The organism is Faecalimicrobium sp. JNUCC 81, from assembly GCF_053667625.1.
The window spans coordinates 1,556,366-1,614,036 of sequence record NZ_CM132203.1 but is presented as its reverse complement, the minus strand read 5'-3'; the positions used below and the strand labels follow the sequence as shown (position 1 = coordinate 1,614,036).

Annotated in this window: 58 protein-coding genes, 2 tRNA genes and 1 pseudogene (2 of these 61 running past the window's edge); 9 read left to right on the top strand and 52 right to left on the bottom strand. The window is 26.2% G+C overall.

What is annotated here, in order from left to right; translation table 11 throughout:
• The 6 genes from JNUCC81_RS08010 to JNUCC81_RS07985 all read right to left on the bottom strand — a co-directional run.
• Nucleotides 1–472 carry the 5' portion of a ligand-binding sensor domain-containing protein gene (locus tag JNUCC81_RS08010; RefSeq protein WP_454096105.1) on the bottom strand. It extends 2,774 nt beyond the left edge of the window, so the window shows 472 of its 3,246 coding nt (coding positions 1–472); the start codon lies at nucleotides 470–472; its stop codon lies beyond the left edge, outside the window.
• A 126-nt stretch (nucleotides 473–598) separates the two neighbouring features.
• Complete coding sequence (locus tag JNUCC81_RS08005; RefSeq protein ID WP_454096104.1) at nucleotides 599–1,228, bottom strand: hypothetical protein; 630 nt, start codon at nucleotides 1,226–1,228, stop codon at nucleotides 599–601.
• Between the two features lie 158 nt (nucleotides 1,229–1,386).
• The gene (locus JNUCC81_RS08000) at nucleotides 1,387–2,331 is read right to left on the bottom strand and encodes a protein kinase domain-containing protein (RefSeq protein ID WP_454096103.1); all 945 of its coding nucleotides are present in this window, start codon (nucleotides 2,329–2,331) and stop codon (nucleotides 1,387–1,389) included.
• 465 nt (nucleotides 2,332–2,796) lie between these two features.
• Nucleotides 2,797–4,122 carry a VanW family protein gene (locus tag JNUCC81_RS07995; protein ID WP_454096102.1) on the bottom strand — a complete coding sequence of 442 codons (1,326 nt, stop codon included), beginning with the start codon at nucleotides 4,120–4,122 and terminating at the stop codon, nucleotides 2,797–2,799.
• A 97-nt stretch (nucleotides 4,123–4,219) separates the two neighbouring features.
• The gene (locus tag JNUCC81_RS07990; protein ID WP_454096101.1) at nucleotides 4,220–4,849 is read right to left on the bottom strand and encodes an endonuclease/exonuclease/phosphatase family protein; all 630 of its coding nucleotides are present in this window, start codon (nucleotides 4,847–4,849) and stop codon (nucleotides 4,220–4,222) included.
• Nucleotides 4,850–5,020: 171 nt separating this feature from the next.
• On the bottom strand, nucleotides 5,021–5,182 hold the full coding sequence (locus JNUCC81_RS07985) for a hypothetical protein (protein ID WP_454096100.1): 162 nt from the start codon (nucleotides 5,180–5,182) through the stop codon (nucleotides 5,021–5,023).
• A gap of 408 nt (nucleotides 5,183–5,590) precedes the next feature.
• On the opposite strand from JNUCC81_RS07985, the gene JNUCC81_RS07980 reads away from it, so the two are divergent.
• Nucleotides 5,591–5,971, top strand: coding sequence for a hypothetical protein (locus JNUCC81_RS07980; protein WP_208332840.1), 381 nt, complete (start codon nucleotides 5,591–5,593; stop codon nucleotides 5,969–5,971).
• A gap of 91 nt (nucleotides 5,972–6,062) precedes the next feature.
• Here JNUCC81_RS07980 and JNUCC81_RS07975 read toward each other — a convergent pair whose 3' ends face one another.
• The 6 genes from JNUCC81_RS07975 to JNUCC81_RS07950 form a co-directional block, all read right to left on the bottom strand.
• On the bottom strand, nucleotides 6,063–6,269 hold the full coding sequence (locus JNUCC81_RS07975) for a hypothetical protein (protein ID WP_042273536.1): 207 nt from the start codon (nucleotides 6,267–6,269) through the stop codon (nucleotides 6,063–6,065).
• Nucleotides 6,270–6,474: 205 nt separating this feature from the next.
• Nucleotides 6,475–6,792, bottom strand: a complete 318-nt coding sequence (gene trxA, locus JNUCC81_RS07970) for a thioredoxin (protein WP_454096099.1) — start codon at nucleotides 6,790–6,792, stop codon at nucleotides 6,475–6,477.
• Nucleotides 6,793–6,892: 100 nt separating this feature from the next.
• The gene (locus JNUCC81_RS07965) at nucleotides 6,893–7,372 is read right to left on the bottom strand and encodes an LURP-one-related/scramblase family protein (protein WP_454096098.1); all 480 of its coding nucleotides are present in this window, start codon (nucleotides 7,370–7,372) and stop codon (nucleotides 6,893–6,895) included.
• A 198-nt stretch (nucleotides 7,373–7,570) separates the two neighbouring features.
• Entirely contained in the window at nucleotides 7,571–8,488 is a 918-nt protein-coding gene (locus JNUCC81_RS07960; protein ID WP_454096097.1) for a PfkB family carbohydrate kinase, read from the bottom strand.
• Nucleotides 8,489–8,600: 112 nt separating this feature from the next.
• Nucleotides 8,601–8,676: transfer RNA gene (locus tag JNUCC81_RS07955), tRNA-Phe, on the bottom strand.
• A gap of 3 nt (nucleotides 8,677–8,679) precedes the next feature.
• Nucleotides 8,680–8,768, bottom strand: a tRNA-Ser gene (locus JNUCC81_RS07950).
• A 238-nt stretch (nucleotides 8,769–9,006) separates the two neighbouring features.
• Between JNUCC81_RS07950 and JNUCC81_RS07945 the strand changes: the two genes are divergently transcribed.
• Complete coding sequence (locus JNUCC81_RS07945) at nucleotides 9,007–9,873, top strand: hypothetical protein (protein ID WP_454096096.1); 867 nt, start codon at nucleotides 9,007–9,009, stop codon at nucleotides 9,871–9,873.
• A gap of 47 nt (nucleotides 9,874–9,920) precedes the next feature.
• Here JNUCC81_RS07945 and JNUCC81_RS07940 read toward each other — a convergent pair whose 3' ends face one another.
• From JNUCC81_RS07940 to JNUCC81_RS07875, 14 genes are all read right to left on the bottom strand, one after another.
• Nucleotides 9,921–11,141 (bottom strand): hypothetical protein, encoded by a 1,221-nt coding sequence (locus JNUCC81_RS07940; protein WP_454096095.1) that lies wholly within the window; start codon nucleotides 11,139–11,141, stop codon nucleotides 9,921–9,923.
• A gap of 14 nt (nucleotides 11,142–11,155) precedes the next feature.
• Nucleotides 11,156–11,980 (bottom strand): hypothetical protein, encoded by an 825-nt coding sequence (locus tag JNUCC81_RS07935; protein ID WP_454096094.1) that lies wholly within the window; start codon nucleotides 11,978–11,980, stop codon nucleotides 11,156–11,158.
• On the bottom strand, nucleotides 11,973–12,665 hold the full coding sequence (locus JNUCC81_RS07930; protein ID WP_454096093.1) for an ABC transporter ATP-binding protein: 693 nt from the start codon (nucleotides 12,663–12,665) through the stop codon (nucleotides 11,973–11,975). Before JNUCC81_RS07930 ends, JNUCC81_RS07935 begins: the two co-directional genes overlap by 8 nt.
• An 11-nt stretch (nucleotides 12,666–12,676) precedes the next feature.
• Complete coding sequence (locus JNUCC81_RS07925) at nucleotides 12,677–13,033, bottom strand: GntR family transcriptional regulator (protein WP_208334930.1); 357 nt, start codon at nucleotides 13,031–13,033, stop codon at nucleotides 12,677–12,679.
• Between the two features lie 163 nt (nucleotides 13,034–13,196).
• Nucleotides 13,197–15,083, bottom strand: coding sequence for a family 20 glycosylhydrolase (locus JNUCC81_RS07920; RefSeq protein WP_454096092.1), 1,887 nt, complete (start codon nucleotides 15,081–15,083; stop codon nucleotides 13,197–13,199).
• Between the two features lie 187 nt (nucleotides 15,084–15,270).
• Complete coding sequence (locus tag JNUCC81_RS07915; protein WP_454096091.1) at nucleotides 15,271–15,513, bottom strand: hypothetical protein; 243 nt, start codon at nucleotides 15,511–15,513, stop codon at nucleotides 15,271–15,273.
• A 46-nt stretch (nucleotides 15,514–15,559) separates the two neighbouring features.
• Nucleotides 15,560–16,165, bottom strand: a complete 606-nt coding sequence (locus JNUCC81_RS07910; RefSeq protein ID WP_454096090.1) for a hypothetical protein — start codon at nucleotides 16,163–16,165, stop codon at nucleotides 15,560–15,562.
• A gap of 199 nt (nucleotides 16,166–16,364) precedes the next feature.
• Nucleotides 16,365–16,892 (bottom strand): hypothetical protein, encoded by a 528-nt coding sequence (locus tag JNUCC81_RS07905; RefSeq protein WP_454096089.1) that lies wholly within the window; start codon nucleotides 16,890–16,892, stop codon nucleotides 16,365–16,367.
• Nucleotides 16,893–16,910: 18 nt separating this feature from the next.
• Nucleotides 16,911–17,765 carry a hypothetical protein gene (locus JNUCC81_RS07900; RefSeq protein WP_454096088.1) on the bottom strand — a complete coding sequence of 285 codons (855 nt, stop codon included), beginning with the start codon at nucleotides 17,763–17,765 and terminating at the stop codon, nucleotides 16,911–16,913.
• A gap of 264 nt (nucleotides 17,766–18,029) precedes the next feature.
• Nucleotides 18,030–19,229: a [FeFe] hydrogenase H-cluster maturation GTPase HydF gene (gene hydF / locus JNUCC81_RS07895; protein ID WP_454096087.1), complete on the bottom strand. Its 1,200-nt coding sequence runs from the start codon at nucleotides 19,227–19,229 to the stop codon at nucleotides 18,030–18,032.
• A gap of 12 nt (nucleotides 19,230–19,241) precedes the next feature.
• Entirely contained in the window at nucleotides 19,242–20,618 is a 1,377-nt protein-coding gene (gene hydG / locus JNUCC81_RS07890) for a [FeFe] hydrogenase H-cluster radical SAM maturase HydG (RefSeq protein WP_454096086.1), read from the bottom strand.
• Between the two features lie 43 nt (nucleotides 20,619–20,661).
• Nucleotides 20,662–21,720, bottom strand: coding sequence for a [FeFe] hydrogenase H-cluster radical SAM maturase HydE (hydE, locus tag JNUCC81_RS07885; RefSeq protein WP_454096085.1), 1,059 nt, complete (start codon nucleotides 21,718–21,720; stop codon nucleotides 20,662–20,664).
• A 222-nt stretch (nucleotides 21,721–21,942) separates the two neighbouring features.
• Nucleotides 21,943–22,758, bottom strand: a complete 816-nt coding sequence (locus tag JNUCC81_RS07880) for a hypothetical protein (RefSeq protein ID WP_454096084.1) — start codon at nucleotides 22,756–22,758, stop codon at nucleotides 21,943–21,945.
• Nucleotides 22,759–22,898: 140 nt separating this feature from the next.
• Entirely contained in the window at nucleotides 22,899–23,702 is an 804-nt protein-coding gene (locus JNUCC81_RS07875; RefSeq protein WP_454096083.1) for a hypothetical protein, read from the bottom strand.
• Nucleotides 23,703–24,085: 383 nt separating this feature from the next.
• Here JNUCC81_RS07875 and JNUCC81_RS07870 point away from each other — a divergent pair, with 383 nt between their 5' ends.
• Nucleotides 24,086–25,153, top strand: a complete 1,068-nt coding sequence (locus tag JNUCC81_RS07870; RefSeq protein WP_454096082.1) for a hypothetical protein — start codon at nucleotides 24,086–24,088, stop codon at nucleotides 25,151–25,153.
• A 67-nt stretch (nucleotides 25,154–25,220) separates the two neighbouring features.
• Here the strand turns inward: JNUCC81_RS07870 and JNUCC81_RS07865 are convergent, their stop codons facing one another.
• From JNUCC81_RS07865 to JNUCC81_RS07820, 10 genes are all read right to left on the bottom strand, one after another.
• Nucleotides 25,221–25,961 carry a class I SAM-dependent methyltransferase gene (locus tag JNUCC81_RS07865; RefSeq protein WP_454096081.1) on the bottom strand — a complete coding sequence of 247 codons (741 nt, stop codon included), beginning with the start codon at nucleotides 25,959–25,961 and terminating at the stop codon, nucleotides 25,221–25,223.
• A gap of 89 nt (nucleotides 25,962–26,050) precedes the next feature.
• Complete coding sequence (locus JNUCC81_RS07860; protein WP_454096080.1) at nucleotides 26,051–27,457, bottom strand: ATP-binding protein; 1,407 nt, start codon at nucleotides 27,455–27,457, stop codon at nucleotides 26,051–26,053.
• The gene (locus tag JNUCC81_RS07855) at nucleotides 27,439–28,125 is read right to left on the bottom strand and encodes a response regulator transcription factor (RefSeq protein WP_454096079.1); all 687 of its coding nucleotides are present in this window, start codon (nucleotides 28,123–28,125) and stop codon (nucleotides 27,439–27,441) included. Before JNUCC81_RS07855 ends, JNUCC81_RS07860 begins: the two co-directional genes overlap by 19 nt.
• A gap of 28 nt (nucleotides 28,126–28,153) precedes the next feature.
• Nucleotides 28,154–28,909 (bottom strand): ABC transporter ATP-binding protein, encoded by a 756-nt coding sequence (locus JNUCC81_RS07850; protein WP_454096078.1) that lies wholly within the window; start codon nucleotides 28,907–28,909, stop codon nucleotides 28,154–28,156.
• 11 nt (nucleotides 28,910–28,920) lie between these two features.
• The gene (locus JNUCC81_RS07845) at nucleotides 28,921–31,248 is read right to left on the bottom strand and encodes an ABC transporter permease (RefSeq protein ID WP_454096077.1); all 2,328 of its coding nucleotides are present in this window, start codon (nucleotides 31,246–31,248) and stop codon (nucleotides 28,921–28,923) included.
• 242 nt (nucleotides 31,249–31,490) lie between these two features.
• On the bottom strand, nucleotides 31,491–31,862 hold the full coding sequence (locus JNUCC81_RS07840; protein WP_454096076.1) for a hypothetical protein: 372 nt from the start codon (nucleotides 31,860–31,862) through the stop codon (nucleotides 31,491–31,493).
• Nucleotides 31,863–32,108: 246 nt separating this feature from the next.
• Complete coding sequence (locus JNUCC81_RS07835; RefSeq protein ID WP_454096075.1) at nucleotides 32,109–33,008, bottom strand: AraC family transcriptional regulator; 900 nt, start codon at nucleotides 33,006–33,008, stop codon at nucleotides 32,109–32,111.
• Between the two features lie 129 nt (nucleotides 33,009–33,137).
• The gene (locus JNUCC81_RS07830) at nucleotides 33,138–34,907 is read right to left on the bottom strand and encodes an oleate hydratase (protein WP_454096074.1); all 1,770 of its coding nucleotides are present in this window, start codon (nucleotides 34,905–34,907) and stop codon (nucleotides 33,138–33,140) included.
• A 207-nt stretch (nucleotides 34,908–35,114) separates the two neighbouring features.
• The gene (locus tag JNUCC81_RS07825; RefSeq protein ID WP_454096073.1) at nucleotides 35,115–35,675 is read right to left on the bottom strand and encodes a TetR-like C-terminal domain-containing protein; all 561 of its coding nucleotides are present in this window, start codon (nucleotides 35,673–35,675) and stop codon (nucleotides 35,115–35,117) included.
• A 397-nt stretch (nucleotides 35,676–36,072) separates the two neighbouring features.
• Nucleotides 36,073–36,384, bottom strand: coding sequence for a hypothetical protein (locus JNUCC81_RS07820; RefSeq protein WP_454096072.1), 312 nt, complete (start codon nucleotides 36,382–36,384; stop codon nucleotides 36,073–36,075).
• Nucleotides 36,385–36,664: 280 nt separating this feature from the next.
• On the opposite strand from JNUCC81_RS07820, the gene JNUCC81_RS07815 reads away from it, so the two are divergent.
• A complete protein-coding gene (locus JNUCC81_RS07815; RefSeq protein WP_454096071.1) occupies nucleotides 36,665–37,414 on the top strand; it encodes an acyl-[acyl-carrier-protein] thioesterase in 750 nt (249 codons plus the stop codon).
• 252 nt (nucleotides 37,415–37,666) lie between these two features.
• On the opposite strand, the gene JNUCC81_RS07810 is transcribed toward JNUCC81_RS07815, so the two are convergent.
• From JNUCC81_RS07810 to JNUCC81_RS07800, 3 genes are all read right to left on the bottom strand, one after another.
• Nucleotides 37,667–38,128 carry a DUF3189 family protein gene (locus tag JNUCC81_RS07810; protein ID WP_454096383.1) on the bottom strand — a complete coding sequence of 154 codons (462 nt, stop codon included), beginning with the start codon at nucleotides 38,126–38,128 and terminating at the stop codon, nucleotides 37,667–37,669.
• 125 nt (nucleotides 38,129–38,253) lie between these two features.
• Nucleotides 38,254–38,505 carry an RING finger protein gene (locus tag JNUCC81_RS07805; protein ID WP_208333871.1) on the bottom strand — a complete coding sequence of 84 codons (252 nt, stop codon included), beginning with the start codon at nucleotides 38,503–38,505 and terminating at the stop codon, nucleotides 38,254–38,256.
• Nucleotides 38,506–38,621: 116 nt separating this feature from the next.
• On the bottom strand, nucleotides 38,622–38,858 hold the full coding sequence (locus JNUCC81_RS07800; RefSeq protein ID WP_454096070.1) for a YgjV family protein: 237 nt from the start codon (nucleotides 38,856–38,858) through the stop codon (nucleotides 38,622–38,624).
• 295 nt (nucleotides 38,859–39,153) lie between these two features.
• Here JNUCC81_RS07800 and JNUCC81_RS07795 point away from each other — a divergent pair, with 295 nt between their 5' ends.
• Nucleotides 39,154–40,521: an MATE family efflux transporter gene (locus JNUCC81_RS07795; RefSeq protein WP_454096069.1), complete on the top strand. Its 1,368-nt coding sequence runs from the start codon at nucleotides 39,154–39,156 to the stop codon at nucleotides 40,519–40,521.
• 131 nt (nucleotides 40,522–40,652) lie between these two features.
• Here JNUCC81_RS07795 and JNUCC81_RS07790 read toward each other — a convergent pair whose 3' ends face one another.
• The 7 genes and pseudogenes from JNUCC81_RS07790 to JNUCC81_RS07760 all read right to left on the bottom strand — a co-directional run bounded on the left by JNUCC81_RS07790 (nucleotide 40,653) and on the right by JNUCC81_RS07760 (nucleotide 46,539).
• Nucleotides 40,653–40,985: a hypothetical protein gene (locus tag JNUCC81_RS07790; protein WP_454096068.1), complete on the bottom strand. Its 333-nt coding sequence runs from the start codon at nucleotides 40,983–40,985 to the stop codon at nucleotides 40,653–40,655.
• Between the two features lie 149 nt (nucleotides 40,986–41,134).
• Nucleotides 41,135–41,335, bottom strand: a complete 201-nt coding sequence (locus tag JNUCC81_RS07785) for a cold-shock protein (RefSeq protein WP_454096067.1) — start codon at nucleotides 41,333–41,335, stop codon at nucleotides 41,135–41,137.
• Between the two features lie 336 nt (nucleotides 41,336–41,671).
• Nucleotides 41,672–42,301, bottom strand: a complete 630-nt coding sequence (locus tag JNUCC81_RS07780; RefSeq protein ID WP_454096066.1) for a hypothetical protein — start codon at nucleotides 42,299–42,301, stop codon at nucleotides 41,672–41,674.
• A gap of 241 nt (nucleotides 42,302–42,542) precedes the next feature.
• Nucleotides 42,543–44,396 (bottom strand): molecular chaperone HtpG, encoded by a 1,854-nt coding sequence (gene htpG, locus JNUCC81_RS07775; protein WP_454096065.1) that lies wholly within the window; start codon nucleotides 44,394–44,396, stop codon nucleotides 42,543–42,545.
• A 188-nt stretch (nucleotides 44,397–44,584) separates the two neighbouring features.
• On the bottom strand, nucleotides 44,585–44,989 hold the full coding sequence (locus JNUCC81_RS07770; protein WP_454096064.1) for a hypothetical protein: 405 nt from the start codon (nucleotides 44,987–44,989) through the stop codon (nucleotides 44,585–44,587).
• A gap of 22 nt (nucleotides 44,990–45,011) precedes the next feature.
• Nucleotides 45,012–45,687, bottom strand: a pseudogene (locus tag JNUCC81_RS07765) (IS1595 family transposase); the annotation flags it as partial.
• Nucleotides 45,688–45,726: 39 nt separating this feature from the next.
• On the bottom strand, nucleotides 45,727–46,539 hold the full coding sequence (locus tag JNUCC81_RS07760; RefSeq protein WP_454096063.1) for a MerR family DNA-binding transcriptional regulator: 813 nt from the start codon (nucleotides 46,537–46,539) through the stop codon (nucleotides 45,727–45,729).
• Between the two features lie 94 nt (nucleotides 46,540–46,633).
• On the opposite strand from JNUCC81_RS07760, the gene JNUCC81_RS07755 reads away from it, so the two are divergent.
• Entirely contained in the window at nucleotides 46,634–47,263 is a 630-nt protein-coding gene (locus JNUCC81_RS07755) for a GNAT family N-acetyltransferase (protein WP_454096062.1), read from the top strand.
• Between the two features lie 59 nt (nucleotides 47,264–47,322).
• On the opposite strand, the gene JNUCC81_RS07750 is transcribed toward JNUCC81_RS07755, so the two are convergent.
• The 5 genes from JNUCC81_RS07750 to JNUCC81_RS07730 form a co-directional block, all read right to left on the bottom strand.
• Nucleotides 47,323–47,457 carry a hypothetical protein gene (locus JNUCC81_RS07750; RefSeq protein ID WP_454096061.1) on the bottom strand — a complete coding sequence of 45 codons (135 nt, stop codon included), beginning with the start codon at nucleotides 47,455–47,457 and terminating at the stop codon, nucleotides 47,323–47,325.
• 286 nt (nucleotides 47,458–47,743) lie between these two features.
• Nucleotides 47,744–48,676 carry a hypothetical protein gene (locus JNUCC81_RS07745; protein WP_454096060.1) on the bottom strand — a complete coding sequence of 311 codons (933 nt, stop codon included), beginning with the start codon at nucleotides 48,674–48,676 and terminating at the stop codon, nucleotides 47,744–47,746.
• 246 nt (nucleotides 48,677–48,922) lie between these two features.
• The gene (locus JNUCC81_RS07740) at nucleotides 48,923–49,894 is read right to left on the bottom strand and encodes an alpha/beta fold hydrolase (protein WP_454096059.1); all 972 of its coding nucleotides are present in this window, start codon (nucleotides 49,892–49,894) and stop codon (nucleotides 48,923–48,925) included.
• Nucleotides 49,895–50,218: 324 nt separating this feature from the next.
• Nucleotides 50,219–51,937, bottom strand: a complete 1,719-nt coding sequence (locus JNUCC81_RS07735; RefSeq protein WP_454096058.1) for an ABC transporter ATP-binding protein — start codon at nucleotides 51,935–51,937, stop codon at nucleotides 50,219–50,221.
• A 164-nt stretch (nucleotides 51,938–52,101) separates the two neighbouring features.
• The gene (locus JNUCC81_RS07730; RefSeq protein ID WP_454096057.1) at nucleotides 52,102–52,464 is read right to left on the bottom strand and encodes an HIT family protein; all 363 of its coding nucleotides are present in this window, start codon (nucleotides 52,462–52,464) and stop codon (nucleotides 52,102–52,104) included.
• Nucleotides 52,465–52,797: 333 nt separating this feature from the next.
• On the opposite strand from JNUCC81_RS07730, the gene dndC reads away from it, so the two are divergent.
• From dndC to JNUCC81_RS07715, 3 genes are read left to right on the top strand one after another with little or no spacing between them, the layout of a single operon-like run.
• Nucleotides 52,798–54,261, top strand: coding sequence for a DNA phosphorothioation system sulfurtransferase DndC (dndC, locus tag JNUCC81_RS07725; RefSeq protein WP_454096056.1), 1,464 nt, complete (start codon nucleotides 52,798–52,800; stop codon nucleotides 54,259–54,261).
• The gene (gene dndD, locus JNUCC81_RS07720; protein WP_454096055.1) at nucleotides 54,248–56,407 is read left to right on the top strand and encodes a DNA sulfur modification protein DndD; all 2,160 of its coding nucleotides are present in this window, start codon (nucleotides 54,248–54,250) and stop codon (nucleotides 56,405–56,407) included. The genes dndC and dndD overlap by 14 nt, the downstream gene beginning before the upstream one ends.
• Nucleotides 56,408–56,409: 2 nt before the next feature.
• Nucleotides 56,410–56,793, top strand: a complete 384-nt coding sequence (locus JNUCC81_RS07715; protein ID WP_454096054.1) for a DndE family protein — start codon at nucleotides 56,410–56,412, stop codon at nucleotides 56,791–56,793.
• A 57-nt stretch (nucleotides 56,794–56,850) separates the two neighbouring features.
• On the opposite strand, the gene JNUCC81_RS07710 is transcribed toward JNUCC81_RS07715, so the two are convergent.
• Nucleotides 56,851–57,671: the end of a DUF262 domain-containing protein gene (locus JNUCC81_RS07710; RefSeq protein ID WP_454096053.1), read on the bottom strand. The gene runs 1,330 nt beyond the window's last position; the window shows 821 of its 2,151 coding nt (coding positions 1,331–2,151); its start codon lies beyond the right edge, outside the window; the stop codon is at nucleotides 56,851–56,853.

Here is a 57,671-nt window from a genome sequence, read left to right as displayed (position 1 = left end):
TTGCTATTAATATATCCCCTTCTTTAGATACTAATATATCTTTTATCTGATTATTAGATATATTGCATCCATTTTTATTAGATAAATAATTTGTTATACTTTTACTTTTATCATTATTTATTTTATTTAACCCCTTAGTTGTAGCCACCCAAATATTACCATCTAAATCCTCTGCTATGTCTGTTACTTGATTTCCGCTAAGACTATTTTCTTCATCTTTCTTAGATTTATAAACTTCAAATTTATGACCATTGTACTTATTTAATCCATCACTTGTTCCAAGCCACATATACCCATTACTGTCTTGGAGTATAGATTTTATAGTAGTTTGAGATAATCCATCTCCTATTGTTATTCTTTTAAAATTTCTATTTTCTTCATTATTTATAGCTGATACATCTTCTACCCTTAGACCTATTAGCAATAATGAAAATAATATACTAGCAAGTATCCCCTTAGTTCCCCTATTCATTATTTCACCCTTTGCTTTATTTAATTCGTCTCTAAATTATACCATTTTTTACTATTTATTGTATACAAAATTGCATAAAGCAACATATAAAAAGGACTAATTTAGATCAAATTAGTCCTTTTATCTTTATTTATGATTTTCTATTATAGTTTTTGTAGTATCCACATCTTTAGCAACACATCTTTGGCTGTTTATTCTTTCTGATACTAACATTACGTTAACTATATCTTTTAATTCTTTTATTAAGCTATCTATATCCTTTTTATTAACTTCTTTACTCTCATCTTTATTATCTAATATAGTTTTTGTTGTATCTACATCTTTAGCAACACATCTTTGGCTATTTATTCTTTCTGATACTAATACTGTATTTATAATTCCTTTAGCTTCATCTGCTAGTTCTTTAATTTGTTCTGTAGTAAATTCTTCACTCTCATCCTTATTGTCTAATATAGTCTTTGTTGTGTCTACATCTTTTGCAACACATCTTTGACTGTTCACTCTTTCTGATACTAGTAATGTATTTGCTATTCCTTTTATTTCTTTTGTTAATGATTGTAATTCTTTTCCTATTGTATCTAAGTCATGTTGAGTGAATTCTTCACTTTCATCTTTATGATTTAGTATAGTCTTTGTTGTATCAATATCTTTTGCAACACATCTTTGGCTATTTATTCTTTCTGATACTAGCATTGTGTTTAATAGACCTAATAGTTCTTCTTTTAAACTAATTAGACCTTCTTTTAAGTTTTTCATATAGCTCACCTCGCTGATAATTTTAATCTTCTTTATTATATTTTTATAATTTGAAATATACAAGAACTTTTTTACAAAAATATTTTAACCTTAATTTAACTTTATATTAAAATACCCATATTTCATGGAAATATGAGTATTTTTCTTTATTAATAGTTTTATATAACACTAAGTATCATTACAGATACAAGAGCAACCATTGAAGCTGCTAATAATAATTTAGTACTTCTTCTCTTTTTATCTTTAGCATCAACTTCATTAAATTCTTCAATTTCTTGAATTTCTTCTTCTATATCTGCCTTTTCGTACATTATAGAACTTAAATCTATTATTATATCTTGAATATTATTGTATTTTTTATCTCTGCTTAAAAGTCTTTTTATAACATTTATAAGTTCATCGTTTCCATTTATCGCTTTTAATTCATTCCATGCGATACCTTTATCTATAAGTCTAAGCATTTCCTCATCATTATTAGCTTCTCCAAATGGTAATTTTTTAAATATAGATTCAAATAAAATAAGTCCCAAAGTAAAGTAATCACTTTCTTCATCTGTATAGTTGATACATAATTGATGAGGGCATAAATATTTAACTTCGTCACATACTCTTAAATTTACGCCATTATTAGCCTTAGTTGTTCCAAATCCAAATATTTTCACATTATACATTTCATCTACTATTATATTTCCTGGATTCAAATCTCCATGATATACACGGTTTGTATGAGTCACTTCTAATGCTTTTAGAATTTGTGTTGATATATTTATAATTGCTTCTAAATGTAGGTAGTTTCCAGATATTAAATCATCAAGACCAATTCCTTCGCTGTATTCACTAACTATATAATATAGTGTAGTTAATTCTGTGCAATGAATTCCAACATCTATTATTTTTAATATATAGGGTGAGTGTATTTGCTTAATCATTGTACTTTCATCTATTAAGTTTGACACAAAATCTTCATATATATTAGGATTATGTTCTATTACCTTTATAAGTACAGTTTTATTATCATAAGCATCTCTTGCTTTATAAATTTTGTTAAGGTCAATATCCCCTGCACAATTTATTATCTCATATCTATTGCCTATAAAATTCAACTTTTTCTCCCCCCTTTCCTATCCTTTTATAAGAATAATTATATCAATTCGTGTAATATTTTTCCATATATTGTAGTATTATATTTTTCTTAATTTAATAAAAAATTCACTTTGCTCATATCGCTCAAGTAATTCTCCCATACGTGGCTCAAACAACCGACAAACCAGGTCCGTTTCTTGAGAAACTGTGTTTACGAATAATTTTAATCTTAGTAGTTGGAAATTATATTTGTCCATAAACCAGATAATATAAAATTTCCTTATATGTAAAAAAACCGCACATATTTTATATGTACGGTTTTTGTTAGGATTACTTTAATTAGTATATGTTTTTAATAAACTTGAATTTATTATATCTCTTTTTTCTATATATTTAAATAGTAAATAATTGAATATATATTGATTTTATTCTAGCTCACAATTTTAGGTGATAATATTTAAAATCATTTTTATACAGTATTTTTATTATTTCTTAGGCTTTTTATATACACTCTTTGCTATATACTCAGTTTGTATCGTTTTACCACTTCCATCTTTATACACTCTGTATGTTTTAGCTGCATCTTTACCATTTTCTTTAAATGCATCTACTTTTATAGATATATTTTTTTTATCATTTACATTACCATAAATTTTAGACGTTACTGTTCCATTTCCTACACTAGTTTTTACATATACAGGATGCTTATATGGATTTTTAAATCTAAAATCTGTTCCTCCATCATTTACCATAGCATCTTGGCCTATCGGTGCATATGTTGATAATAGTGAATGATTTCTAACAGATGTTACATTAACTCCTGAGTATAATACTGCATTATATAAAGTTGTTGAAACTTGGCAAACCCCTCCACCAAGACCTTCTTGCAACTCTCCATTTACTATAACTGGTGCATCTTTGTATCCATTTGATCTAGTTCTCATTCCTGTCAGATTATTATATGAAAACTCTTCACCTGGCATTAGTAATACGTCACTACTTTTTCTAGCTGATACACTTATATTAGCAACTCTATTTGGACTACTTCCAAATTTAGTAGTGTATTGTCCTAGTAGTGCATTTACACTTTGAGCATCTTCAGTTGTAACGTGCGGCTTCTTAATATCAACTTTAAGTTCTATATCACCATGTTTCTTACTTTCAAGCATATTATAAATACTTTCTTTAGTTGATGCTATATCTAATTCTTTTCCTGTTTGAGATGAAGTCGTACTGATGCTTCCTCCATGAGATATGCTAACACTTGCATTTATCATATCTACATTTATTTTATCTGATATTTTCTTAATCCCTTGACTTAAAAGTGCTTCATCATAAGAAGGCTTTGTTTCTAAATTTTTCTTATTTTTCTTAAGATTAAAATATCTTTTTATATTTTCAAAATATGAGTCCGTTTTAGTATAATTGAAAGCTTCATCTACAGCTTTTTCTACACTATATTTTAAATTTATATCTTGTGCTGAAATTTCATATTTTTGTCCATTATGCACTAAATTTATACTTTTAGGAGCATTACTTGCATGGACACTTTCAATAGCTTTTTCTTTTGTCATGTCTGACACATCAACACCTTCTATTGAAATATTTTTAGCTATAGTATTACTGTATATATATGTTTGGTTGAAATGGTCTAACATAAACCCTAAAATAAAAACAGTCGCAGCAAGTGATATTATTAAATTTTTATGTTTCGACTTTTTATGTTTCTTTGACCTTTTTGATTTTTTAGGCTTTCTCATTTCATTACTAGCTTTTTTACTTACGTTTTTCTCAGTTTCTTTTTTGATCATTACCCCACCTCATTTTTAAGACTAAGTAGATTATATTTTAATATATTTTTTTAAACAAGATATTGATGTCATATGTAACCTTATTGTTACAATTTCCTTAAATTTTCCCTATAATTGGATAGTGGTCTGACAATTTTATCTTATCAACGACATAATCATCTATTAGAATTATTTTATCTATAAATATATAATCTATTCTTGCATCAGTTTTAAAAAAAGTACATATATCATACTTTCCTGTATATACTGCCATATCATTATAATTACTTAAGCTTATATTTTTTTCATTAAAATCACCACATATAATACTTTTACCCTCCACATTATACAAATAACTTAATATTTCATTTATTTGGGTTTGTCTTTCATATTTATCTAACCCTAAGTGAGTATTTATAATATTCATCTTTCCATACTCCGAAAATATGTTTGCATTCAAAAAACCTCTTTGTTCGTTTTTACTAGTTAGTATAGTATGTTCATTATTATATATTTCTTTATTTGAAAATATACATATACCATACATCACTCCAGGCTTAATTACGTTAGCAGCAAATACACCATCCATTTTTAGATCTGATTTTAATTTTGCAAATTGAGGGTAAAGTACTTCTTGTAGGCAAATAACATCTGCATCTAAATTTTTTAAATACTTAGAAATTTTCCCTAAAGTTATTTTATTATTTGCATCCATACCTTTATGAATATTATAGGATACAATCTTCATAATAATTTCCTCCTTTTATACTTTTATTATTTTTTTATTATCCTTGCATCAAAATTAAGATATTGCTATAGATGGCTATTTTACTATATAATACGAAAAAACCTAGCTTAGTATCGTATTTTACCCAAGCTAGGTTTTACTCAATCGTTTTATATTAAATTTATACATTTATTAATGTTTAATCTCCTTTTTCATTTTCGTAAATTTTCCTTGGCTACCAACAAATGCAAATCCCATTTTTATATATATTTCATTTAACTCCATTAAAGTGACTTCCCCATTTTTTAAATTTGCTAACGTTATATCTTGTATTTTTCTAGGTGTAATTATCATCAGTTCCCACTCCTTTTAAGTTAGTTATATTATATTATATTTTTATATTTTTAATTTATTCCACTTTTAATTAATTATTTTTATAAGATATTTTATAAATTATTTTTAATTTACATTTTCAAACAATCGTTCTTATAAGTTTATTATACACCAAACAATCGTTCGATTTCAATATAAAAAATATATTTCTTTTACATTTTTTTATTTTTTTCTACATAAAATTTATTTCCTAGTATTTAATATCAATATATATAAAAAAAGTACTAATTTTGTAATATTATAGATGATACCTTTTCTTGTATATTTTATTTATTAGTAGTACTATTATCTTAAAGAGGTATCTATTTAAATTTAAAATATCATTTTAAGCAAGATATACAATATATTATACAAGGTAGGGGGATACTGTTGAAAAGCAAAACTAATAATACTATTGAATTTAAACCAAAAGATAGTTCTGGATATGATTTTAATAAAAAACATCCACTTAATAATAAAAACTTAGGTGACTCTGCTAAGGTTATTCCTTATTCTAAAAGAAAGAAAAAAAATAAACTTAAGTCCTTAAAAATAAATAAACAAGTGGATAAATTCGAAAATTTACATCCTTTTTTTAAAAAATATAAACCTATTATAATATTATTTATTGTTATGCTATTTATTTCTTTTATATCTTTCATAAATAAAAAGGCTCTAAATAATAGCTACGGACATGATAACAAGTACTTTTTTTCAAATTTTGCAATTGGTGTAACTTCACTTGATTACCAACTTGCATATGAAACATAACTTATATACCGGTTATATAAAAATTAATAATTTAATAAAGGGTGCATGTACCATTAGTACATGCACCTTTTATTAATATATAAAGTTATAACTATTTTTTAATAGTATCTTTAACCACTTTACCTACAGCTTTACCAGTATTTAAAGTTTCTTTACCTACATTATATCCACCTTTTATAGCTTCTTTAGCAACAGATCCTACTCCATTTATTACTTCTTTTCCTATCTGTTCTACTGGATCTACAACCTTTTTAATTGTTTTTTCAACTTTTCCTTGTTCTCTAGGTGTTTGTGCCATCTATCACATCTCCAATATATAATAAAATTTATTACATAAATCTACCCTTTAATACATTTTATGCGCGTACATTTTATTTGTTACAATAATAGTTATATGTAAAATAATTATTAGTTAAATATGCTTTTAATTTTTGTGTTGAATTTATAACTTTGGCATAAAAATAAAAAACTAGAGGAAATTCCTCTAGTTTTTACTTTTATAATTATACGTATGCTTTTAATTTAGTTATTAAACTTTCTTTTGGCATAAATCCAACCATTGTTTCTACAGGTTCTCCACCTTTAAAAATTATTATTGTTGGAACTGTACTTACATTATATTTTCTTGCTATATCTAAGCTCTCGTCTATATCCACTTTACCAAAACCAATCTGAGCACCCATATCGCTTGCTACTTCTTCAAATACTGGAGCTAGCATTTTACATGGACCACACCAAGTAGCAAAAAAATCTACTACGTATACCCCGTCTCCACCTTCTACATTTGCTATAAATTCATTTGTACTTAATACATTTGCCATAACTATTCTCCTTTAATTATAAATTTATATACTATAGTTATTATTTACTTTTTTTATTATTTTACTTCTTATTTTGTGTATTATTTTATTTAAACTAAGTCTATTGATTATTTTTCCTCTTATCTTTTATATTGTCTATTATAACAACTAAACATAATATAAATGCTTCATCTTCAAAGTTTATGTTAACACTATAATTATCAGTAAAAGCAAAAAGTTCTTTGCTTGCTGTTGCTATAACTTTATTCCCTTGAAATATCTCATAATCTATTCCAAAAATATCCCCTTTTACAGTCAAATCTCCATACTTACTATTTATTTTTATATTATCTTTAAAAAAAGTTAGCTTTTGATCTACAGCTGCTACTACTTTATTATTTTCAAGAATCTCGTAATTACTCATAAATGTTAACAATTTTTCCTTTACGCTATAAATTATTGAACTATTTTTCATAATATCAAATTGTAGACCTATAGATAAAAACTTTTTATCTATAAAAAATGCATCTTCTTCATATTCATTCCTTATCCAAAAGTCTTCTTTAATTTTAAATAATTTAGATTTCATATAATATTTCATATTTTTCCCCTTAAAATTAATATTCTTTATTATTAATTTAATTCTATCATATCTATTTATAAATTTTAACTTTTATATTTACATATATTTTATTATATATTATAATAGCTTTAGGGAAAACTTGTACCAGCGGGTATAAGTCGACGCTAGCCCAAAAAACACCTATCTTTGATAGGTGTTTTTATATTTATAAAAGTTTTATACTATAACTTTATTATCTAATATATATTCATCTTTATTAAATTTATCTTTTTCCAATCTACTTTTATCACTGTTAACAACTCTAGAAGATACTTTATTTGCAATATGACAACATTCTTCAAAACTACATCCTAAAGAGTATGATGAAATTATAGCTCCTATATGACTATCTCCAGCTCCTATAGTATTTGTTACTTCAGTTTTTATAGCATCTACAAATTTATAATTATCTTTATCAAAATAAAGCACTCCATTTTCTCCAAGAGTGATAAATACAGTATTATTAGTTATATTATTCAAGTATTTAGCCGCACTTAGTACATCTTTTTCATTAGTAAATTTTACAGCTTCGTCTTCATTAAGGTGAAGTATTGGATTTAATTTAAATATCTTATTTAAAATTTCTTTTTCTATAAAGTTAATTCTTGGACCTGGACCAAAAAATAAATTTTTATTTCTTTGTTTTTCTAACCAACTAGATATAATACACCCGTTATGGCCTTCCATTTCATAACCTGATATGTATATATTTTTATAATTACTACTATCTATATTATCTAACCAGTTCATTTTATATCTATATTCCATTCCTTTTATAGTTATAAACGTCCTTTCTCCATAATTTTCTACTAAACATAAGCAATAACCATTATCTTCTCCATCTTCTTCTATGTGTATTTTATAATTATTTTCCACAAGTTCTTTTTTTATTAAACTTGCATATATACCTTCTCCAACTGGAGATATTAAATCATGTTCTACCCCAAAGTTTTTTAATATTGTTGCTACATTATAAGCGCATCCTCCCATGGAAATAACTTGCTTTTTACATAAAATATCATCATTTGTTTTTGATAATGAGTCTACATTTATTATTACATCTACATATACATTACCAATTATCAAAGTATTCATCTTGCATCCCCCTGTTAAGTTATTACTTATTGATTTATATTAAATTCAATATAATTTATACTTTTCCTTAATATAATAAAAAAGACACCTATTTTTAGGTGTCTTTACTTATTGGTGCCCAGAGGCGGAATCGAACCACCGACACGGGGATTTTCAGTCCCCTGCTCTACCGACTGAGCTATCTGGGCATTTGGCGGAGAGGGTGGGATTCGAACCCACGGTGCCGTTAAGCATCACTGGTTTTCAAGACCAGCTCCTTAAACCACTCGGACACCTCTCCGTAATCTTTACTGTATATAATATACCATATATTTCATATTTTGACAATACTTTCTTTTATAATTAGTTTAGTTTAATTTAGTTTTAAATTAAAAGATATTAATCTATATTTTTATTTTTTCTTGATATTTTATGTTATAAGGTAACATTATTATTATTTTTTAAATATATTAATATCAGTTAGTTCATTTTTCTAACTTTAAGATTTCAAACTAATATAAGAGGTGCTTATATCGAATATGTTTAATTTTCATTCTAAAAATAATTGCAATAAAAATTGTTGCCATAATTGCTGTAACTGTAATGAATATTGTTTCAAATACTGTTGTTATAATTGTATAGACTCTCAAAGTCCTAATGGACCTCAAAGTGTTATCGGTCCTACTGGGGCAACCGGTCCTCAAGGCGAGCAAGGTCCTGCTGGGCCTCAAGGTCCTAAAGGTGAACCAGGTATCGGTAATGGCAAACCAGGTCTTGCTGGGCCTCAAGGTCCTACCGGGGCAACCGGTCCTCAAGGTGAACAAGGTCTTCCAGGTATTCAAGGTCCTACTGGAGCAACTGGTTCTCAAGGTGAGCAAGGTCTTCCTGGTATTCAAGGTCCTACTGGGGCAACTGGTCCTCAAGGTGAGCAAGGTCTTCCTGGTATTCAAGGTCCTAGAGGGTTTGAAGGTCCTGAAGGTCCTCAATTTGTAGGTCAATATGCCTTTTTCTCACAAAGTAATACTTTAAATGCAACTTCTTTAGGTGGAGGATTAAAATTTGATGATCCTACTGGAATTAGTAGTCCTAGAATATTAAATGATACAGGTATAATTTCACTTTTGATTAAAGGTGTTTATAAGCTTGACTATTATGTATACTTTCCGGCTAATTCAACCGTTAATACTACTTTAAGTTTACAAGTAGACAATTCAACAATACCTGGTACAGTATGCAAAGTTGTTAAAACAAATACAAATGTTCCATATATAGCGTCTGGTCAAGCAATATTTACGGTTACTGATTCTTTTGGTTCTGCTCTTAGAATTTCATCTTCAAAAACATTTTCAATATCTGAAGAAAATGCAACCTTAGCTTCTATAAGTATTGTTCAGTTGCAAGCATAATTATCTTTTAAACAAAAAAGTGCTATGAAACTTCATAGCACTTTTTATTATAATTCTTCATTTTTTACTATATAATTAGTTGTATGGTAGTTTTCTTCTTGTTTTGATTGTCCAATATATAATACTTTTTTAGTTTTTTCATCTAATACTATAATATTACTTGAATTTTCTTTTCTAGGTGTATAAAAGTTACCTTGTTCTTCTTTGTATGAATTTAATAGTATGTATAATTTATTGTCTATTAATCTAAATTCAATTAATTCTAATTGTTCATTTATTTTATCAAATTTGTATACTTTATCGTTCTCTATAATTTCTTCTTTTTCTAAATCTATACTATATTGGTGTATAATTGTAGATTTTTTATCTGTCGTGACATCATTATAAATTATATTTAACTTATTATCATCTATACTATAGGCTTTGTCGTTATCATTTGAATTATTTTTTTCTTTTATATTTATAGAGTCTTTTATATAATCAAACTTATTATTTTCTAAATCATAATAAATTAAATACTGTTCACCTGAATCTTTATATGTCTGAGCCATAAAATAGATTTTGTTATTATTTACAAAACTCACTCCATTTGATATATCTACATTTTCTTTTATTTTTATTTCATCAAATAATTGCACTTTTTGATTTTCTAAGTCTATTTTATAAATAGATATACTACTATTTCCATTATCTATAATATCTCCATTTTTATTATAATTAATATCATTTGTTATTCCCATTGATAAGTATATTTCATTTTTATACTTTGTAACTAGGCAACTTCTATTTGCATCTACATTTTCTTTAGAAGAACTTATTATCTCTATATCAAATTCAGTTATCTTATTAGTTTTTAGGTTTTTATCAGTAATTTTAGTATTAAACCTAACATCTTCATTTGAATAGTAATTATTTGATACATAGTCTATATATCCAATACTTTCTTTATCTTCATATACTAAGTTTGAATTTGTATTAGAATCAAAAAAATCCTTATTATCCATTATTAGCTTAGAATACTTATCTACTCTAGGTAATTCTTTTGAAAATTTTTTAACTTTAATCCCATCTTTTGATACTACAGCATTTTTTGTATTGTATATACCTTTTTCTTCTTGATATATTATAGAAGCATTTCCTAACTCACTTTTACTTCCTTTTACGTCTTCTATTTTTATATTAGTGTCATTAAAGGATACTATTATTCCTATCACTATTAAGGAAGATACTACTACTCCTAAAGTTATTTTAGACAAATTCTTTTTCATATTTTATCCCCCCCTTATAAAGTTACCTTTGATTTTATTAATTTGTAAGATATATATATTGATAGAATAAATAGCACTAAAAAATATATTAAACTTATTTGTAATCTTTGTTCTGTATAATTTGAGTACTTTATTATCAAGTATCCATATACTATTAATGATAACAATATGTATGATATTCCAAATGCTATTCCTTTTCTTTTATATGACCTTTCAATAAGCACTCCTGTAAATATAACTACTACTGAAAGTAATACTCCAAATATATTTATCATTAAGAAGTCAATAATATATGGTGATATTAAGTTTAATCCCGAAGGATTATTCATCATATTTGTAAATATATTTGTAAACCCATCTATATTAGCTCCTGTAATTATTTTTAGTATAATAGTATCAATATACCAAAATAACACTTGGCTAGCTATTATTCCATAAATCATAACAAGTATTGTTAAAAGCTTTGCCAAATAAATGTTAAATCTCTTTTGAGGCAATGTAAGTAATGCACATATAGTCTTACTTCTTGAATAATAGTCTCTATACCATATAATAAGCGCATATATTAAACAGCTTAAAACTGCAATGCCAAGAACAACGCTGCTAAAAGCATGTATTTGATTAATTACAAATCCTTTCACATAATCTTCATTTATATAAGTTTTAAATATATTAAAATCTACCGGTATCATTTGATTTCTATTCATATGCCTCATAGTATCATTGATACCTAAGCCTACACTTACTACATTACCTAATAATAATGCAGCTATTAAACCAAAATATAATTTATATATTCTTTTGAATTCCATATTATATAAAGTTAATATATTACTCACCTTGATACACCTCCCTCATTTTATCTATTATAGATTTCCCTTCTTCTTCACGAGTTTGTTCTGCATTGAATATTAGTTGTACTTTCCCCTCATCTATAAGTACTACATCATCTGCTAACATTTCAATTTCTGATATTTCATGAGTAGTTAGTACTATACTTTGTTCATCACTTATGTATTTTGTCATTACCCCTAAAAATTCTTCTCTTTTAAATATATCGATTCCTGAAAAAGGTTCATCAAGTAAGGTATATTTTGCATTTTGTGCAAATCCTATTATTATTTTAACTCTTGCAATATTTCCTTTTGAAAGTTTTGATATTTCTTTATCATCACTTAAATCGAACAATTCAAGCATTTCATAAGCTTTATTATCATCCCAATTTTTATAAAACTCTTTCATAAATTCAAAGCTCTCTTTTATTGTAAATTGTGCAAAATGATTATCTACATCTGGCACAAAAGATATTTTATTGTATATATTGTGGTTTAATTTTTCTCCATCTATAAGTATTTCACCACTATCTATATTAATAAGACCAGCTATAGCTTTTAACGTAGTTGATTTTCCTACCCCATTAATTCCAAGTAAGCAAGTTATTTTCCCTTCGTGTATATTAAAAGATACACCATCAAGGGCTTTAACCTTTTTATACTTTTTATATATATTTTTAATTTCTATCACAATACTTCCCCCTAGTATCTATCATTTATTATTTTTAAAATTTCTTCCTTGTCTACATCTATCGCCTTCATATTTTCTATAAAAACTTCCATAGATTCGTCTATAAGATCATATTTTATCTTGTTTATAATTTCTGTGTTAGTAGTTATGCTACTTTGATAACTTTTAACTGTATCTATAATCCCCATTTCTTCCATCTCCTTGTATGATTTTTGTACTGTATTTGGATTTACCTTTATACTTACTGCCATTTCTCTTCTTGAAGGTATAATATCTCCTGGGTTTAATTCACCTCTTACAATCTTTTGTTTTATGAATCTTATAATTTGGATATAAACTGGTTCTCTGTCATTGGCTTTAAAGTTCATGCAATCACCTCCGTATTACCGTACTAGTTCAGTAGTACAGCTTATAACTGTATTATATTATTAGTACGGTTATAATGCAATGTTTTTTTACTTATATTTCATTATTGTATAAAAAATAAGGTATATTAATATACCTTATTTTTTGATAAATACTTTAATTAAATTACCAGCTTATTATATTTTGAGTTGCTATATCTTTGTATCTATTAATGTTGATTTGATGTGAGTCTTTTGTGAATTCTTCATTAAAATATAATATTTCTTCTTCTAGTTCTTCAATTTTATCTATTTCTTTATTTAAATAACCTTTAAGTCTATACATAGTAGAATCTACTCTTGATCTAACTCCTCCTAGTCTTATATCTATAACTTCAAATCCTTGACCTTTGCAATCTGCATACCACTGTTGTCTATAAGAATTCTGTAGTTTTTCTATACTTTCTTTTAAATTTGCTAGTGTATTATTAAATATATAATCTAATTTATCTAAATCATTACTATTATAAGCCTTTCTTATTTTAATGCCTAAATCAGATTTTAAAGCTAATACATTTCCTAAATCAGAATACATCTTAAACATATAATAGTATTTTTCACTTTTATTTGCTATTTCTAAATATTTTATCCCTAATTTGTTGTAATGTTTATTTATTTTATCTGTATTTTCTATATGCTTATCAAAAGCTCCTAAAAGTATATCTTGATATAATAAATATTTAGATGGATTTACAAACCTTAAATTTTCTTTATCCCCTATTTCAATTTTATCTAACTCTTGCAAACTAAAGAAATCTTCTAAATCTAGATTGGTTATAAGTTTGCATCTTTCATTTATCCACTTAGTATTTACTGTTTTATGGTATGCATGTTCAGCAAATAAAATAAGACCAGGCATTATAGTATCTATTGGAGTTTCATCTCCATCATCTCCCCAAGCCGTTACTATTACTTCTTGTATATTTTTTTCTTTACAAACTGATAAAGCTTCATTACTAGATTTAAATGTTTGATCATAGCACGGTGTAATACCTGACCATTTCCATATGCCTCCTGCAAATATAAGATTATTATTAAATACTTTTCTTATGTCAAAAAATCTCCTATAAATATTTTTGTCTTTATGATAATAATCCCAATACACTAAGGATAAATCACTTGGAATAGAACTTGCTACTTCTTCACTTATTACTGTATCTTGGTTGTAATAAAACCCATTTGGTGAACCAGTTCTAAAAAACATATCATCCCATATCATAGGCTTAAAGTCATAATCTTTACATATATCACATACTTTATTTAAATGCTCAATCATAATATCATAATGATTAACATACCCATTTTGATTAAGGAATTCACCTCTTCCTAAATCAAAGGCTTCGTCCATACCTATATGTATATTTTTACTTTTGAAACATTTTCTTATATTTTTTATCATTTCTTCTATAAAATTGTAAGTTTTCTCTTTTCCTACTAGGAGAACATCTTCTGTGTCCTTAATCTCATTTGCATAGCTCCATTTTAATGTTTGCTTTAAATGAGCTAGTGTTTGTATACATGGTATAACTTCTATACCTAATTTATCTCCATAGTTATCTATTTCTTTTAATTCTTCTTTTGAGTATCTTCCCCTTAGGTATCCAAAATATTTGTAGTTTTCTATTTCATAAGTATCTTCAGTATATAACATCATTCTGTTTAGTCCCAAAATAGCCATATTTACCATTAATTCTTTTATCTTTTCTATTTTATAAACTGCATTTCTAGATGCATCAAGCATTGGACCTATATGATTAATGTAAGCTTTTTCTTCTAAAAAGAACTCTTCTTTATTATTTAATTGGATATATAGCCCAATTGCCCTAAATAGATGGTTTTTATTTTTGTATCTTATGATTCCTTTACTTATTTGTATAACATTTTCATCACTATTATCTAATTTTGTTATTTGAACATTTTCACCCACTTCAATAAAGTTTACATTAAGTACTTTTTTCATTTCTTTAAGGTCTTTTAATAAATCATTTTCTATTCCTAATAAATTTAAATTCATATTCATTCCCCTTATTTTATAAAAATCTTTTCTAATCTATCTAATTGATATTATACTAAAAAACATACTTTCTAAAAATAATATTTTAATCTTTAACAATAAAAAATGAGCTATTCTCTATTTTGAGATAGCTCACATCTATTTTTACCCTCACCTAACATTTCGTTCAGTAGGTAGTTTATAACTTTTACTCACTTTCTGATAATCTCCATACTCCTGTTTTAGGGCTTGTAAATAGATCTTCTCCCTTAAAGTCTTTATGGTCTTTACATCCACTTTGAAGTATTGTAAGTACTATAAAACTTGATTCTGCCATACCTGCATGTATTAACACCTTTGCAATTTTTCCAAATCTCATCTCGCCCTTTTCTTTTAATATTTCTATTATTTTTAATTTCATTTTATCTATTTCTTCTTGAGTATATTTCATTATTTTCTCCTTTTGATTTACGTTTATATTTTATTATACTATATTTTTATATTATTAATTTAGATATACATAAAATAATAATTATAGCAACTATCAAATCTAAAACTTTAGGATTTATATCAAATTTAATCAAATATTTGATCAATATAGGATTTACATACTTTCTTAATACTATAAAAGTTAATGCTACTATAGCTAAATCAATCAAAAGTAGGTCAAATTTTAATACCTTATTTACTATAGCTAAAGCAATTGACATAAATAAAATTATTACTACATTAAGTAAAGGACGTATGCTACAATTATATTCTTCATATTTTATTATATTTTTTCTAATAAAATCTTTGTAATTAGATTCATAAAGTTCATCTAATATTTTACTTCTTTCTAAAAATTTAAATTTTTCATCTATTTGTGGATAATATCCTACAATCTCTACTAAATACATGTCTATTTCTTTATCTTTATATTTTAGTTTTTGATCATATTTTTTTATTTTTCTATATAAACTACTATTTAACTTTTCTTTAATTTCCCTTTTTATTGTATCATCTATATTTTCATCTTCTTTTCCCATTTTACCTATTATATAATCAAAAAGTATCATGCCGTCATACTTTTGAATTATTATACCAATGGTCTCTTCCTTCATAATTATACCCCCAGTTAATTATATAGTGCTATTTTGCATCTTTTTAACTAACTATAAATAATATATTTTCTTACATATTTATTAATACTTCTCTTTTATTATACTTTATTTTTATTTAAATAGTTTTACAAATAAAAAACATCCTAGAAATTTTTTATTCTCTAGAATGTTTTTATTTATATAGTAATAAATTTTTATATTATTCCATATTACCAAATATTAAAGTTGTTAAATCTTGATCTTCATTTATCTTCCATTTTCCGTCAATTTTGGCTAAATTTATAACTCCTGTCCTAGTTTCTAATTTTGCTAATTTAGTTTTATCTAAGAAAGCTTTACCTATATTTTCACTAGTATTTTCTTCTGCACTAAACATATTTTCTAAACTTCCTTGGATTACTTCAAGCATTATTTTCCCTAAACTTAATCCACTTAGCTCTATCTCTACACTTGCCTTATCTCCATCTATTTTCTCAGATAATTCCTTTGCATCTAGTTTTGACATGTATATACTAAATGCTTCAATCATATCCTTTGACTCTTTAGTTTCATTACTTTCAGCTTGATTTACTGAGTTTATAAATTGTTCACTAACTTTTGCATTTTCACCCTTTTTTAATTCATTAAAGTAGTTATCTACCACATCACTTGGGCTTTCACTTGTACACCCAGTTATCATAAATATTGTACCAATCATCATAATTATTAATTTTAATTTATTATTCATCTTTTTACTCCTTATTTATTATTCTGAACTTTCTAATACGTCATATTTATTTAGCTTTACATCATAATTTATGTACACTTCTTTTTTATTTTCATTAAGTGCAACTATACTTATAGTTTTAGCTTTCATATCTTCTAAATTTCCTGTTGTTGGAGCAAAACATTCTATATTAGAACTTGTATCCCCTTGCAATAATGTATCATTTGATGATAGATATGCTACTTCTCCATTATCTAATTCAAGTTCTATACTAAAACTAGTTACAGGTAATTTTGAATTGTTTTTAATCTGAGCCTTAAAATATCTTGTTCCTATTGAATCTGGGTCTAATATAGTAGGATTTACAATTTCTATATCTTTTACTAGAACTGGCGATTTAACTGTGCTTTTTTCATCACTTTCTAATATATCATACTTGTCTAATTTAATATCATAATCTATAAATAACTGCTTATCATCATTGATTGCCGTTATACTAATCTTTTTAGCTTTCATATCTTCTAAATTTCCTGTTGTTGATGCAAAACATTCTACTATTGAACTTGTATCTCCAGGTTTTAAACTATCGTGTGACGATAAATATGCTACTTCACCATTATCTAGCTCAATCTCTACACTTATGCTTGTTATTATCTTGTTTGAATTATTCTTAAATTTAGTTTGAAAATATCTAGCTCCAATTGAATCTGGCTCTAATATTTTTGACTCTATAAATTCGATGTCTTTTACTAGTACAGGTGATTTTTCTTCCTGTGTTTTTGTAACTGTTTCCTTAGAATTTGTTGATGATTTTTCTGATGAACATCCTACCATTAATCCTAAACTTGTTAATGATACCATTGTCAAAACAATTGCTTTTAATTTTAATTTCATATTACCTAATTCCCCTCTTCTGTCAATTTATTTATGCTAGCTTTGTTATTATATAATTTTTGTTTTGTCGAATCCTGTAATTTATTGCGATTTTTTATATATCCTTTTATTCCCATACTTTTTTATTTAAAGTTTAAATATCATATAAAATTATTTTTACATATTTTGTAAATAAAAAAGACATTATACTTAATTAAATAACGCCTTTTTTCTAACTTAATATATTTTTATATTATCATAAGATGGTTACTAAAACTCTAGTTATTAATTTATTTCATCTTTAAATATTTCAACTGACCTATTTAGTATATTAGTAAAATAAGCTATTACCATTCCATAGTTAGTTATGGAAACATTTTTTTCTCTACATATATTTATTTTATTTATTATACTTTTTCTATTTACCATACAGGCACCACAGTGAATTATAAGGTCATATTTTTCAACATCTTCTCTAAAGTCATATCCGACTTTGTATTCAATGTCTAAATCTCCATCTACCATTTTTTCTAACATTCTAGGTATTTTTACTCTTCCTATATCTTCATGAGATATATTGTGAGTACAACTTTCACATATTAGTACTTTATCTCCTACTTTTAAGTCTTTTAATTTTTCTGTTCCTTTAAAAAAATCTTTAAGCTCTCCTTTTTCTCTTGCAAATAATATTGAAAAGCTGGTTAATTTCATATCTTTTGGTATTATATTTTCTACTTCTTTAAATGCTTGTGAGTCAGTTACAACTAAATCAATATTGTTTAATTCATTTATTGCCTCACTAAGTTCTGTATCTCTTACTACATATGTTTTTATTCCATTATCTAAACAGTCTCTTATAACTTGGACTTGAGGAAGTATTATTCTTCCCTTTGGTGCTTCTGAGTCTATTGGAACTACTAAAACCACATTTGATCCATAAGGTAGTACGTCCCCAAGTATTGGTCTTTCTTTCTCATCTTGTTCTAAAGATTTTATTAAATCTTCTTTTAATTTATCTATATTACTATCTTCTTTAGCTGATATAAATAGTGGTCTGTTAAATAATTTATTTATATTTTCAATTTTATTATTACTTAACTTATCTAATTTATTTATAACGACCATGTGTGATATATTGTATTTATTAGCTTCTTTTTTCCAAGTCTTATAAGTATCTATATCTACATTTTCACCATCAACTACATATATGGCAAAATCTAATCTTTTTAAAAATTCAAAGCTCTTTCTTATCCTAATTTCTCCCAGTTCACTTTTATCCTCAAGTCCTGCTGTATCTATTAAAAGTACTGGACCAAATGGTATGAGTTCCATTGCCTTTTGTACTGGATCTGTAGTTGTTCCTTCAATATTTGATACTAAAGATATATCTTGATTAAGTATTTTATTCATCAATGATGATTTTCCACTGTTGGTATTTCCATATATTCCTATATGCTTTCTATTTGCATTTGGAGTAAAGTTCATTGTACCCTCCTTTTATAAATAAAAGTCTCTTTCCCCTTTTTTCATTTTTTCAATGCTTTCTTTAGTAAGATTTTTAATGTCTTCTCTTTGTATATTTTCAAGTTCTTCATTTATTACCTTTTGAGCTTTATTATATAGTTCCTCATCTCCATAATCTAAGGTAAATTCTAATAATGTCATAAGTGCATTAGGTTCACAAACGTACTTTATATTACCAGATTTAGCTAAACTCATAAATCTATCTCCAGTTCTTCCTTTTCTATAACAAGCTGTACAATAACTTGGTATATATTTATCATCTAATAATTCTTTTAAAATTTCTATTGGACTTCTTTCATCATTAGTTTTAAATTGCCTAACTTCTTTTCCTTCTTCTCTTTCTTTATATCCACCAACTCCAGTTGATGAGCCTGCACTTATTTGAGACACTCCATATTTTAACAGTTCTCTTCTCATAGAAGCACTTTCTCTAGTTGAAAGTATAAGACCTGTAAAAGGTAGAGCCAGTCTTAGTATTGTTACAACTTTTTTAAACATTTTATCAGTTAGTAAATTTGGATAATTTTCTAGTGTTACCCCCTTAGCTTCTTGAAGTCTTGGAACTGATATTGTATGAAAACCTACTCCATATTTTTCCTCTAAATGAACATTGTGCATCATAAGTGATAAAACTTCAAATCTTGGATCAGATAATCCAAATAAAACACCTGCTCCAACATCATCAATACTACCCTCCATCGCTCTATCAAAGGCAGTTAAATGATATTCATAATCCCCTTTTAATGATTTTGGGTGCATTTTTTCATAAGTAGGTTTATGATAAGTTTCTTGGAATAATATATATGTACCGATACCTTTTTCTTGTAACAATTTATAATTTTGAGTTGTAGTAGCTGCTATATTTACATTAACTCTTCTTATTTCTCCGTTTTCATTTTGCGTTTTATAAATTGTATCTAGACATTCAAGAACATATTCAATCGGAGCATTTACCGGATCTTCTCCAAGTTCTAATGCTAACCTTTTATGTCCCATTTTTTCTAGTATTCTTACTTCTTCTTCAACTTCTTTCATTGTAAGTCTTCTTCTATTAAAACTATTATCTCTTTTATAACCACAATAGACACAATTATTTACACAGTGATCACTTACATATAAAGGAGCAAATACTACTATTCTTTTTCCATATATGTCTTTTTTTATTTCTCCTGCTAAAGAATAAATTTCATCTAAATCTTTTTCATCCTCAGTTTGAAGTAGTATTGCTATCTCTTTGTAAGATAAACCAATTCTTTTTTTAGCTTTTTCTAAAACTTCTTTTATTTCTTCATTTGATGGATTTTGAGTTTCTTCTAGTATGCTGTATATGTAGTCATGATTTATAAACATAATATACCCCCTATAAATTAAAAACTTTTCGCCAATACATTGCTCAAAGTCGATTTTTTACCCAGTCTGGATTATCACCTCTACTAACTTCTAATTCAAATCCAGATTTTTTTATTTTATCTTCTATTATTTTTCTATACTCTGCATCTTCATCTAATATATATGCTTTATTATCATATAGTGAGTACTTTTTTCTAACTTCCATTGGAGATAGATTTGGCATAATGACATTTCCCCCTGCCTTAAGCCCCATTTCTCTACCATTTAGATTAATACTAGATAAAGCTGTAGTTGCTGGTAGTAATACCTTTGGAAGTAAAAGCCTTACTATTGCTAACATTATTATGGTTTTTTCTAAACTTCCATGATTATAATTTCTAAATGGAGTATCTTTATGCGGTATAAATGGTCCTATTCCACACATAGCTGGATTTAGTTCTTTAACAAATAATAAATCATTAACTAAATCTTCATTAGTTTGATTGGGTATTCCAACCATAAATCCAGCGCCTACTTGATAGCCTATTTCTTTTAAATCTCTTAAACAATTTCTTCTATTTTCAAAATATTCTTTTGGATGTATCTCCTCGTATAGTTTTTTAGATGCACTTTCATGCCTTAGTAAATATCTATCTGCTCCGACATCAAATATTTTTTTGTAAGATTCATAGCTTCTTTCTCCTAAAGATAGAGTTATTGCATTTTGTGGAAATTTAGATTTTATAGCCTTTACAATTTCTATTATTTTTTCATCGCTAAAATATGAGTCTTCTCCTCCTTGTAGTACAAAGGTTTTGTATCCTAGTTTGTCCCCTTTTTCTGCACATTCTAGGATTTCTTCTTTAGTTAACCTATATCTACTTAAGTTTTTATTACTCTTTCTAAGGCCACAGTACATACAGTCTTTTTTGCAATAACTTGTAATTTCTATAAGTCCTCTCATATAAACTTTATTTTTAAAATGTATTTGTCTTATTTCATTTGCTTTTTGAATAAGTAGTTCTTTTGAATTGTCATTGATATTATTTATTAGATATAGTAATTCCTCTTTAGATGCATTATTAGTCTGATATAGTTTTTCTATTATATCTTTAGCATTCATTAACTCACCTCTATTGTAGTTTGAATATTGGTTGCCTATTTATTGGTTAATTTTTATTAATTACTATAAATATATTATGACTTTGAATTATTTTTTAGAATATTGAAATTAAACATAAGTAAAATAGATAATCTTTCTTATATATAAGATATAAACTAATAAAAAGAGTGTACTTCTAATTAAAAGTTCACTCTTTTTTCATAATTTAATGTTGTATAATTTTTATTTTTCTAAACTAAAGTAAATACCATAAGTTTTAGTTTTATCATATTCATTTAAAGTTTCATTTCCTTTAGTTTTATATGGGTAGATATATCTTACATTAATCAAGTGCTTGTCTACTTTATATGTGACTTCATCAACACCTACTTCTTCTTCGTATACTCTCTTTACTTCTTCTATATTATCTCCCAGAATTTTTTTTACATATTTTAATGAATCTTCGATTGATAATTCTTTTGCTTCTAATTCCCCGCCTTGAGACGCTTCAGATAAATATAATTTCATTTCCATAGTTTTATCTACACCTAGTATTACTTTGTTTATATCTTCTTTATTTACTTGCCACCCTTTATCTACCTTAGTTAAGTTTATTATTCTTTTTCTAGTTTCTATTTCTCCATTTTCTATTGCTTTTTTAAATGTAATTGTAATATCTTCTGTTGGATTATAAGTTCTTTTATTAATAGCATTTACTCTTTCTTTATTTATCTTTATTCCCTCTTTAACAAAGTTTACTCCTTTTACTTGTATCTCTACTTTTGCATTATCTTTATTTATTTCTTCTGATAATATTTCAGTATCTATGTTCGCTATAAAGTTATCTATTGTGCTTATTAATTCTTTAGGCACCCCACCTTCAGGTCTATGTGTAGGGTAGATTAAATCTAGGGCATATTCATTTATACTTTTTGATTTGCCTTCTTTATTTAAGCTTACATATTCATTTACAGCATTTTGTGGGTTTTCTTTGTTGCATGCATTTAGTGCAAATAGTGTAATTACTATTATGCTTATTAGTTTTATTGTCTTTTTCATATTTTATCTCCTTTTATATTTTCTATTTATTAGACATTCATTTTAATTAAAACGTTTTAATTATTTTATAAAATTTATGTTTTATAAATTTAAAACAAAATAGGTGATATATTATCTTATAGATATAGATTTTATTATAACTAATTTACATTTTTACTTTGCTTGTTGATATTTTGATTTGTTATTTTTTCATCTCCAATAAACTCATTAATCATCTCTCCAGAAGATGTATCAAATTCAATGCTATAACGCCCTCTTACATCCAATCCATATGAATTTTTACTTCTATACGTTCCCGTTATAGTACATACTGACTTATCTTCATTAAAACTATAATTAGAACTTCCTAATTTAGGTGAAACATAACTTGTATTCCCTGAAACATATTTCCTTGCTGTTTTTTCATATGGAGCTGCTATTTCATCATCTTTAAGCTTTATTATTGCATTTTTTACATCTTCATTAAATTTTTCTATTTCTTCTTCTGTTATATTGTGTTTTTCTATTTCTTCTTCTGTTAATACAATTACTTTATTATAATCTTTTTCGCTTTTTATTTCTTTTTCAACTCTAGCTTTAGCATTTAATACCTTAGCTCTTTCTTTTTTTATCTCTTTTTCTTTCTTTTTTATTTCATATTCTATCTTTTTTTCTTGTTCTAATATAGCCTGTTGCTCTTGTTTTATTTTTTGTTCTTTGTCATATTCTTTTGATGTTTTAATAAAATTTACAGGCACTACAATTAATAATATGGCTCCAGCTAATATTGCTATTATATTTTTACCTTCTTTTAGACAATCTTTAGGATTTTCATACTTCCCTCTTAATTTAAATAAATATTTTACTACTAATACTGATGCAATTAGCCAAGCTGCAAATATTCCTAAAGCTATTATTGCTGAAAATAAAACTAATCCTAAGCAGAATTTTAATACTTTCTTCATTTTTGTCTCCTTTTTAATTTTAAATATATATATAATTTTATTTTATATTAATTTTATCATCTAATTATTTTAATGTAAATATAATAGGTTTTAAAGACAAATTTGTAATTTTATGACGATTTGCGCAATATAAATTACTGTCTATAACTATTGAAAAGTTTATTCTCCCCAATTATAATAATGTAGTTCTCGTTGGAAATTTATCAGATTATGAAAGTATTCTAACTATGACAGAAGTTATTGTTGTTTATTTTATAGTATTTAATATATAATAAATACATTTATAATAGGATATTATAATTCATCAATCTTGTATGATGAACTTAACAAAGAAATTAACTTATATTGCAACAAATATGAATAACTTTTAGGGGATAATTGAAATGGATAAAAATATTTTAGGCTTAAAATTTAAAGATTGTATAAATTCAGAAATACTAATGAAAGGTTTGGATAAATTTTATATTTCCGCTATTAATTATCATAATGACGAAAATATATTATATACTTATAATGTGAAAACAGATAAATTAGAAAAAATGCACTCAGTAGACTTAGAAACATTTTTCTTCTGTGATGAAATATCAAATACTATTTATAAATGTAAACAATCAGATGAAGAATTGCTTATATATAAAATGTATAAAGGAGAATTTATTTGTATATATAAAGAAAAATCAATTGAAAATAATCATCTATCAGATATCTATTCTATCGATGACAATATATTTATAAAATTACAAAATGATGATACTAACATATGTGAAAGCTATCTAGTATTAGAAAATAATAAATATAGGATAGATAATAAACATTTTTCTGATTCGATATATAGGCCATATTATATAAATTATAATGGTAATATATTTTTAGTTATTGATGAGTCTAATTTCGAAGCTTATGAACTTTTAGAAATACTAGAAAGTGATATAGAAAATATAAATTTATTTAATAGAGCGACTTTATATAATCTATCTGAATTTATAGAAGAAATAAAAAATAATAAAGTAATTTCGAAAAAGGTTCTAGTAGAGTCACAATGTAATAAAGAATCTATTCAACTTTTAGGAGTATATAAAAATAGTATCATTGTTTTATATAACAAAAATACGCCTGAAATTTTACTATTTGATATAAATAATAATTTTAAAAATATAAGTACTAATAACAATATAATCGACATTCTTAAAGCAAAAGAATTGTATTATATATATAAAAACGAAGAACAACTTGGACTTCTAAATGAAAGGCAAGAAAAAGTATTTTGTATTAATAACTTAAATGAAGATGAAAGATTATCTATTGCAGGAATATTTGATTCAAAGTATGTAATATATAAAAAAGAGTACCTTGAAGATGGAAGAATAGAAACTTATATATGTGATTTAACATCTAATAAGCATTTAAAATATGATAGTGATTTTGTATTAATTGGAGATACTTTAATTTAATAAGGATGTAGATAGACTTGTGTAAAATAAGTTTATCTACATCCTTTTTAGTATGAAAAAGCTGAAATTATATATTTATTTGAGCTTTTATTATAATAGATGTAGGTCTATGAAATTCATCTATCATATCTGGCCTTTTATTCAATACGTACTCATCTGGAACAGGTTCTATTATTTTTTCCATACTAAACTTTTCGTCTATTAATATATTTATAATTTCAGATATTGATCTATGGTATTTCTCTACATTTGTACTAAGCCATTTAACTTCACGCTTACCGCTGTACATATAGTCAGATAAATGAGAATATAACTTATTTCCGTCTTCATCCTTAGTCCAAATACATCCATTCTTAGGTGCAGTTGTATTAGGATGTTCTTGGGAATATAATAATATCCCTTGTGGCTTAAGTAATTTTTTTATATTCGATATAAGAATCTTATAATCTTTTATATAATGAAAAACTAGGGAACTATATATTAAATCAAACTTTTCATCTATGCTACTGATTTCATTTATATCCAGTTTTATATATTGGATATCTGGATGACTGTTTTTTATCATTGCAATGTCTAACATATTAAGAGAACTATCTACTCCTATAACTCTTTTAGCTCCCCTTCTAATGAAATCTGCACAATTATTTCCATTACCACAACCTAGGTCTAATACTTTTTTACCAGCTAAGTCAGGTAAAAGCTTCTTCATAGCTGGTTGCTCTATAAGATCATTGTAACTATCTACATTATCTCTTATTTTAGAGTATTCTTGAAAAAATAGATTATCATCGTATATATTCTTTATCAAAATAATTCCCCTCTCTTTTATCTAGTTTATGCTAGTATATTTTTCTAGTATTTACTACTACATATTAATGTAATTTCTTAGGTAATAAACTATATTTTAGGTATAGTAAAACTAATAGTAGTACCTTCTTTAAGTGATGAGTAGCACTTAATAACACCACCATGACTTTCAACTATATACTTCGATATAGAAAGACCGAGTCCTGACCCTGATATATTTGTGTTTCTATACTTTTCCCCTCTGTAAAATTTATTAAAAACAAAAGGTATATCGCCAATACTGATTCCACCACCATAATCTTTAATATTTACAGTAATACTATTTATATCATCATCTAACCAAACATCTATTATTTTTCCTGATTCTGAATACTTTATAGAATTTGAAATAATATTACTTATAACCTGGTTCATCCTCTTCTCATCTATAGAAATTAAAGAGTTTGGTATATCTCCAAGGACATTTAGTTTCATATTCTTATTTGCCACATCAATAGACAAATCCATAAAAGTTTCAGTTAGATAATCATAAGAATAAATTTCTTTTCTCTCAATTATCATTTCATTTAATTCTGCCTTTGATTGTTCTAGTATATCATCTATTAACTTTGAAAGTTCATTTGACTTTTTAATTATAATATTTGAGTACCTTTTTATACCTTCTTCATCATGGACAATACCATCTCTTATACCTTCAACATATCCGAGTATTGAAGAAAGAGGTGTTTTTAAATCATGAGAAATACATGCTAATAACTCTTTTTCACTTCTCTTTAATCTTTCTTCCTTTTCTTTTGATACTATTATTTCATCTCTCATAGCTTCAAAATCATGGCAAAACTCTCCTACTTCTCCATGATAATCATATTTTATCTTGCAGTCATAGTTGCCACGAAGTATGTTTTTTGCACTTTTATGTATCTCTTTTATTGGATTTATTATATCTACTTTTACAAATTTATTTATCATAAAGGTAAGAATCCCAATTAAAAATAAAATTATCCATAAGGGAATAAACTTCTCATACTTATCACTATTTTCTAGTACTGCTCTTGGCAAATCTATGATTATTGTTCCTTCTTGATCATTATTATTCACTAAAGGAGTACTATATCTAACTAGCTCATTTGAATTACTCTCTTTATTTCTTTTGCTAAAGGAATTATCATAACCTATATCAGTTTCAAGGTTTACTTTATCTCCTTTTTTAAAATCTTTTAATGTAGAGAAAATAACTTCTCCTCTTAAGTTTATAACACAATAATCATAAAAAGATTCTTCCATATTAAAATTATTATTTTTATACATTTCTTTAATCTTTTCTCTTTGAGTTGAAGTTTCTACTCTTAATAGATTAGTCTTTCCTTCTTCCTTACCATCATATTTTAAAATTATAATAGAGTATATAAATGAAACTATAATAAAAAGACATATTAATCCTGTAAGTATACTGATTTTCTTACCAAGATACTTATCTTTTACTCTAATATTTCCCACTTATATCCTACTCCCCATATTGTTTTAATTGATTTTTCTCCGTATTCTCCAAGTTTTTCTCTTATTCTTTTAACGTATACAGCTATAGTATTTTCATCCATGTATTCACTATATCCCCATACATTTTCGTACACCTGAGCCTTTGAAAACACTTGAGATGGATTAGATGTAAAGAAATCTAATATTTGAAATTCTTTAGAAGTAAATGATACTTCCTTTCCATTTAATATGGCCTTGTAGCCTTTAGAATCTATCATTAAATCTCCAAATTGTTTTATGTGCGACTTCTTATCACTTGAAAATGAAGTATACCTTCTTATATGTGCTTTAACTCTAGCTACTAATTCCATAGGAGAAAAGGGCTTTGTCATATAGTCATCTGCTCCTACTCCCAAGGTTAGTATTTTATCCATTTCTCCACTTTTTGCCGATAGCATAAGTATTGGCATTTTCGATATTGTTCTAATTCTTTTGCAAACTTCAACACCATCTAAAAGTGGGAGCATAATATCTAAAATAATGAGTTTCATCATAGGATCATTAGCTAATTCTACACCTTTTAGGCCATCATTCGCTATTACTACTTCAAATCCATTTATCTCTAAATAATCTTTTATTAAATTTCCTAAATCAATGTCATCCTCAATTACTAAAATTTTATCACTCACTTTTTCCACCCCCACTTTGATTATACCATTACCAACCCCTTTCTCTTATAAATTCAAATATTTTTTCTTCTCTACCTTCTAAATCTTTTTCATTGAACTTTCCAAGATCTAAATCTCCGTCAATTCTTCCATCTTTTAAATAAATCAATCTACTTGCTCTTGCGGCTGCCTTTAAATCATGAGTTACCATTACTATTGATTGACCTTCATTATTTAACTCTGTAAGAATATCTAATACCTTTTTACCTGTTGAAGAGTTAAGTGCTCCTGTTGGCTCATCACCAAAGATTACCTTTGGACTATTTATTAAAGATCTTGCAATTGCAACTCTTTGCTGTTGTCCTCCTGATATTTCTGAAGGATATTTATTTTCTATATCTTTTAATTCTAATCTATTTATTAACTCATCTGCTTTTTTATTTACACTTTTCTTATCCTTATTATTTAAAAAACCTGTGTAAGTAATATTTTCTTTTACAGTTAAATCATGAAGTAGGTTTATACTCTGAAATACAAATGATATATCTTTATTTCTAATAACTGTTGCTTCCTTTTCACTTAAATTGGTTATATCCTTTCCTAAAAGCCAGGCACTACCTGCACTTGGATTATCCATAGTACTTATAGAATATAGAAGTGTTGATTTTCCAGAACCTGAGCTTCCCATTATTACAGTAAAATCACCTTCATATATATCTAAATTTATATTTTTTAACACATTATTTGCTGTTTTACCTAAAATAAATGACTTGCAAAGTCCTCTTGCTTTTATAATACTTTCCATAACTATTCCCCCTATTCTTCCATAAGCTCTATTGTGGATATATTTTTTATACTAAGCATTGATATTATTGTTGTTAAGATAATTGTTGCTAAAATAAATATTATTGTAATTAAAACTTGATTATATGGAATCATTAATCCATCTATTCCTGACAGGGCTATCTTAAATATACTCTTTGATGTAGCTAAGTTTAATGTAAATCCAACTATTGATGATATAGCCGTAAGTATAAAAATTCTATATAGAGTTCTACTTATAATGTATTTATTGGAAAATCCTAAGGATTTCATAATAGCATTATTTCTTCTGTTATCAGTATTATTCATCATTATAATGTTTACTATATTTAAAATGCTAAACATCAGTATTCCCCAAAGAATAATCTTAGTTACTGGAGTAATTGTATCAACAACTGACATAGCAGCTTGAATAACTAAGCTAGGAGCTATATCTATACTTGCTACGTCGTACTTTTCCTTATAGTCCTTTTTAACACTTTCATAATCATTTTTATCTTTTAAAGTTGCGTTAAGATTTAAATTAACAAGGGTATTTCTCAAATCCTTAGGCACTATATCTAAAGTCATTCTCGTAGAGTAGTTATTTGACATCATACTTGTATAGCTACCTGTTATTAATAGTGTTTTTTCTTCACCTAATACTTTTACATTTATATAATCTCCAACATCTAAGTTAGCATCTTTTAAGATTTGGTCTGTTAAAGCAATTTCATTTTTCGATTTTGGATTTCTTCCTTCTTTTATTGATACATTAAAGTCTTCATCATTATCATAATTATCTACTAATGTAGTAATAACTTGAGCATTTTTTATATTGTATTTATCTACGTCTAAGTATACAACTTTGCCCACATCAAATGAGCATTCTCTTACTCCTAGTATTCTCGAATCATTTTTTAATTCTTTTAATGCCTTATTATAAGAATCATCTCCTGTTGGAAAATCTAGTGCCATATCTCCTTGTATTGTTCCAAACACGTTCCATGAGTTATATGATACATTTTCCATTGAATAGTTTCCACTAACTATAAATGCTGATATATACACTACAAGAGAAAGTACTATTACTATAATCATATTTTGTTTTTTATATTTGAAAATATCATTTATAGCCATAGTAAATGGTACTGATGCATTTTTGATAACTGACTTTTTAAACTTTGCTTTAGATGAGGTTACGCCCACTCTAAAGGCTTCTACTGGTTTTATCTTATTTATTCTTCTAAGCAGTAAGTGCATATTTACTATTAATATTAAACTCATTATAGCTATTGTTAATAGTATAAATGTAAGATTATTTACACGGCCTTCATATATACCAATATACTTAACTGATAGTTTTACCATATAATTTACAAAACTTATACTTAGAAAACTTCCGATGGTAATAGCTACAACACCAACTATTCCATAACTTTTTAAGTATATACTCCTTATTTGCTTTGAAGTAAACCCTAGAGATTTGTATACTCCTATTGATTTATACTCCTTTGAAATGTTGTTCCATAAAACAAATCTTATTACTACTATTGATACAATAAATATTAAAAATGCTATACTCATTCCTATTCCACCTGTAATCATACTTGTAGAATTTGCTACAAAATTAGTTATCCATTTATCAAGCATAAGCCCTTCAAAGGAATCTCCTAAATAGGTACTTAATTCTTTAGTTGCATCATCATCTTCTTTTGATGAGTTATATCCGATAAACTCAGACTTTATAAGATTACTAAAAGTCTTATAGTCTTCTTTGTTTATATATAAACTAGTAGTACCAACCATTGAGTTTGGAACTAAAGATTCATTTACTAGAGCTGATATTATTAAGTGCTTATACTCATCACCATCTTTTACTCTTAATTTATCTCCTATTTTTAGATTCTTAGAATCTGCTATTATATTAGGTACCCAGACAGTTCCCTTACTTGGTTTAGATTTTTTTTCACCTTCTGTTATTACTACATCCCAAGGATGATTTTTTTTATTTTCAAAAGTTAGCAAACTTGCCATGCTTAAATCAAGATTTTTATTTCCTAAAAATACTTGCCTATCTACTGTTAAGGCACTTGAATATCTTACATCCTTTTCTTTAGGCTCTTTTTCACTTATAAAATATTCTATTTTTGAAATTATATCTTTGTTGTATGTTTGAACTACAATATCTTTTATATTTTCTCCTTTGTAGTATTCATTTGTATATTTTTCAACTGTACTTGTAAGGCTTATAGATATTGCAAATATAGATGATGACACCATTAAAATAATGGCTATTAAAATAAATTGAATCTTTTTTTGTTTGATTTTCTTTTTCCACATTTTCATCCCCTCCTTACTTTATATAGTACAGATTAATTTTTAATATATTTTTTTCAAATTCTTAATGAATTCTTACATTTTTATTTACATTATACCATTTGAAAAACCCCTTAAGGTCTACAAACATACCTTAAGGGGTTTTTATTACTAGTAACCTGATTCTATTATTTTGTAATTTCCATCTTTGTCTTTAACTAAAGAATACATAAAATCATTTTTACCAGATTCTTCTGGCTCATTTTCTATTTTATATTATATGTAACATCTAATCTTTTTCCTTCTTTAAATTTTATGATTTTACCATTTTTAAAAGCACCTTCAGTCTCTCTGAAAGGGACTTCCTCTGAACTTATGTATTCTATATGTTCAATATTATCTAGTCTTTCTTTTCTAGGAATTCCAAAACTTGTGTATTCAGAATCATATTCTTTATTAGAATATATACATTTCTTCATAAGATCTATGTCTTTTGCATTCATAGCATTTATATAAGTTTTCATAACTTCTTTAGCACTTTTAGTATAATCTGAATTACTTTTTTTATTATTATGAGAATAAATTCCTAAAAGTACTAAAATTATAGCTATAGGTACTATATATTTAAGTTTTTTCATAATTAATTTCCTTTCTTTTTAACATTTTCTCAAATAACCTGGTTACTATATTTAAAATAAGTACTTAGTATATCATAAAAATATTTAAATATTTAAAAATTGGATTAAAATGTATTATTTTTGGAATGAAATTTAAACATATACAATAAAAAAGCACTTCATCTCATCAAGATTAGTGCTTTTTTACATACATACTTATCCTTTATTTGTATATAGTTCTTTACAATAAATAAAGGATAAGTGTTTTTATTTATCAGTTTCCTTTTCCAATACTGGAATATAAATCTCCATAACAGTATCTTTTCTTGAGTGGCATCTCTCATCATAAAACTCAAAATCCATTTTACTTTCATCATATATATATTTGCTATCTTTAAACCACTCTTCAAATATATATTTCCAAGTTTCCTTTATTGTATTAGAAAACTCCTTTTGTTCTAAATCATTTGTAGTATCTACTGGTAAAGTTGTAAATACTGCGTAAGTCGCTTCAGGTACATTTACTCTCATCATATCATCTGTAACACCTTCAAAATCATCAACTATTACACCAAGAAGATATATAGTATCTCCATTTTCATCGTTAGATGGTATGCATAGTCCAACTTCACCATGCTTTGGTGGTTCTAAAAGTTTATACATTTTACTTTCTAAATTTTCTCCATTATAATTACTCCAAAATGAAGCAACATCTTTAGTATAACTTCCATTAGAAATATTGGTCTTTATTCCATATCCTGCTACTTTAAATGCAGGTTTTTTTACAATAATAGGATCCATAATATAACCTCCAATTTTATATACTGATGCTTTGAAAAAATAGCCTTCCATACGCTTTATATATTGTGTTGGGCTAAATCCATACTCTTTTTTAAACGCTTTTGAAAATCCATTATGTGTATCAAATCCATAATCCAAAGCTATATCTATTATTCTGTCTCCCTCAAATAGCTTTGTAGCTGCAAGTGATAACCGTCTTTTCTTTACATATTCCATCAAACTTATGCCCTGATGAATATTAAACATTCTACAAAAATGAAAAGTTGAATATCCACATTCATTAGCTATTAATTCTGGGGTCAAATCGCTTTTTATATTTTCTTCAATAAATTCAATACATTGTGATATCACTTTACTATAATTCAATTTATATTCCCCTTTCTATCACGTGATAATTAAAGTATATCAACTAAATTGAAGTTATACTGTTCCTAAATTGCTAAGTAATAAAAAAAGATTTAGCTTAATTTAATAAGCTAAATCTTTTACATTGAATTATATTAAATTATATCTTTCTAATAATTCCTCAACTATAGTTCCTGAAATTTCTTTCATAGCTGATTTTAATTTAACTTTAGTTGTTAATGGTAGTTTAACATCTGTCAGCTTTTTACCATCCATCATCTTAGAAGTTGAATCAAGCAACACTCTAATATCATAGCAAGATCCAAATACCTCAGGAACTCCACGGTCAATATCAAGTAGTGTATATACAGACTCCATAGCTGTTCTTACAGAATACTCTGTTGTAAATACAGTATCACGAACAGTATCTGCAAATTGACCAATAAATGCAAAGTTAACACTTTTCTCTGGTACAACTTTGGGTCTATCCCCAGATGTTCTTGGCATAAAGAATGAAGTAATATATGGCATCATACAAGGAATACAATGAGCAGAATGTTTTGCCATATCAGGAATTTCATCTACTGGAACTCCTAAGTGATACAGCCATTCTTGAGTAATTTCATACCCTGTACACTCTCTCATTGGTTTTTTTATAAAGTCTCCCTCAACATCAGTAAATAATCCATAAACCCATACAACAAGTTGGTTATCTGGTTGATATTTAAAATGCGGTTGTCTATTTAAAGTATAACTCATTAGCCAAGATGAGTCTTTAACTGTAATAATTCCTCCTGTAACAACTTTTCCACTAAATGGATTACGTTTACATATTTTTTCTATATATGGCGGAATTCTATTATCTAAAGTAGTTACAGTAGCAGATTCCCAATTAGTTTTATTTATGCTAGTACAGAATTTATCAGGTCTACCAAAAGAAGGATCTTGTGCTGCTATATTTCTCCAAAGTCTCCAGCAACCGCCTTCAGTAGTATTTAAAGTTGGCGCATGATTATCATCACCAAGAGTTGAGTTTTCTGTACAACTACCATTTGTAACAAACACTAAGTCATCTTCTACTAAATCAATAGTTTCTTCTTTTCCATCCTTAATACAAACAATTTGTTTAGCTACCTTTTTATCTTCTGTTATTTCAAATTTCACATTGGTAACAGTTGTATTATACTGAAAGTCAACTCCATTAGACTCTAGATATTTAACCATTGGTAAAATCAATGATTCATATTGATTATATTTTGTAAATTTTAAAGCTGAAAAATCAGGAAGTCCTCCAATATGATGGATAAATCTTTGAATATAAAGCTTCATTTCAAGGGCACTATGCCACTCTTCAAAAGCAAACATAGTTCTCCAGTATAGCCAAAAGTTTGATTCAAAGAATTCTTCTGTAAATACATCTTCAATTTTTTTATCATATAAATCTTCATCTCTTGACATAAATAATCGTACTATTTCCAAAGATGCTTTATCTGTTAATGTAAACTTACCATCTGTGTGAGCATCTTCTCCACGGTTAACTGTAGCTCTCATTAAAGAATAATTTGGATCTTTTTTATTTAACCAGTAGTATTCATCTAATACAGAAACACCTTCTGTCTCTATTGAAGGTATTGATCTAAATAAATCCCATAAACATTCAAAGTGGTTTTCCATTTCACGTCCCCCACGAATAATATATCCCTTTTGAGCATCATTGATTCCATCACAAGCACCACCTGCTATATCCATTTCTTCTAGGATATGAATATGTTCACCTTTCATTTGCCCATCACGAACTAAAAAACAAGCTGCAGATAAAGATGCTAAACCAGCTCCAACTAAATATGCTGATTTTCTATCTACTCCTTCAGGCTTTTGTGGACGTGCAAATGCTTCATAATTCCCATTGCTATAATACATATAAAATCATCCCCCTATACTTTAAAGCTTGGTTATTATAAAAGCTTTAGTAATTTATTTATTAATATCATATTCCGATTTAAGATTTTCTTATATAGACAATATTTAAACTATGTAAAAATTTTAAACATAACTATAAATGTGTAAAAAAATTAGACAAATAATAATATTTGTCTAATTTATATTCTCTATTTATTTTTATACTACTTATTTATCTGTCCTATATTGCTCTAAAGCCTCTTCAATATTACCACAAATCAATGTATTCAATCGACTAATAATATCTACAGGCTTTTCTTTCATTCCTTTTTTAATCCAGTCAAGCAAAAGCCCTACAAATGCATACTTATAAAAATCTGCAATAAATTCCTTATCTTTTTCTCTAACTGGTATATCTTTTGCCTTTTCTTCTACTACTCCCATCAAAAGTAAATGAGTTTCATTATATAAGTAACGTTCTAGATATTCTCTACTTACAGAGTTAAATGTGTTTAATACAAAAGATTTATTCTCTAATATATAGTCAAATATTTGTGTAAATCCCTGTTGCCAAGTATCATATGTCTTTTTACCGTCCAAAGCTCTTGTTGCTTCATTTGTATAAACCCACTCTAGTAAATCATAAATATCTTTGAAATGATAATAAAATGTCTGTCTATTTACTTCACAATCTTCTGTAATGTCTATAACTTTTATTTTTTCCAACGGTTTTTGTGCTAACATTTTTTTAAGTGAAGCAGCAAATGATTTTTTAGTCATTTGAGACATATGTATCCCCCCATTATTCTAAAACATCTTATTTGATTAACTCTTAGGATATTATTATATCATATTTTCCAATATGGATTATAAACTAACACAGTTCAGTTTATTTTTAAATTTCCCATAACTAGACATAAAACTATTAAATTGCATTAGATCATCAGTGGATAATTAAATATGTATATCCTATAATTATTTTTTGATTACTAAATTTGTAAAATAACTTACACACAGAAATAGAGCTGAAATATATTCAGCTCCTTATGTGTCATCTTAATAAACTTTTACCTTTAATTTCACTTGAAAAAATAGCAGTAAATTCAATCAAGAATTTATTACTCATGGTGTTGCTTAAAGAGTAGTAGTTATTGAGTTTTTAGATAGGTTAAATAATAATTAGGTATTATTCTCTAAAAGGGAAAGATAATAATATTAGTGTACCTAAAGCTGAAAGTGGAAAAACTCTACGTCTAAAGCGTCTGAATCTTCTAGGACGCCCAAATTGTCTATTTTCATCATATTGTTCTCCACAACCTTTATCTATTACATCCTCCCCAACCAATACAATAACATAATCTCTATCTACGCTTTCAATTATTCCATCAAATGTAGTTCCATCCTTCATTGTAAAAAAAGTATGGTAGTTCATTAACCTTTTGCATTCATCATACAAGCACTGCTGATTTCTATCATAATCATTCCTTTTTGAAGCCATTTCTTAAACATCCCCTTTCTCATGTATAATATTCATATATAAATGGAATCGTGATACCTCAATGTATGAATTTTCATAAAAGATTAATAAATATGAAAATTATGTTAATTTAAGATATATCATAAATTTATTACCTTAATATATTTTAATTTCTCATAAACTCTTGATTATATATTCTATAAAGGGTAGGTTAAAAGTAATACTAATTGGAAAAGTTTTAAATTATGATACAATATTTAATATAAAATACATACCAACTTTATCAAAGGAGGAAAAGTAATTGAACGATATTTTTAAAAAAGAATATAAAATAAATATTTTTAATGTTGATTCTGAGCACAAATGCAAATTTTCATCTCTAGTAGATTTCTTATGGGATGTTGTTATATCTCAGTCTGATTATTTAGGAGAAACTAAAGAAGGCTTTGTTCACAATCAATGCATTTGGGTGCTTTTAAAGTATGATATAACTATATATGAATACCCTAAATTTAGAGATACAATAACTGTTGACACTAAGGTCTTAGGTTCAAAAAAGTTCTATGGCTATAGAAAAAATACTATAAAAAACTCTGAAGGAAAGGTTTTATGCGAAGCTTTTTCAACAGCTATATTAATAGATTTTGAAAAAAGACGTCCTATGAGAATATCATCTGATCAAAGCGAAATATATGGACTTAATGGAGAGTTAGATGTAGTACCTCCTTTAGATGATATTCCTAAAATTCAAAAAGAAGACTATATAAAAGACTATCCAGTTAGATATAGTGATATAGATTCTAATGGGCATGTTAATAATGTAAAGTATATGGAAATGGCAATAGATACTTTACCAAGATCTATTTTAAATGAGTATGAATTATTTAATATTAAAGTGCTATTTAAAAAGGAAACAACTGATGGAGATACATTACATATTTCATCTCAAGTAATTCATGGTGAGAATAAAGCTATTAATACTATTCATAATATTAAAAGTAATAATGGAAATCTTCTTACAAAATTACAATTTATATGGAATAAAAAATAAGATAATTTTATCTACTAAATTAAAAATAGCCATGTTATTTATAAATAACATGACCATTTTTAATTTGTTGATTATTCAAGATTTAATACATTTCTCATAATATTTTTACATACATTCTAGACTATAATTCATATTTTACTGTGCCTTCATCTTGGTTATTTAAATAAACCATAACTTGGCATAGTATGTTAATCATAAAACCACTTACTTATCTATTATTAATGAGTTCAGTCTAGTAGAGAATATTAAAATTTATTTTTTCTTAAATTCCTTATTATCTAAAATAATAACCTCTGACTTATCTTCCTTTGCTTCCTTCTTTGTGTGATTTACAAGTTTTATAACATCCTTGTATGATTGTTTTGCTCCCTTTACCAGCAAGGGAACTCCTATAGAATCAATTTTTAACCATCTAGAAAATAGTCCACCAAAGGTCATCGGTAATGGGACTGTTGGCGACGTATTAGAAAATATAATTTTCTCATTTAATAGCTTTTGTTTATGAAGCATGGAAGCTAAATTATATAATCCTGGAATTAAAACCTTTGAACGTCCTCTACCTACAACGTATACTTCATTTCCATCTTTATCACTTCCATAATAAAAAAGTTCTCCACGATTTCCATATACTAACTTATTAAAGTTCGGTAAATTCAAGATTTCATCCTTAGTCGGCTCTCGAGTTTCATCCAGCATTTCTAAGTGATAAGCCATTGCTAAAATAGATGAGTGGGTTCCTCCATAGCAATTATATATGTATATCATTAAAATCACCTAATTTCTTATTTTATTTTAATAATTGTAGTATATGTATTAAATATTGGAATTAAACTATATTATTACTTTTTAGGTCTTAAATCTGATTGACTTAAGTGCTTTCTTATAATATATGATGTTCCATCTTTTTTAAATTCCGCTTCATATGAATATCCATACTTGTCTATTTCATAAAAGTCTAGTATTTTAACAGCATCTCCAGCTTTTAAAGATATATTTTTAGTATAAGTATCACTTCCATCTACATGAACCTTTATTCTTCTATCTTTAGCAAGGTATGCTATATCATTTATTTCAAATTCTCTTTTTATCATTTGTTCTCCTCAAATTTATGTCTTATCTACTTATTATACATATAAACTTATATAAAATCTATATAATCTATTTAGAGTAACAAACTAATGATATCTATTAAATAGATGTCATTAGTTTATTTTTTATTATCTTCTTTTTTCAAATTATATAAATTATATATATTTATTAAAATAATGACTGCATTAGACATTGCAACAGGATATGCTTTTACATACATTCCATATATAACAAATAAAAAGCATCCTAAAGAGTTTATTATTCTAAGCTTTATAATTGATGTCATCATTAGGGATATTACGATTAATACTGATGCGCTGTATCCGATCCATTCCACTGGATTTACACTAAACATAGTAAATTCTCCTTTTATATTATTTAATATGATTGCTATTTTTATAAATCCTTTGCTTTTTTATTTTTAACAATTAGTAGTGCATTTTATTTATGTATTTATATACTAATATATGTTATTTTTTATAATAAATACGATTTGGTTCGAATTATGAGGTATATTTAATATAAAAAAATATATTTATTTAATATTAGGCGTACATTTTTAATATGAAACACATAAATTGTTGTATAGATATACAAACAATGTTATTCTATTGAGATGGATATAATTTATTTATATGAAAGGAGATAATATGACTAAAGACATGACTACTGGTAATCCAGTAAAACTAATTTTATTTTTTTCTATACCCTTGTTAATAGGTAATATATTTCAACAGTTTTACAGTATGGTTGATACAATTATTGTTGGAAATTTTCTTGGGGTAAAAGCACTTGCTGCCGTTGGATCCACCGGTTCAATGACATTTTTAATAATCGGATTTGTTTTAGGATTGGCGTCTGGATTTTCTGTTTTAGTTTCTCAGAAATTTGGTGCTAATGATGAAGAAGGATTAAAAAAGGCTGTAGCTAGTGCAATTGTACTATCAACTATTATGGCAATTATAATTACTATTATAAGTGTATTTGCAGCTAAACCGTTACTTCGTTTAATGAATACTCCAAATGATATTATAAACGATGCAGCAATTTATATTACAATAATATTTGCTGGAACTTTCGCAACATTTTTCTACAATATGATATCAGGTATTTTACGTGCACTTGGAGATAGTAAAACGCCATTATACTTTTTAATAGTTTCATCAATTTTAAATATAATACTAGATTTAGTATTTATCGTTAATTTTAAAATGGGAGTTTCTGGAGCTGCCTATGCTACAGTTATATCGCAAGGAGTTTCAGGATTATTATGTTTTATATATACTGCAAAGAAATTCCCTATACTACACATTAAGAAAAAACACTTTAAGTTTGGAAATGAATATATTAAACAACACTTAAAGATCGGAGTTCCAATGGCTCTTCAATTCTCAATAACAGCTATTGGTGCAATAATACTACAAGGTGCTGTTAATGCCTTTGGTTCAACTGTAGTTGCAGCTCATACTGCCGCTTCAAGAGTTGAACAACTTGTTATGCAACCTAGTATCACATTTGGTGTTACTATGGCTACTTACTCTGCACAAAACCTTGGTGCTGGAAATATTGAACGTATTAAAGAAGGTGTTAAAAAGTGTACTATTATTAACATAATTATAGGTATTGTTGCTGCACTTGTACTTATATTCTTTGGTGAGATGTTTATTAACATGTTCGTATCAGATGCTGATCCAAATGTTATAGCTTATGCTAAGAAATATCTTACTATAGTGGCATTTTTCTTTATACCACTTAGTTTAATATTTATATACAGAAATACATTACAAGGAATGGGTTATACTTTTGTTCCTATGATGGCTGGTGTGGCTGAATTAGTTGCTAGAACTATAGTTGCTTTTACTTTACCTGCTTTTTTAGGTTATACAGGTATTTGTTTAGCAGGTCCAATGGCTTGGATTGCTGCTGCTGTTCCTTTAATACTTGATTATTTAAAGAAAATAAATATAATGTTAAACCCACAAGGAAGTTATTCCATGGGTGTATCTAAAGAAATTTAAAATATAAAAAGAGCTCTTTTAATCTTAAGTTGATTAAAAAAGCTCTTTTTATATTTTAAATGTAAGCATAAAAAATAAAGTATATTTTATACTTAACGTTTTATATGTATTAATATTTTCATCTATTTTATTTATGCTAAATCTACTTCTATTCCTCTTTCAGTTAAACTCCAATCATTTACTTTATATTCATTGTATAAAGTTCCAATATCTGCTTTTATATATAACTTTAATTCTAATTCTTTATTCTTTTCATAAAATTTTTTACTAGATTCAAAACTATCCATAAATATATATGCCTTGCTATTTTTCCAATCTACTTTATTTGAGTTATCGTCTTTATCTGTGTTAGAAGTTTCATTTACAAGCATTCTTACATCATTATCTGTTACTATATGCCATTTATTATATCTTTTAATTTTAACTATATCTTCTTTTTTTAATCCTCTTTGTAACACTTTCATACTTATACCTCCTAATTAATCTATATTTTAAATCTCTAATTTTAAGATAAAACTAATTTTTATGTTTTTATTTAATATTTATGTCATATATAGAGTATATTTTCTATAAATGTATTAAAAAAAGACCATTCGGTCTTTTTTTATCTATATTATAATATAGTTATGTTTTCAGCTTGAGGTCCTCTAGCACCTTTAACTATATTAAAGCTTACTTTTTGACCTTCTTCTAATGACTTAAATCCTTCTGTTTGTATAGCTGAGAAATGTGCGAATACATCATCTCCACCTTCTACTGATATAAATCCAAATCCTTTTTCATTGTTAAACCATTTTACTGTTCCATTATTCATTTTAAAATTCTCCATACCTTTTATAAAAGGCTTTCTTTTTATTTACTACACTTATAATTATATACCTTATTCTTTTAAAAATATACCCCTATTTTTAATTATTTCTTAATTGATTATATTAAAATAAACTCAAACATTGATATTCCAATAGTTTAGATTAATTCCTCTTATTAATTTAATATTATGGTATCATATTGTTTGTATCACTTTCTTCTTTAGATTTTCTTTGACCTATAAATGCTCTTTCATAATCATTAAATCCTTGTATATATTTATTAAGTATTAAAAATAATCCAAAATCAACTATTTTATTTATTAAACTATCTACTTTGTATATTATTCAGCTGGTATAAGTTTTATAGTAACATTACTTACTTTTAAGCTTTCACCTTCTTTAAATGCTATGTTTTTATATTCCTTTTGATAGAATCCATCATCTGCTGGTCCCATTATTGCATTTATTCCACCTTTGAATATACTTCCTCCAGTTACATTTCCTCCACCTGAAACGGCTACTATATCATATGTACCTGGGTCAAAGTCTTTACCTGCTATGAAATTTCCATTTTTTAATGTTTTTGTTTTTTCTTCTAATTCTGCTAATCTTTGTTCTTCAGCTATTCTTTCTTGCTCTTTCTTATTTTCTTCTTCTTTTTTAGCTGCCTCTATTTTCATAGCTTCTTGTTCAGCACTACCCATATCAAAATATGGCTTAGCTTCTTGAACTTTAGTTTCTAATTCTGATATTTTAGAATTTACAGTTTCTAACTCTTTAGATTTATTTTCTAATTGAGACTTAACTGCATCATGTTCTTTCTCATCTACCCCAATAGATGACCCTCCAATAGCACCTAATGAAAATGCTACTATAATTGCTATAATCACTTTTATATTTTTTTTGAAAAAACTCTGCTCAACATCCTCCTTAACATAATTTATCCCATAATCATCCTTACGATAGCTCATATCAAATACCTCCCTCAATTTTAGTCATTAAGTAATATATCATAATCATTTTGTGATATATTGTCGAAAATTGCGTTTTTCATTATTTTTTATCTAAAATAAAATATTTTTATTTTAAAATGGTATATTTTGTAATTTTCCCTACATATTTTTCCATATTTTTACATTTATTTTTAAAATAAAAAAGAGTGTATTACTTAAATGTAATACACTCTTTTTATTTTTCTAAGTATATTTGTTTTTATAAATCCATTACCATACTTATAAGTTTATTGTTTCTTTTTATAAACTCATCTAATCCTTTTGAATCTAATTCTTTATTTGAAAGTAATGCTACATCTACTATTTGATTACATATTAAAGATAATTGTTCTTTTTTACTTTCATCATCTTTTAAATCAACTAACTTTTTAACTATTGGGCTGTTGTTATTTATAACTAAAGTCTTTTCTTCTTCAAAATTCATCCCAAAATCCATTCCTGCAAATTGTGATTTCATTTCAGCCATTCTTCTTGATTCTTCTGATACTAATATTATAGCTGTAGTATCTTCACTCTTTAAACTCTCTACTGAGTAATTTTTTACTTTATCTTTAACTAAATCTTTAAATAGATTTTCTATAGCAGTTTTGTCTTCTTTATTTTCATCTTCATTTTTATCTTTTAATACATCTGATAAATCTGCATCTATTCTTTTAAATTTAACTTGTGGGTTTTTGTATTCAATAAATGATATAAAGTGATTATCTATGCTAGTATCTAAAGTTATTGCATCTAATCCATAATCTTTAAATAATTTTATATATTGAGATTGTTGATTTTCATCACTTATATAAAATACTTTGTTTTCATGTTTTTCTTTGCAGCTTTCTAAATACTCATTAAGTGTTAAGTATTTATCATCAATATTTTTAAATAATATAATATCTTTTATTCTATCGTAGAATCCTTCGTCTTTTAAGCATCCAAATTTTATAAATACTTGTATATCATCCCAGAATTTTTCATAGTTTTCTTTTTCATTTTTGTATAGTGATTTTAATTTATCTGAAACTTTCTTAACTATATGCTTAGATATTTTACTTACATCTTTATCATTTTGTAAGAAGCTTCTTGATACATTTAATGGTAAGTCTGGGCAGTCTATTACTCCTTTAAGTAGTAATAAAAACTCTGGTATAACTTCTTTTATATTATCTGCAACAAACACTTGGTTGTTATATAATTTTACTTTACCTTCTATAAGCTCAAACTCATTTTTTAATTTAGGGAAGTATAATATACCCTTTAAATTAAATGGATAATCTACGTTTAAGTGTATCCAGAATAATGGTTCATCAAATGTTTTAAATACTTTTTTGTAAAACTCTTTATATTCCTCATCTGTACAATCTTTTGGTGATTTTGTCCATAAAGGCTTTGTATCATTTATAGGTTTTAAATCCTCTTCTTCTTTTCCACTAACTTTTATATATATATCAACTGGTAAGAATGAACAGTATTTATCAATTATACTTCTTACAGTATACTCTTCTAAAAATTCCTTACTATCATCATCTAAGTATAGTGTTATAGTTGTACCTCTTGTAGTTTTATTATCACTAGGACTTATTTCATATTCAGTTTGTCCTTCACTTATCCATCTTACAGCTTTTGCATTTTCTTTATATGATAATGTATCAATTTGAACTTTCTTAGATACCATAAATGCTGAATAGAAACCTAATCCAAAGTGACCTATTATATCATTTTCTTCACTTATTTTTTCTTTGTACTTATTTACAAAATCTTCAGCTCCAGAAAAAGCAACTTGATTTATATACTTTTCTACTTCTTCCTCAGTCATACCTATACCATTGTCTTCAAATATAAGCGTTTGATTTTCTTTATCTATAATTACATTTATTTTGTAGTCATTATCTTTATTGTCTGATATTTCCCCTAAAGAAATTAATTTCTTATGCTTGTTTATTGCATCGCATCCATTACTTATAAGCTCTCTTAAAAATATATCTTTGTCAGAGTATAACCATTTCTTTATTATAGGGAATATGTTTTCTGTATGTATTGATATATTACCTCTTTTATTTTCCATTTTATCTCCTCCTAAGTTCATTTTTAATAATTTTTTTCTATATTTATTATTTTAATCATTTTGTTAGCAGTGTCAAGTATCGAGTGCTAATTTTTTAAAAAAATTTATAAAAAAGGCTATGTTTTAACAAAATATTGATATTGAGTAAAAAATATATAGGGTTGAAATCAACCCTATATATTTTTTTATTATTTTATCTTTTCATATGTATCTAAATCTTTAAGAATAACACTCTCTGGTATTTCTGCATTTTCTTTTACTTGTATAAACTTTGCTTCTGTGAATGGACCATTTACTATTGGTTCTTTTGTATCTAATAAATAGTAATTATTTAAATTTGTTTTTGCAATTATATACCTATCATTGTCATGACCTACTTGTGTTACGTACTCGCCTTCGTCATAATCATCAAGGAGTGGTATTAACAATTCATCATAACTATATTCAGGTGACCCAATATGTATTTTGTCTGCTGATGTTCTTATTACTTTAAATCCATTTATTAATTCTATATCATAATCTCCAACACCTGTACAACCTACCGCCCCTATCATTAATAAAACAATACTAAAAATAACTCCAATTTTTTTCATTTAACATTATCCCCTCTTTTGATTAGTTAATTATAAACATAGGTGTTCTATTTTTAAAATCTTGGACCCTTGTATAATTATATACAACATTACTTTGTATAATAAAGTTCTTAGTTTTAATAGAATCCTTATCTGTTTCAAATATTTTTAGCCATTTAAACCATTGCATATAGTTTGAAATATATTTACTTGCAACACCATTAAATCCCCCATCCATTTCTTTAAATTACTATGTAATGAATTTACATGTTGGATATGATAAATGTCTTCTTTATGCTTATCTATTTTTATGCGTTTGTGGTCTAAATTAAAGTCTGTAGCAAATTTAATATATGACTTATGGCTATCTGTACATAATATAGAACTTTCTCCTATATGTCCTTTATAAAATCTCTCAAGCTCCTTATGTGTCATTCTACCTTTACATAAAGGCTCTATTATTAAATTACCCTGCCTATCTAACGCTGTGGCAACACAAACTTGCTCATTAGATAGCCTCTCTTTTTAATTTCTTTACCTCTTTTACGAGATTTTCTTGGCATATTACCAGTTCTTGTACCTTTGAAACTCTCAGCAAAAAATACTTCTTCTGCTTCTATTGCACCATCAACATGATCAGTACCTAAAAAAGAACTTATACAATCTAATATTTTGTGTCTCCAAAAGAAACTTGTTGATATATTAGAAAATATATACTTTCAACACTTATTTAAAACATAACCATAAAAAAATTAAAACTATTCCTCTTTTATAAGAATTTGAATTTGACAACTAAAATCATCAATATTGAATATATCATTAAATATTTCTGTTTCAATTATATTTTCAACTTTTATATTATTGTTTTTTATATAATTTAATAACTCTTTTCTTTTTTCATCCATATTTTCTTTATTATAAATTAAAGTAATATAATCACCACTTGGCAATGTCTTTATATTACTTTTATCTTTTATTTTGCTAATATCTTTTACTACATCAAATACATACTGTGGCTCTATTTCTTCTGATGAATTTAATTTATATATTATACCTCTATCTATAGATGTTTCTATATTATAATCACTAATAATTTTATCTAAGTCTGAATAATATATTAACTCATTTAAATTACCAGCTTCTTCACATTTTATTATAACTATATGACGCTTATCAAAATACTTAATTTTTATATCACTTTCTTTTATAATTTCTTTTGAGTATTTTATAGTTAAGCTTAAATCATCAATATTTTTAATTATATGTTCCATTTTACATATATTATCTTTTGCTTCTTGTTTTTTAAATTGTAAAAACTCTAATAACAAATCAGTATCACACTCTTTAAATATCTCTTGTAATTCTGATATGCTTGTCCCTAATTCTCTACAACCTTTTATAATATCTATAGAAATAAATTGATCAATCGTATAATACCTATATCCACTATTTTCATCTATATATTTTGGAATAAGGATTCCTACCTTATGATAATATCTCAATGCTTTTACAGTTATATTTTTAATTTTAGAAACCTCACCAATAGAAAATATATTCTTAATATTAATCACATCCTATATTTTATTTTTTTATTGACTCTCCCCTTAGAGCACACTTTACATTTATTATAAGGTATTTAAATATAGTTTTGAAGGAGAAAATATTATGAGTCAAGTTGTTTACAGAAATATGGTAAAAGAAGATTATAATTGTATGAAAGAATTTATAGGTGATGCCTTTGGGTTTAATAAATTTATTGAAGATAAAAATTTATTAGATGTTGTATTAGGTAGTTATCTACAAAGTTGTATTTTAGAAAGCTCATTTAGTAAGATATGTGAAAAAGATGGTAAAGTTATTGGATTTATATTAGGTGGTGCTAAATCTGATAAAAATAATTTAAAATGTGATTCTAAAGATTTATTTGATAGTGTTGATGATGTAGATTTAATTTTATCTAATGAGAAAAATATAAAGGAATTAAATGAGTTTTCAAAGATTATATCTGCTTATAAAGAACTTATAGATGGTATTGAATATGAGTTTCAAGGGTCTATTAATTTATTTATTGTAAGTAAAGAAAGCAGAGGTCTTGGTGTAGGAAAGACTTTGGTAAAATATTTAAATGAGTATATGAAGAGTATGAATGTTGAGTCTTTGTATTTATATACTGATGATAGATGTAATTATGGATTTTATGATAGTCAAGGATATAAATTAGTTAATGAAAAAGATGTATATCTTAATAATATAAAAACTCATCTTAATGTATTTTTATATAGATATGACTTTTAATATAAAAAAGGTAATCCCTCCATCTAAGATTTACTTAGATAAGGGGATTACCATTTTTTTTACTTGAAATTTGATTTTGCCCAATCTTCATATTTGTATTCTAGTTTCCACATCATGTCTGTTAAAACTCTAAACCCACTTTTGCTTATTCCGTACTTATAAAAGATTTCAACGTTATTGATTTTTTGTACCATTTCTTTTCTCATAAATATTTTGTATCCATCACATTCAAATACTTCATCTTTATCTGTAGGCTCATCCAGAGCTATATCCCAAACGGGACCACGTCAACCAGAGACTCTACGGATATATATCCTGAAAGCTTTTTCTTGTTTTTGTTCTTGTATTAGTAGCTTATCTATTTGTTCTTTTGCACTTTGGTGAAGGTTAAAATCCATGGTGTCACTTCCTTTTGTGTTTTGATTCTCAATTAGTTTATCCATAGTTTTATTGCATTATTATATAAAGCATTATCTAGTGTTATATATTTTTTATAAATTCATCATATTCATTTCTTGTAACAGTAACTTCAATATTTAACTTTTCCTTATCACTTTTTAGCTTTTTTAGTATACTCTCTACATTTCTTTCTAGGTTACATACCTTGTCATAAGATTCATTGATATGTTTATCTACTGAAAGGTCACTAAATATATTATCAAAGAATATATCAAAAGTTTTTGTTGTAGATGAAAATCCAACTCCACTAATGTTTACATCTCTTAATTCTTTATTAAAAGATCTTGTTAAATTTGAAATTCTAGAAAAATGTGCTTGAGCTTCATCTATTTTACTATGCTTAGCCATAGAGCTTAATAAATCTCCACCAAGTATATCAAATGTACTCCAATTTTTTGCAGAGTTTAATAGTTTTTTAGCTTGTGCTATTTCTACCATTAGGCTATTTCCAACTGATATGGATTCATTTATTTCTTTGATTTCCTTTAGGTAGTTATCGATTTTTTCTTCTAGGTCTATGATTTTGTTTTTAGTATTTTCATCTCCATATATATTGATTAGCTCTATTTTCTTTTTTAGTAAGTTGGCATATTCTTCTTCATATTTTGCTAAGCTACTTAGTATTTTTATTGTATCGTTTATGTTGGATTTTATTGAGCTTACTTTAGATTGGCAACTATCATATTGAATTTTTGCCATTATGTATTCTTTTTCTTCTTTTTCCATTTTTTCTGCTTTGTTTCCCATTACTGTAGACACTAGGTTTGATAAAGATAGTGTCTTTAGGTTATCTACATCTCTTTTTTCTCTTCTAAGGTTATTTTCTAGTTTGTTTAGTTCTTCTTCGCTTTTATGTAATTCTTTTTTTAGGTCATTTAATTTCTTTTCTAATACATATTTTTTAGCTACTTCGTTTTTTACATTATTTAGTTGTGTGTTTATTTGTTCTATCATATTTTCCCCCTTATTTTATTTCAAAACTATAGTGTGCTATATTTTGGTATTTATTTAGAGTATATTATTAGTATTTCATTCTTTCAAGTATTACTCCTCTTACTCCTCTTTTAGGTGCATTTGTGTCTTTAATATATCTTAGTAGCATAAGCTAAATAATTTAAAATACTATTATATAAAAGCGTGAAATAATAAAATAGAGGCTTAGAATTAATAATTCTAAGCCTCTATTTTTTATTAAATAATTTAATTTTTTTCTATACAATGATTTATAAATTCTGTTACATTAGCTAATGTTTCCTCTGGTTTATCTATATGTACTTGATGTGTTGCTCCTTTTATTTGAACATGCTTAGTATCATCAGACATTGACAATAAATCGCTTATTTGTTTAGTTTTCAATTTAGCAAAAGCATCACCCATAGCTCCTTGAGCCATTGCATAAGGGTCACATTCTAAATAAAGTAAAGGTATGTCTCTTAGTGCATTTTTATCATTTTTGACTTGATTTTCACCCATAAGAGCTTCATCTAATGTTCCATCATACTTATTATATACAGATAATTGCTCGTCTCCCATTCCCGGAACAAACGATTCGAAAAAATCATACATTTCACCATTAGCACTTCTACCAGTTGAATCTATAAACACTATACCATCTACTTTTTCTTTATGCATTTTTGCAAACTCTATAGCAGTATGACCACCTAAAGAGTGTGTTACTAAAATATATGGTTCTGGAAGATTTTTAGCTTGTAATAATTTATATAGATTTTCCGCCTTATCTTTTGCTGTCTTAGTAGTACCATCAAAATCAGCTTCATTATATTCTATTACGCCACCATCTATAAGAGTTTTTCTCTCATTATCACTAAGAGGAGCCATATTTCCTGTATCACTACTTTCACCTAATCCTGCTCTATCATATGTCAACGTTTTTGCTATCTTAGATAATTCCCCTTGCATATATGTAAAATTATCTAATGTACTTCCATAACCTGTATCAAATACAATGGTTACATCCCCTTGTCCCATTTCTTTTGAATTCAATACAATTCCATTATCTAACTCCACCTTTTCTGTACTTGCCATTCTTATCTGACTCTGTGCCATATTCACACCTTTTTGTGCGAATACAAATGATGAAGAGCAGTTTATTGTTATCAGGCACACCGCTAAACTATAACCAATTACACCCCTTAAGTTTTTTCTTTTCATTACTTATTTCCCTTTTGTTTTAGTTTTTAATTATATTAAATCTTTTGTGATAAATACTTACTAAACTTTAAATGTCCCTAATTAATCATAGATTCCATTGCTCAAAGTAAGCTGATTTTTATTCAGTAAATTCAACCCTTAATTATAATATTTACCATAAGTTTAATATAGACAATGTATATGTTAACACTCTGACAATGATTATTCAACCAATTTAAATATTAAAAATTTGCTTTATAATAATGTTTTATATAACGTTCTTCCATGTAATTATAATTATTCAATATATAAGTTGTATCTCATTTATAAATTATTTAGATATATTTATTTATCTAATATATCTACTTCTTCACTTTGTAGATAATATAAACTATAAAAATACCCCTTCATATCAATTAGTTCTTTAAATGAACCTTTTTCTATAACCGAACCATCTTTCATAACAATTATTTCATCATATTTTAGTAAAATATTTTTTATAAGCTTATGAGTTACTACTATTAACGTCAAATCATCAATGGATAATAGTGAGTTTTCTAAATTATATGCTGTTTCATTATCTAGTGCAGAAGTTGATTCATCTAAAATTAATACCTTAGTATTATTTATAAGTGAACGAGCAATAGCTATTCTTTGCTTTTCTCCTCCAGATAATTTATTTCCATTTTCTCCAACTAAAGAATCAATTCCTTTTGGAAGTTGTTTTATTAAATTAGATAAACCAGATCTTTTACATATATTTAAAACTTCATCATCACTATAATCTGCAAATAATTTAATATTTTCTTTTATAGTATCATCAAACATAAATACATTTTGCTGAATCATAGACATATTTTTATATAAATCATTACTAAATATATTTTGGATGTTTTTGTTATCTATTGATATCTCACCATCATAAGTTTTGTAATATCTCATTAGTAGCTTTATTAGTGTACTTTTACCACATCCACTCTCTCCTACTATTGCATACTTTTTATTTTTATCAAAATTTAAGTTAATATTGTTTAGAGTTTTTCTATCTTCAGTATAAGAAAAGTTTAAATTATTAACCTCAATACCTTCTTCAAATATTGGTAATTTTTCATTTTCAACATCTTCATTTAGGTCATTAACTATATTATCAATTTTATCTGCGATAAGAGATACTGATTTTATTTGATTGATTAAAGATATACTTACTTTAACAGGTCCTACTACATGTGTACTTAATTGAATTATTATTATAGCCGTACCAACAGTTATCTCTCCTTTATACATTAGGTATCCACCTAATATTAAAACACCTAAATATATTGTAACGCTAAAAGAAAGTGAAAAGCCTCTTATTATAGCTTCAAGTATAGAACACTTTCTCTTACTCATTTCTACATTATTAGAAGAGTTTTTGAATATTTCATTAATCTTACTTCCTATATTAAACCCTTTTATTACTTCAAATCCTGAAAATAAATCCTTAGTAACTGAAGTTATTTCTTCTAAATTTTGTGAGTAATTATTTTTTTCTATTACTAATTTCTTAGATAAAGCATTTGGTATTACAAATCCAAGTGTTCCAAATACAGCAATAAATATTACTATGTATGGACTAATAGAAAATAAAAATACTAATGATATTATAAAAGATATAAAAGATGATATTACAAGAAAGATATTATTTAATAAACTATCTTCTATTATTTTTATATCATTGTAAAGAATTGATATGTATTTACCACTATTGTCTAGTGAGAAATCTTTCATATCTTTATTTAGTATTTTATTAAATATATCAGTTTTCATATAATTTACTGTGCTTTTTATATAAGATGACATAACTTTTCCGTCTATATATTCAGTTAAAAATAATACTATTATAAGCAAAATACTTATAACAATAATAGATACAAACTTTTCACTACTTCCACTTGCAAATATATCTACTATAAACCCCATAATAAAATCAAAGGCTATGACAGATAGGGCTGCCATAGATATGGTGAGTATTCTTGTAAAAAATAAAAGTTTATATTTAAAAATGTACTTCCATAATTTTTTCATTATTGCCTCCAGATTTTCTTTAACTTCTATATATTTTTAATCATTTAAACTATACCACTTAGAGTTAACTTTAGGTCAAGTTTTTTATTATATTAGTAATAAATAACCCCCTTTATACTTAATAGTAAAGGAGGTTATTTATATATTATAGTTGACCTTATTGCCTAATATTTCATTCTCTCAGGTATTACTCCTCTTACCCCACCTTGAGGTGCATTCGTGTCTCCAATGTATCTTGGTATTAAGTGTACATGAACATGCATTACAGTTTGTCCTGAAAATTCTCCACAATTTACTCCTACGTTGTATGCGTCTGGACTATATTTACTATCTAGTAGCTTTTTTCCTTCTTCTACTAAATCAAATATAGCTTCTCTTTCTTCTTTTGTTATATCGAAAAAGTCTTTAACATGTCTTTTAGGTATGAATAGCATATGTCCTTTTCCTACTGGGTATTTATCATAAATTGCGTATGCTAATTCATTTTCTAGTATGTATTCTTTCATTTCACAAAATATGCAGTTCATAATTTCTCCTTTTACTCCTACTGAACGTTTCGTTAGTCCCTTATTTCTTTTCGTATCTGTTTTTATAAAATTCTTTAGTTCTAAAATTTATTTTATATTTTACATTATCTGAATAATCTATAAAAATTTATCTCTTCTATTATAGATTATAATTTACATTATTTTAAGTAAATATTTGCTACAGATTTTCTCATTATAAGATAACTCATTAATTATTACATTCCATCTTATAATAAATTTATGTTATAATATTAAGATATGATTTTATTGTGGGATCTTTTGTCCATTAATAATAAAGTCATATTGAAACTCTATTGAAAGGAACAAAAATATATGGCTGTTAATTACTTAGATGTTAATAAATTAGAAGACCTATATGACGAAATAGAAGCTGTATATCTTAATGATAATAGACCTTGGATTATCGGGTATAGTGGAGGAAAAGATTCATCTGCTGTTTTAGAACTTACATTTAGGATGCTTATGAGATTACCTAAAGAAAAAAGACATAAAACAGTTTATGTAGTTTCTTCTGATACTCTTATAGAAAATCCAATTATACTTGAGTTTTTAAATCAAAATATAAAACTTATAAATGAATATGCAGATAAAAATGATTTACCTATAGTTGCAGAGGTTGTTTATCCAGCATTTACTGATAGCTTTTGGGCTAATGTAATTGGTAAAGGGTATCCTACTCCTAAATCTATACAATATCGTTGGTGTACAGAAAGATTAAAAATTAAACCTTCTAATAAATTTATAAAAGAAAAATTAGAAAAAGAAGACGTAGTAGTACTTCTTGGTGTTCGTAAAGATGAAAGTTCTGCTAGAAAGTCTAGAATAGAAAAAAGAGAAATAGATGGATATCTACTTACTCCTCATGAGACTTTAAGAGGTAAAAATAAATTAGCATATGTTTATGCGCCAATAGTTAACTTTACTACTGCTGATGTATGGGATGTATTATATCATAATAATGATAACTTATTAGACTTTGGAGATGGCTTCCCTTCTCCATCTACATCATGGGGGGCTAACTCTATGGAACTATTTAATATGTATTTAAAAGGTTCTGGAGATTCCGGAGAATGTCCTTTTATAGCTGATGAAAGCAGTGCTAAAAGTAGCTGTGGTAATAGCCGTTTTGGTTGTTGGATATGTACCGTTGTAAAAGAAGATAAATCTCTAAATGGATTTATAGACTCTGGTCACTCTGAACTAATACCTCTTGTTGAATTTAGGAAATGGATATTAGAAGAAAGAGATAAACCTGAAAATCGTAAAAAACACAAAAGAAATGGTTCTGTTGTTAAAAGAGATGGAAGGATAATGTTCGGACCATTTACTTTTGAAGCTAGACAAAAAATATTAAAGAGACTTTTAAAAACACAAATTGAAATGCAAAAGTTCTATCCTGATTTAGAACTTATAAACTTCGGTGAACTAAAAGCTATAGATGAAATATGGGATAATGAAGAAGACCTAACATCAAATACTCTTATTAATATATATAAAGAAGTTACAGGTAAAGACTTACCTTGGGCTGAATATAAAAAGCCTGTATTTGATAATAATACTTTAGATATAATTCAAGATAAATGTGAAGAGTATAACATTAACTCTGATTTATTTAGTAAATTAATAATAGATACTAATAAGTATAAGCATTTTAGTAATAATACAAAACTAAAAACCGCTGTGAACAAAATACTAAATCAACAGTGGCTTCATCAAGACATTGTTCAAAAGATCGAAGAAGAAAATATCAAGGAGCTAGAAAATGAAAATAAATAAACTTGAACTAAAAAACTTTAGATCTTATGAAGATAAAACTAGCTTTGATTTTAGAACTACTAATGATAAAAATATAATATTAGTTGGTGGTAAAAATGGAGCCGGTAAATCTACAATATTTGAAGCCATAAAACTTTGTATCTATGGACCTATGGCTTATAAATATCAAGGATTTAATTCTTCATATATAGCTAGAGTAAAATCTAATATAAATAATAACTCTCTTAAAAATGATACTGTAGATGCATATATATCTATAGATTTAGAGATTAACGAAAATACAGAAAAAAATACTTATACATTAGTTAGACAGTGGACATTTAAAGATAAAAAATTAGAAGAAAACTTCTCTGTTTATAAAAACTTTTCTTCTATACCTTTAGATGCTGAAGAACTTAACTACTTTGAAAACTATATTACATCAATAATATCGCCTAAAATATTTGAGTTTTTCTTCTTCGATGGAGAACATCTATCAGAATTCTTTATAGGTAAGAACTCAAATATCCACTTAAAACAGTCACTTTTATCTCTTTGCAATTTTGATACTTTTGACGTATTAAAAAGTACTATAGTATCAAATACTAGAAGTAATAAAAATGGTGATAATGAAATTGAAATTGCTAGAGACGAATATATGAAATTAGATGAAGAAGTTAATAAACTTTCATCTAAAGAATATGTTTTAAAAGGTGAATTAACTGAACTAAAAAATAATATTGATAACTTACAAACACTAAAAACTAAATGTGAAAAAGAATTTAGAAAAAAAGGCGGAGTTCTTGCTGAAGAAAGACAAGCACTTAACTCAAGAACAATAGAATTAGAAGCTAGAAGAAGTATTATAAATCAAAGTATAAAAGATTTTTGTAATGAAATACTTCCATTCTTAATATTAAGAGATAAAATAGGTAACCTAAAAAAACAAGTTAAATCAGAAAGTAATAGCTTAATATTTAATCAACTTAAAGATAAACTAAATACTGAATATATAAAGAACTTACTTTTAAGCAGAATCAGTCATTCATCAATAGATGAAATAGCTTCAACTGTATCAGAAGCTTTAATAGATGATATTTCACCTAAGGATGTAGATGCTAACTTTGAACCGATTCATATGTTATCATCTGATGAAAGCAATTCATTATTATCATTAATAGACCCTATACTTGGATTTGATAATAATTCAATACTTGGTTTATTTGAAGAGCATAGACAAATATCTTTAGAATTAGCTGATATAAGGACTAAGCTTAACTCTAGCTTAGAAGATGAATCATTAAATAAGTATATAAAAGAAATATCTAACTTATCTAATGAAATTGGTAAAATATCTGAAAATGAACATAATTTATCTTCTGAGTTAGAAAAATTAAAAATAAAATTAAATGAAACTACTTCATATAGAGATAAGTCTAAAGCTAAATATATAGATCTACTTCAAGCTAATAAAGTCGTTGATATGTCAGCGGATCTTATACTTATGTTAGAAGATATAATAAATACTTTAACAGAAAATAAAACTAAAGAAATACAAGATAACTTTATGTATATATTCAAAAAGATAATTCAAAAAGATAACTTTATAGATTTTATAGACATAGATAAAGACTTTAATGCTTCATTGTATATAAATAAAATGTACAACTCTCTTGAACTTGAAAACCTAATTGAAAATATAGGTTATGATGAAATGGAGAAAAAATTCGGTAAACTATTCTTTGAAGATTTACTTAAAGAATATAAAGTACTAAATAGAAATGAATTACTAAACGAAATAAAAACTAATTCAACAGGAATGTTTATAGAATTAAGAACTAAAGTTGATATAAATGGATTCTCTAGTGGAGAAAAACAAATATATATACTTTGCTTATACTGGGCTTTACTAAAAGCATCTGATATAGAAATACCATTTATAATAGATACTCCTTACGCAAGAATAGATCAATCTCATAGAAATAATATAACTAGCGAATACTTATCTACTATAAGTGATCAAGTTATAATATTATCTACTAATACTGAGATAGATGAAAAAGCATATAAAGAAATAAAACCTAAGTTAAATGGAGAGTACTTAATCGAGTACGATGATAAAAATAGAAAGACTATCCAATCAAAAGGATACTTTTTTGAGGTGTAATTATGGGATTTAGACTTAAAACATCAATGCAAACAAAAGAAATATTTGAAGATCTAGGTTCTAGAATGAATCTAAAGCCATTTGCACTTTGTAAACTTGCAATTTCAATGTCTTTGACTAATGATGAACCTATAGAAAATTATAAAGAAATAGATAATAATGGACTTGAACTTAATAGACAAACTATAACAGCTCAATATGATGTGTTGTTTAAGACTTTACTTGAACAGCATGCTGGGAAGCATTTAAGTGATGATGAGTACTTCCCTACTCATGCTAAACTTCATATAGATCGTGGTGCTGTTATGCTTAAAAATAGGTATAATTACTCTAGTAATTTAGAGCATTTTATTACTCAAGTTGTTCAAGGAGATATGAGTATATAGTTACAATAATATAAAAAGACATTACTTGAATATTCGAGTAATGTCTTTTTATATACTTTATTCACCATCTAGTGTAAATACTCTAATTGCTATATCTATATATAGATTTCTTCTTTCTATATATTCATCTTTTTCCCACTTAGGTAAATCTACTAATGTATTTGTTATTATCATCTTTTCTTTATCATATCCATAGTTTTTGCCAGATTTCTTTTCTTCAAAACTTTTATTACCTAATTTTCTATTATTATTATCCTCTAACAAAACTAAATTTCCAATCTTATTAACTATGCTATCTAAATAATCATCCTTATAATCTTCTCTAGCTTCTTGTGAATATATATGTTCTATCCATATATTATTATCATTTAAAACTGTTTTAGTTGGATTTTTTAATATATTAGAATTACCTTTATTATAATTGTAGTCATTATAGTAGCATTCTATAGTTGTTAAAAAATATTGAATTATTTTTTTATTACTTTTACTGTAAGTCAATTTTTTTCCATCTAATTTTATTTTAAAATCTTCTATACTACATCCTTGTTCTTTTAAAAGTTCCTTCATTTTTACTTCGAATTTTTTTAAATCTATGTTTTTGCTCTTTCTTATATCTTCTATAGTTTTATAGTATACATTGATTAAATTAGTAGACCTTTTTTCACATATAGTTATATATCTAAAAACAACACGCTCAATTATCTCTATTACCTTTATAAAATCATCTTCAGTTCCTTCATCATATACGGCAAGTAATAATGGTACACTCTTACTATATCCTAACCTACTTATTATTTGTTTTAATCTATTCTTATTCCAAGATGATGTTTTATCCGAATCATAAGGCCACTCACCATTTTTAATTTTTTCATATATAT

Excerpts from the sequence above, each read along its gene's own strand:
- JNUCC81_RS08005 (WP_454096104.1), bottom strand. The coding sequence starts at position 1,228 with ATGAAAAACTTAAAAGAAGGTCTAATTAGTTTAAAAGAAGAACTATTA.
- JNUCC81_RS07995 (WP_454096102.1), bottom strand. The coding sequence starts at position 4,122 with ATGATCAAAAAAGAAACTGAGAAAAACGTAAGTAAAAAAGCTAGTAAT.
- JNUCC81_RS07990 (WP_454096101.1), bottom strand. The coding sequence starts at position 4,849 with ATGAAGATTGTATCCTATAATATTCATAAAGGTATGGATGCAAATAAT.
- JNUCC81_RS07985 (WP_454096100.1), bottom strand. The coding sequence starts at position 5,182 with ATGATAATTACACCTAGAAAAATACAAGATATAACGTTAGCAAATTTA.
- JNUCC81_RS07975 (WP_042273536.1), bottom strand. The coding sequence starts at position 6,269 with ATGGCACAAACACCTAGAGAACAAGGAAAAGTTGAAAAAACAATTAAA.
- trxA (WP_454096099.1), bottom strand. The coding sequence starts at position 6,792 with ATGGCAAATGTATTAAGTACAAATGAATTTATAGCAAATGTAGAAGGT.
- JNUCC81_RS07965 (WP_454096098.1), bottom strand. The coding sequence starts at position 7,372 with ATGAAATATTATATGAAATCTAAATTATTTAAAATTAAAGAAGACTTT.
- JNUCC81_RS07960 (WP_454096097.1), bottom strand. The coding sequence starts at position 8,488 with ATGAATACTTTGATAATTGGTAATGTATATGTAGATGTAATAATAAAT.
- JNUCC81_RS07945 (WP_454096096.1), top strand. The coding sequence starts at position 9,007 with ATGTTTAATTTTCATTCTAAAAATAATTGCAATAAAAATTGTTGCCAT.
- JNUCC81_RS07940 (WP_454096095.1), bottom strand. The coding sequence starts at position 11,141 with ATGAAAAAGAATTTGTCTAAAATAACTTTAGGAGTAGTAGTATCTTCC.
- JNUCC81_RS07925 (WP_208334930.1), bottom strand. The coding sequence starts at position 13,033 with ATGAACTTTAAAGCCAATGACAGAGAACCAGTTTATATCCAAATTATA.
- JNUCC81_RS07920 (WP_454096092.1), bottom strand. The coding sequence starts at position 15,083 with ATGAATTTAAATTTATTAGGAATAGAAAATGATTTATTAAAAGACCTT.
- JNUCC81_RS07915 (WP_454096091.1), bottom strand. The coding sequence starts at position 15,513 with ATGAAATATACTCAAGAAGAAATAGATAAAATGAAATTAAAAATAATA.
- JNUCC81_RS07910 (WP_454096090.1), bottom strand. The coding sequence starts at position 16,165 with ATGAAGGAAGAGACCATTGGTATAATAATTCAAAAGTATGACGGCATG.
- JNUCC81_RS07905 (WP_454096089.1), bottom strand. The coding sequence starts at position 16,892 with ATGAATAATAAATTAAAATTAATAATTATGATGATTGGTACAATATTT.
- JNUCC81_RS07900 (WP_454096088.1), bottom strand. The coding sequence starts at position 17,765 with ATGAAATTAAAATTAAAAGCAATTGTTTTGACAATGGTATCATTAACA.
- hydF (WP_454096087.1), bottom strand. The coding sequence starts at position 19,229 with ATGAACTTTACTCCAAATGCAAATAGAAAGCATATAGGAATATATGGA.
- hydG (WP_454096086.1), bottom strand. The coding sequence starts at position 20,618 with ATGTTTATAAATCATGACTACATATACAGCATACTAGAAGAAACTCAA.
- hydE (WP_454096085.1), bottom strand. The coding sequence starts at position 21,720 with ATGAATGCTAAAGATATAATAGAAAAACTATATCAGACTAATAATGCA.
- JNUCC81_RS07880 (WP_454096084.1), bottom strand. The coding sequence starts at position 22,758 with ATGAAAAAGACAATAAAACTAATAAGCATAATAGTAATTACACTATTT.
- JNUCC81_RS07875 (WP_454096083.1), bottom strand. The coding sequence starts at position 23,702 with ATGAAGAAAGTATTAAAATTCTGCTTAGGATTAGTTTTATTTTCAGCA.
- JNUCC81_RS07870 (WP_454096082.1), top strand. The coding sequence starts at position 24,086 with ATGGATAAAAATATTTTAGGCTTAAAATTTAAAGATTGTATAAATTCA.
- JNUCC81_RS07850 (WP_454096078.1), bottom strand. The coding sequence starts at position 28,909 with ATGGAAAGTATTATAAAAGCAAGAGGACTTTGCAAGTCATTTATTTTA.
- JNUCC81_RS07845 (WP_454096077.1), bottom strand. The coding sequence starts at position 31,248 with ATGTGGAAAAAGAAAATCAAACAAAAAAAGATTCAATTTATTTTAATA.
- JNUCC81_RS07840 (WP_454096076.1), bottom strand. The coding sequence starts at position 31,862 with ATGAAAAAACTTAAATATATAGTACCTATAGCTATAATTTTAGTACTT.
- JNUCC81_RS07830 (WP_454096074.1), bottom strand. The coding sequence starts at position 34,907 with ATGTATTATAGCAATGGGAATTATGAAGCATTTGCACGTCCACAAAAG.
- JNUCC81_RS07825 (WP_454096073.1), bottom strand. The coding sequence starts at position 35,675 with ATGTCTCAAATGACTAAAAAATCATTTGCTGCTTCACTTAAAAAAATG.
- JNUCC81_RS07820 (WP_454096072.1), bottom strand. The coding sequence starts at position 36,384 with ATGGCTTCAAAAAGGAATGATTATGATAGAAATCAGCAGTGCTTGTAT.
- JNUCC81_RS07810 (WP_454096383.1), bottom strand. The coding sequence starts at position 38,128 with ATGGCTTATCACTTAGAAATGCTGGATGAAACTCGAGAGCCGACTAAG.
- JNUCC81_RS07805 (WP_208333871.1), bottom strand. The coding sequence starts at position 38,505 with ATGATAAAAAGAGAATTTGAAATAAATGATATAGCATACCTTGCTAAA.
- JNUCC81_RS07800 (WP_454096070.1), bottom strand. The coding sequence starts at position 38,858 with ATGTTTAGTGTAAATCCAGTGGAATGGATCGGATACAGCGCATCAGTA.
- JNUCC81_RS07795 (WP_454096069.1), top strand. The coding sequence starts at position 39,154 with ATGACTAAAGACATGACTACTGGTAATCCAGTAAAACTAATTTTATTT.
- JNUCC81_RS07790 (WP_454096068.1), bottom strand. The coding sequence starts at position 40,985 with ATGAAAGTGTTACAAAGAGGATTAAAAAAAGAAGATATAGTTAAAATT.
- JNUCC81_RS07785 (WP_454096067.1), bottom strand. The coding sequence starts at position 41,335 with ATGAATAATGGAACAGTAAAATGGTTTAACAATGAAAAAGGATTTGGA.
- JNUCC81_RS07780 (WP_454096066.1), bottom strand. The coding sequence starts at position 42,301 with ATGAGCTATCGTAAGGATGATTATGGGATAAATTATGTTAAGGAGGAT.
- htpG (WP_454096065.1), bottom strand. The coding sequence starts at position 44,396 with ATGGAAAATAAAAGAGGTAATATATCAATACATACAGAAAACATATTC.
- JNUCC81_RS07770 (WP_454096064.1), bottom strand. The coding sequence starts at position 44,989 with ATGAAAAAAATTGGAGTTATTTTTAGTATTGTTTTATTAATGATAGGG.
- JNUCC81_RS07755 (WP_454096062.1), top strand. The coding sequence starts at position 46,634 with ATGAGTCAAGTTGTTTACAGAAATATGGTAAAAGAAGATTATAATTGT.
- JNUCC81_RS07750 (WP_454096061.1), bottom strand. The coding sequence starts at position 47,457 with ATGGTACAAAAAATCAATAACGTTGAAATCTTTTATAAGTACGGAATA.
- JNUCC81_RS07745 (WP_454096060.1), bottom strand. The coding sequence starts at position 48,676 with ATGATAGAACAAATAAACACACAACTAAATAATGTAAAAAACGAAGTA.
- JNUCC81_RS07740 (WP_454096059.1), bottom strand. The coding sequence starts at position 49,894 with ATGAAAAGAAAAAACTTAAGGGGTGTAATTGGTTATAGTTTAGCGGTG.
- JNUCC81_RS07735 (WP_454096058.1), bottom strand. The coding sequence starts at position 51,937 with ATGAAAAAATTATGGAAGTACATTTTTAAATATAAACTTTTATTTTTT.
- JNUCC81_RS07730 (WP_454096057.1), bottom strand. The coding sequence starts at position 52,464 with ATGAACTGCATATTTTGTGAAATGAAAGAATACATACTAGAAAATGAA.
- dndC (WP_454096056.1), top strand. The coding sequence starts at position 52,798 with ATGGCTGTTAATTACTTAGATGTTAATAAATTAGAAGACCTATATGAC.
- dndD (WP_454096055.1), top strand. The coding sequence starts at position 54,248 with ATGAAAATAAATAAACTTGAACTAAAAAACTTTAGATCTTATGAAGAT.
- JNUCC81_RS07715 (WP_454096054.1), top strand. The coding sequence starts at position 56,410 with ATGGGATTTAGACTTAAAACATCAATGCAAACAAAAGAAATATTTGAA.